This is a genomic window from Hymenobacter roseosalivarius DSM 11622 (assembly GCF_900176135.1).
GTDB classification, from domain to species: domain Bacteria; phylum Bacteroidota; class Bacteroidia; order Cytophagales; family Hymenobacteraceae; genus Hymenobacter; species Hymenobacter roseosalivarius.
Genome location: NZ_FWWW01000076.1, coordinates 57,672 through 113,941 on the forward strand (window position 1 = coordinate 57,672; position 56,270 = coordinate 113,941).

Annotated in this window: 42 protein-coding genes and 1 tRNA gene (1 of these 43 only partly in view); 24 read left to right on the forward strand and 19 right to left on the reverse strand. The window is 56.8% G+C overall.

The genetic code is table 11. From position 1 onward, the window contains the following. The 3 genes from B9A24_RS13685 to B9A24_RS13695 all read left to right on the forward strand — a co-directional run. Window positions 1-505, forward strand: the 3' end of a protein-coding gene (locus B9A24_RS13685; RefSeq protein ID WP_084446585.1) for a serine hydrolase. Its footprint begins 797 nt before the window's first position; only the last 505 of its 1,302 coding nucleotides appear in the window; the start codon falls outside the window, past its left edge; its stop codon occupies window positions 503-505. Window positions 506-781: 276 nt separating this feature from the next. Then, window positions 782-1,429 (forward strand): M15 family metallopeptidase, encoded by a 648-nt coding sequence (locus B9A24_RS13690; protein ID WP_084446586.1) that lies wholly within the window; start codon window positions 782-784, stop codon window positions 1,427-1,429. Window positions 1,430-1,620: 191 nt separating this feature from the next. Further along, a complete protein-coding gene (locus B9A24_RS13695) occupies window positions 1,621-3,348 on the forward strand; it encodes a glycoside hydrolase family 10-like protein (protein ID WP_234997273.1) in 1,728 nt (575 codons plus the stop codon). A 244-nt stretch (window positions 3,349-3,592) separates the two neighbouring features. Here the strand turns inward: B9A24_RS13695 and B9A24_RS13700 are convergent, their stop codons facing one another. The 3 genes from B9A24_RS13700 to B9A24_RS13710 all read right to left on the reverse strand — a co-directional run bounded on the left by B9A24_RS13700 (window position 3,593) and on the right by B9A24_RS13710 (window position 9,754). Next, window positions 3,593-4,882: a hypothetical protein gene (locus B9A24_RS13700; protein ID WP_084446588.1), complete on the reverse strand. Its 1,290-nt coding sequence runs from the start codon at window positions 4,880-4,882 to the stop codon at window positions 3,593-3,595. A gap of 50 nt (window positions 4,883-4,932) precedes the next feature. Next, window positions 4,933-6,486 (reverse strand): SusD/RagB family nutrient-binding outer membrane lipoprotein, encoded by a 1,554-nt coding sequence (locus B9A24_RS13705; protein WP_159452048.1) that lies wholly within the window; start codon window positions 6,484-6,486, stop codon window positions 4,933-4,935. A 145-nt stretch (window positions 6,487-6,631) separates the two neighbouring features. Then, window positions 6,632-9,754, reverse strand: a complete 3,123-nt coding sequence (locus B9A24_RS13710; protein WP_084446590.1) for a SusC/RagA family TonB-linked outer membrane protein — start codon at window positions 9,752-9,754, stop codon at window positions 6,632-6,634. Between the two features lie 455 nt (window positions 9,755-10,209). On the opposite strand from B9A24_RS13710, the gene B9A24_RS13715 reads away from it, so the two are divergent. The 3 genes from B9A24_RS13715 to B9A24_RS13725 all read left to right on the forward strand — a co-directional run bounded on the left by B9A24_RS13715 (window position 10,210) and on the right by B9A24_RS13725 (window position 16,430). Beyond that, window positions 10,210-11,388, forward strand: coding sequence for an acyltransferase family protein (locus B9A24_RS13715; protein ID WP_084446591.1), 1,179 nt, complete (start codon window positions 10,210-10,212; stop codon window positions 11,386-11,388). Window positions 11,389-11,831: 443 nt separating this feature from the next. After that, window positions 11,832-15,038, forward strand: a complete 3,207-nt coding sequence (locus tag B9A24_RS13720) for a SusC/RagA family TonB-linked outer membrane protein (protein WP_084446592.1) — start codon at window positions 11,832-11,834, stop codon at window positions 15,036-15,038. 96 nt (window positions 15,039-15,134) lie between these two features. Next, complete coding sequence (locus B9A24_RS13725; RefSeq protein WP_084446593.1) at window positions 15,135-16,430, forward strand: RagB/SusD family nutrient uptake outer membrane protein; 1,296 nt, start codon at window positions 15,135-15,137, stop codon at window positions 16,428-16,430. A 111-nt stretch (window positions 16,431-16,541) separates the two neighbouring features. On the opposite strand, the gene B9A24_RS13730 is transcribed toward B9A24_RS13725, so the two are convergent. The 3 genes from B9A24_RS13730 to B9A24_RS13740 all read right to left on the reverse strand — a co-directional run bounded on the left by B9A24_RS13730 (window position 16,542) and on the right by B9A24_RS13740 (window position 22,695). Beyond that, window positions 16,542-18,167: a 3-(methylthio)propionyl-CoA ligase gene (locus tag B9A24_RS13730; RefSeq protein ID WP_200813923.1), complete on the reverse strand. Its 1,626-nt coding sequence runs from the start codon at window positions 18,165-18,167 to the stop codon at window positions 16,542-16,544. A gap of 124 nt (window positions 18,168-18,291) precedes the next feature. Further along, window positions 18,292-21,417, reverse strand: coding sequence for a serine hydrolase domain-containing protein (locus tag B9A24_RS13735; protein ID WP_084446594.1), 3,126 nt, complete (start codon window positions 21,415-21,417; stop codon window positions 18,292-18,294). A 267-nt stretch (window positions 21,418-21,684) separates the two neighbouring features. Continuing rightward, window positions 21,685-22,695: an alkaline phosphatase D family protein gene (locus tag B9A24_RS13740; protein WP_084446595.1), complete on the reverse strand. Its 1,011-nt coding sequence runs from the start codon at window positions 22,693-22,695 to the stop codon at window positions 21,685-21,687. Window positions 22,696-22,879: 184 nt separating this feature from the next. Between B9A24_RS13740 and B9A24_RS13745 the strand changes: the two genes are divergently transcribed. Then, window positions 22,880-24,178, forward strand: a complete 1,299-nt coding sequence (locus tag B9A24_RS13745) for a carboxypeptidase-like regulatory domain-containing protein (RefSeq protein ID WP_159452049.1) — start codon at window positions 22,880-22,882, stop codon at window positions 24,176-24,178. Between the two features lie 19 nt (window positions 24,179-24,197). On the opposite strand, the gene B9A24_RS13750 is transcribed toward B9A24_RS13745, so the two are convergent. Both B9A24_RS13750 and B9A24_RS13755 read right to left on the reverse strand, forming a co-directional pair. Continuing rightward, complete coding sequence (locus B9A24_RS13750) at window positions 24,198-24,617, reverse strand: response regulator (RefSeq protein ID WP_084446597.1); 420 nt, start codon at window positions 24,615-24,617, stop codon at window positions 24,198-24,200. 47 nt (window positions 24,618-24,664) lie between these two features. After that, entirely contained in the window at window positions 24,665-26,968 is a 2,304-nt protein-coding gene (locus B9A24_RS13755; RefSeq protein ID WP_159452050.1) for a PAS domain-containing sensor histidine kinase, read from the reverse strand. 233 nt (window positions 26,969-27,201) lie between these two features. On the opposite strand from B9A24_RS13755, the gene B9A24_RS13760 reads away from it, so the two are divergent. Beyond that, window positions 27,202-29,016, forward strand: a complete 1,815-nt coding sequence (locus tag B9A24_RS13760) for a DUF885 domain-containing protein (RefSeq protein WP_084446599.1) — start codon at window positions 27,202-27,204, stop codon at window positions 29,014-29,016. A 205-nt stretch (window positions 29,017-29,221) separates the two neighbouring features. Beyond that, a complete protein-coding gene (locus tag B9A24_RS13765) occupies window positions 29,222-29,722 on the forward strand; it encodes a DUF4126 family protein (RefSeq protein ID WP_159452051.1) in 501 nt (166 codons plus the stop codon). A 98-nt stretch (window positions 29,723-29,820) separates the two neighbouring features. Here the strand turns inward: B9A24_RS13765 and B9A24_RS13770 are convergent, their stop codons facing one another. Then, a complete protein-coding gene (locus tag B9A24_RS13770; RefSeq protein WP_084446601.1) occupies window positions 29,821-30,279 on the reverse strand; it encodes a hypothetical protein in 459 nt (152 codons plus the stop codon). A gap of 146 nt (window positions 30,280-30,425) precedes the next feature. On the opposite strand from B9A24_RS13770, the gene B9A24_RS13775 reads away from it, so the two are divergent. Together B9A24_RS13775 and B9A24_RS13780 are read left to right on the forward strand one after the other, a co-directional pair. Next, window positions 30,426-31,118 carry a Dph6-related ATP pyrophosphatase gene (locus B9A24_RS13775; protein ID WP_234997277.1) on the forward strand — a complete coding sequence of 231 codons (693 nt, stop codon included), beginning with the start codon at window positions 30,426-30,428 and terminating at the stop codon, window positions 31,116-31,118. Between the two features lie 180 nt (window positions 31,119-31,298). Then, on the forward strand, window positions 31,299-31,790 hold the full coding sequence (locus B9A24_RS13780) for a VOC family protein (RefSeq protein WP_084446603.1): 492 nt from the start codon (window positions 31,299-31,301) through the stop codon (window positions 31,788-31,790). A 49-nt stretch (window positions 31,791-31,839) separates the two neighbouring features. On the opposite strand, the gene B9A24_RS13785 is transcribed toward B9A24_RS13780, so the two are convergent. The 3 genes from B9A24_RS13785 to B9A24_RS13795 form a co-directional block, all read right to left on the reverse strand. Next, window positions 31,840-32,709, reverse strand: a complete 870-nt coding sequence (locus B9A24_RS13785) for an RES domain-containing protein (protein WP_084446604.1) — start codon at window positions 32,707-32,709, stop codon at window positions 31,840-31,842. Between the two features lie 131 nt (window positions 32,710-32,840). Next, on the reverse strand, window positions 32,841-33,800 hold the full coding sequence (locus tag B9A24_RS13790; RefSeq protein WP_084446605.1) for an MBL fold metallo-hydrolase: 960 nt from the start codon (window positions 33,798-33,800) through the stop codon (window positions 32,841-32,843). A 181-nt stretch (window positions 33,801-33,981) separates the two neighbouring features. Next, window positions 33,982-35,493 carry a hypothetical protein gene (locus B9A24_RS13795; RefSeq protein WP_084446606.1) on the reverse strand — a complete coding sequence of 504 codons (1,512 nt, stop codon included), beginning with the start codon at window positions 35,491-35,493 and terminating at the stop codon, window positions 33,982-33,984. 132 nt (window positions 35,494-35,625) lie between these two features. Here B9A24_RS13795 and B9A24_RS13800 point away from each other — a divergent pair, with 132 nt between their 5' ends. From B9A24_RS13800 to B9A24_RS13810, 3 genes are all read left to right on the forward strand, one after another. Further along, the gene (locus B9A24_RS13800; protein WP_084446607.1) at window positions 35,626-36,192 is read left to right on the forward strand and encodes a hypothetical protein; all 567 of its coding nucleotides are present in this window, start codon (window positions 35,626-35,628) and stop codon (window positions 36,190-36,192) included. 263 nt (window positions 36,193-36,455) lie between these two features. Continuing rightward, window positions 36,456-36,962: a hypothetical protein gene (locus tag B9A24_RS13805; RefSeq protein ID WP_084446608.1), complete on the forward strand. Its 507-nt coding sequence runs from the start codon at window positions 36,456-36,458 to the stop codon at window positions 36,960-36,962. Window positions 36,963-38,099: 1,137 nt separating this feature from the next. Beyond that, window positions 38,100-38,504: a thiol-disulfide oxidoreductase DCC family protein gene (locus B9A24_RS13810; protein ID WP_084446629.1), complete on the forward strand. Its 405-nt coding sequence runs from the start codon at window positions 38,100-38,102 to the stop codon at window positions 38,502-38,504. Window positions 38,505-38,569: 65 nt separating this feature from the next. Here the strand turns inward: B9A24_RS13810 and B9A24_RS13815 are convergent, their stop codons facing one another. Then, on the reverse strand, window positions 38,570-39,034 hold the full coding sequence (locus tag B9A24_RS13815) for a MarR family winged helix-turn-helix transcriptional regulator (protein ID WP_084446609.1): 465 nt from the start codon (window positions 39,032-39,034) through the stop codon (window positions 38,570-38,572). Window positions 39,035-39,410: 376 nt separating this feature from the next. Between B9A24_RS13815 and B9A24_RS13820 the strand changes: the two genes are divergently transcribed. Both B9A24_RS13820 and B9A24_RS13825 read left to right on the forward strand, forming a co-directional pair. Next, a complete protein-coding gene (locus tag B9A24_RS13820; RefSeq protein ID WP_084446610.1) occupies window positions 39,411-40,415 on the forward strand; it encodes a zinc-binding dehydrogenase in 1,005 nt (334 codons plus the stop codon). Between the two features lie 173 nt (window positions 40,416-40,588). After that, window positions 40,589-40,846: a hypothetical protein gene (locus tag B9A24_RS13825; protein ID WP_084446611.1), complete on the forward strand. Its 258-nt coding sequence runs from the start codon at window positions 40,589-40,591 to the stop codon at window positions 40,844-40,846. A gap of 77 nt (window positions 40,847-40,923) precedes the next feature. Here the strand turns inward: B9A24_RS13825 and B9A24_RS13830 are convergent, their stop codons facing one another. Continuing rightward, on the reverse strand, window positions 40,924-42,306 hold the full coding sequence (locus B9A24_RS13830; RefSeq protein WP_084446612.1) for an FAD/NAD(P)-binding protein: 1,383 nt from the start codon (window positions 42,304-42,306) through the stop codon (window positions 40,924-40,926). A 130-nt stretch (window positions 42,307-42,436) separates the two neighbouring features. Further along, window positions 42,437-43,402, reverse strand: coding sequence for an ADP-glyceromanno-heptose 6-epimerase (gene rfaD, locus B9A24_RS13835; RefSeq protein ID WP_084446613.1), 966 nt, complete (start codon window positions 43,400-43,402; stop codon window positions 42,437-42,439). 156 nt (window positions 43,403-43,558) lie between these two features. Here rfaD and B9A24_RS13840 point away from each other — a divergent pair, with 156 nt between their 5' ends. The 4 genes from B9A24_RS13840 to lpxB all read left to right on the forward strand — a co-directional run bounded on the left by B9A24_RS13840 (window position 43,559) and on the right by lpxB (window position 47,333). Then, complete coding sequence (locus B9A24_RS13840) at window positions 43,559-44,488, forward strand: ABC transporter substrate-binding protein (protein WP_084446614.1); 930 nt, start codon at window positions 43,559-43,561, stop codon at window positions 44,486-44,488. Further along, window positions 44,485-45,492, forward strand: a complete 1,008-nt coding sequence (locus B9A24_RS13845) for a FecCD family ABC transporter permease (RefSeq protein WP_084446615.1) — start codon at window positions 44,485-44,487, stop codon at window positions 45,490-45,492. The genes B9A24_RS13840 and B9A24_RS13845 overlap by 4 nt, the downstream gene beginning before the upstream one ends. A 128-nt stretch (window positions 45,493-45,620) precedes the next feature. Beyond that, window positions 45,621-46,037: a 6-pyruvoyl trahydropterin synthase family protein gene (locus tag B9A24_RS13850; protein ID WP_084446616.1), complete on the forward strand. Its 417-nt coding sequence runs from the start codon at window positions 45,621-45,623 to the stop codon at window positions 46,035-46,037. A gap of 183 nt (window positions 46,038-46,220) precedes the next feature. Further along, window positions 46,221-47,333, forward strand: coding sequence for a lipid-A-disaccharide synthase (lpxB, locus tag B9A24_RS13855; RefSeq protein ID WP_084446617.1), 1,113 nt, complete (start codon window positions 46,221-46,223; stop codon window positions 47,331-47,333). Between the two features lie 114 nt (window positions 47,334-47,447). On the opposite strand, the gene clpX is transcribed toward lpxB, so the two are convergent. From clpX to B9A24_RS13875, 4 genes are all read right to left on the reverse strand, one after another. Beyond that, a complete protein-coding gene (clpX, locus tag B9A24_RS13860; protein WP_084446618.1) occupies window positions 47,448-48,674 on the reverse strand; it encodes an ATP-dependent Clp protease ATP-binding subunit ClpX in 1,227 nt (408 codons plus the stop codon). 281 nt (window positions 48,675-48,955) lie between these two features. After that, window positions 48,956-49,654, reverse strand: a complete 699-nt coding sequence (locus tag B9A24_RS13865) for a ClpP family protease (RefSeq protein WP_084446619.1) — start codon at window positions 49,652-49,654, stop codon at window positions 48,956-48,958. A 103-nt stretch (window positions 49,655-49,757) separates the two neighbouring features. Next, the gene (gene tig / locus B9A24_RS13870) at window positions 49,758-51,092 is read right to left on the reverse strand and encodes a trigger factor (RefSeq protein ID WP_084446620.1); all 1,335 of its coding nucleotides are present in this window, start codon (window positions 51,090-51,092) and stop codon (window positions 49,758-49,760) included. A 107-nt stretch (window positions 51,093-51,199) separates the two neighbouring features. Next, window positions 51,200-51,281: transfer RNA gene (locus tag B9A24_RS13875), tRNA-Leu, on the reverse strand. A 311-nt stretch (window positions 51,282-51,592) separates the two neighbouring features. On the opposite strand from B9A24_RS13875, the gene B9A24_RS13880 reads away from it, so the two are divergent. The 4 genes from B9A24_RS13880 (at window position 51,593) to B9A24_RS13895 (ending at window position 56,083) form a co-directional block, all read left to right on the forward strand. Continuing rightward, window positions 51,593-53,803 carry a RelA/SpoT family protein gene (locus B9A24_RS13880; protein WP_084446621.1) on the forward strand — a complete coding sequence of 737 codons (2,211 nt, stop codon included), beginning with the start codon at window positions 51,593-51,595 and terminating at the stop codon, window positions 53,801-53,803. Window positions 53,804-53,997: 194 nt separating this feature from the next. Beyond that, window positions 53,998-54,468 (forward strand): Fur family transcriptional regulator, encoded by a 471-nt coding sequence (locus tag B9A24_RS13885; RefSeq protein WP_084446622.1) that lies wholly within the window; start codon window positions 53,998-54,000, stop codon window positions 54,466-54,468. Continuing rightward, window positions 54,465-54,812 (forward strand): STAS domain-containing protein, encoded by a 348-nt coding sequence (locus tag B9A24_RS13890; protein ID WP_084446623.1) that lies wholly within the window; start codon window positions 54,465-54,467, stop codon window positions 54,810-54,812. The genes B9A24_RS13885 and B9A24_RS13890 overlap by 4 nt, the downstream gene beginning before the upstream one ends. Continuing rightward, window positions 54,812-56,083 (forward strand): adenylosuccinate synthase, encoded by a 1,272-nt coding sequence (locus tag B9A24_RS13895; RefSeq protein ID WP_084446624.1) that lies wholly within the window; start codon window positions 54,812-54,814, stop codon window positions 56,081-56,083. The genes B9A24_RS13890 and B9A24_RS13895 overlap by 1 nt, the downstream gene beginning before the upstream one ends. Window positions 56,084-56,270: the final 187 nt, after the last annotated feature.

Genomic DNA, 56,270 nt, shown 5'->3' on the forward strand with positions numbered 1-56,270 from the left:
AAACTACATTTCCCTGGCTAATTTGCAGGCTGTGCTGCGAGCTGTGCTATTCCCGGAAAGCCTGCCCGCGAAACGCCGCTTTCAACTCGACAAGGCTGATTATCAGCTTTTGAGACAGTATATGTCTATGCTACCGCGGGAAAGCCAGGCTCCGCGCTACGATTCGCTGAAATATCCCGATAACTACGCCAAGTTCTTGTTGACGGGCGGCCCGCCCGGCCCGTTGCCGCCCGGCGTACGCATCTTCAATAAAATCGGGCAGGCTTATGGGTTTCTTATTGACAACGCCTACATTATGGATGAGGCGCGGGGCGTTGAGTTTCTCCTTTCCGCCGTGATTTATACGAATGCGGACGGAATTCTGAACGACGACCGCTACGAGTACGACACTATCGGCTTCCCCTTCCTACGCGACTTGGGTCGGGCAGTGTACCAATACGAACTAGGGCGCTCACGCCGTCACAAGCCCGAATTAAGCCAATTCAACCCCGCTTCCGCTAAATAAGACTCTAGGCAGTTTTATGGTGTCTGCCTAAAATATATTGCTGACAATATGCGGTTTGCTAATCTTTATAGTAATAAGGCCATTTAAACTGACAATTGTATTTATAGAGGAGCTGGCAACAAATATTTCAAATTGGAGTAGACCCTGATACTTTGATTATAGCTGTATTTCCCGCAGGCTGGTTTGGCAGGCGCAGACACTGTAGGTGAAAGTGGCCGCTATATTGCATCAGTATAAGCTCACCTTATTATTTAGGTAAGCCTTTGAGAATTAAAAATGCCCCCCAGCGAGCTGATTTCCAACAATATGCATGGTCTACGTGTCGTCACGACGCCGGACTATTACCACCGGCAGGTGCAGGAAACTCCAGAAAGCGAATTGGTTAATTTGGCGGAATTTATACCCGGCATCATGCTGGATATTCGTTATGCAACCGCCGCTAATTTGCTAGGCCGGCCCTTATATCAGCAGCCCGCCGCGTACTTGCGGCGGCCAGCCGCGACCGCGCTACGGGCCGTGCAAGCCGAATTGGCTACCGTCGGGATAGGCTTAAAAGTGTTCGACGCGTACCGACCTTATAGCGCCACCGTGGCTTTTTACGACCATGTGCGCGACGAAACCTACGCGGCCCCGCCTTGGCGCGGCTCCCGGCATAATCGGGGCTGTGCCGTAGATGTCACCTTGGTAAGTCTGAGTACGGGCGAGTCGCTGATGATGCCCACCGACTTCGACGAACTAACGCCTGCCGCCCACGCTGATTTCTCGCAGGCGCCTATATTGGCTCTTCTTAATCGGGCAGTGCTCCGGGCTGTCATGAGGCGTCATTACTTCCAGCATTGCCCCGATGAGTGGTGGCATTTCGATCATAAATGTTGGGAGGATTACGATTTATTGGATCTGGAATTCGCTGCTTTACAGGCCTGACTTATAGCGGGCACCGGGTGGCAAGCCGGAAAGCAGGTCAGATAAATAGCGGTAAATGTGCGTTTTGTGTCGGCTACGAGCGTTGAGCTATGTAATTTGCGGGCGTTTTACCCGTTTACGTTCCGATGTTCCGATTGCTTATCGCTGATTCTCGTGTTTGCTTTTCTCTAGTACTGCTATGTGGGCTCCTAATGGTGCCTATTGCCCGCGGCCAGAATGCCCCCCCGAAGCGGGAAATGCGCGGCGTCTGGATTGCCAGCGTCGAGAATATTGACTGGCCCAGTCGGCGCGGTCTTACGCCTGAGCAACAGCGCCGCGAGTACACGCAAATGCTCGATACGCAGCAGAAAAACGGCATTAACGCGGTATTCGTGCAGATTCGGCCCGCCGCTGATGCTTTCTACCAAAGCGACCTGGAGCCCTGGAGCAAGTGGCTGACCGGGCAGCAGGGCAAAGCCCCCAGCCCCGCCTACGACCCCCTGCCTTTCCTGATTGATGAAGCCCACGCCCGCGGCATGGAGTTTCATGCCTGGTTCAATCCCTACCGCGCCTCCCTCGACTCGGTGACGAGCAAATTGGCTGCTACTCACCCTTTTCGGCAGCATCCTGAGTGGTTTTTGCGCTACTCAGGTAAGCTGCTCTTCAATCCTGGCTTACCCGAAGTGCGCGCCTACATCAGCAGAGTCATTCTGGACGTGGTGCGCCGCTACGACATTGATGGGGTGCATTTCGACGATTATTTCTATCCATATCCCGAAGCTGGTCAGGTTATTCACGATGAAGTGGCCTATCAGCAGTACAACCCCGAACAGCTGAAGCTGGCCGACTGGCGCCGCCAGAACGTGAACCTGCTGGTGCGGGATCTGCACACCAATATTCAGAGCACGAAGCGCTGGGTGAAGTTTGGGATTTCGCCCTTTGGTGTCTGGATGAACCAAACCAGCAACCCCGAGGGCTCAGGCACGGCCGCTTTCGAGGGCTACTCGGGCCTGTATGCCGATGCTCGCCTCTGGATGCAGCAGGGCTGGGTTGATTATATAATGCCCCAGCTATACTGGAGCACCACCTTCAAGCCGGCTTCTTATTCTGTGCTGCTGGAGTGGTGGGCGCGCAACCGCTTCGACCGGCACTTGTATATTGGGCAGGGCGCGTACCGCATTTTTGAAAACGGTAAGCGCGACCCTTCCTGGCGCGACCCCACCGAGCTGCCCCGCCAGATTCGACTCAACCGCTCTTACCCAACGCAGGTAAGTGGCAGCGTGTTTTTTAGCTCCAAATCATTAATAGGCAACCCACTGCACGTAGCCGATACGCTGCGTCAGAACTTGTTCCGCTACCCGGCGCTGGTACCCACGATGCCGTGGCTGGATGCCGTGCCGCCCCGCGCGGCCCAGAACCTGATACTCACCCGCACCGGCCGCGCCGTAAGCCTGCTCTGGCAGCCCGGCCCCGCAGCCACCGATGGCGATGTGGCCCGCTACTTTGTAGTGTACCGTTTTGGCCCCAGAGAAACACCGGCCCCCGATGATCCGCGCCGTATTATAGCCCTGGTGCCGCGTCCGGCCAACAACCAGCCTGCTTTAGTCGATACCACGGCCCGGCCCGGCGTGGAGTACGCCTACTACGTTACTTCCGTCGACCGACTGCATAATGAAAGCCCGCCCGTGCGCGTGAGCACGGTAGCCGGCTCGCCGATGCTGGTGGCGCAGGCCCCACCCGCCGTACCCTCGGTACCATCCGGGCCGCCAGCTCCGGTGCAGCCACACGATGCCACGCCGCGGCCCACCCGGACCGTACCGCCTGTCACCCCTCGCCCCACCATCAGTCGACCCGCGACCAATACAGCCAGCAAAACCAAAGTGAAAGTGAAAAAACGCAAGCGCGGCGGCTTCTTAAAGCAGGTGTTCGGTGGACGGTAGGTGATTCTTCTTAGAGGCTGCGGTGGAGACGCATACTTGCATCTCGTCGTTGAACCAAAGGTCAGCGGGGCTGATGATTGGAATCATGTCATTCGAATTAAATAACATCAGCAACGATTGAGGCGCAATTATGCGCCTCTACCGCCAGCAGCCTCTCAGCGGTCTTGAAGATCACATAAGATCACAAAAAAGCCCCCCAGAAACTCTGGGGGGCTTTTTTATAAGATACTAAGGGAATGCAGGCTTACAGTGCCTTCACGGCCAGCGTCACGGCTACATCGGTAGCGGAAGTTCGGTTGATGCCCGTTACGGTGAAGATAGCATACTGATCGAGGCCGCGTACCCGCGCTATTACCACGTCGCCGACTACCACGTTATCGAGGGTCGTGACCTGATTAGCCGTTGGCGCGGTCAGGAACGTCTGCCGGATGCTGTTGAGGGTGGCCGAGGTGTAGGCCGCGGCCCCGCCCGTAGTCAGGCGTACAAAGCGAGTAGGCGTGGGGGCGGGGGTACCGGTAGTCGGGTTCAGCGCTTGCAGGCGTACGGCATTGCTGGCCGTATTGGTGATGGCCACGTCCTTGGTGCCGGCCGGGCCGGCGGCCGGTACGGTCGTGAAGGTGGTCAGGTCCAGGGCCGCCTGGTCGCCGCCGGTAGTGCCGGCGTAGGTGAGCGTGAGGGCGCGCGCGGCCGCCAGGGCCGTGGGCGGAGCGGGCGTGAGGGCATCGGCGGTGGCCGAGGCCGTGCGGGCGGGCGTACGCACCTTGGCCTCGAAGCGGAAGGTGACCGCCTGCCCGGCCGAGCCGGCCGGGATGGTCGCATCCACGTCCAGGGTGGTGGCAGCCCCGGTCTGAGCCCCCACGACGGGCAGGCGCTGCCGCAGCAGGCGGCGCTCGGCGGCGGCCCCTACCTTCACGTAGGTAACGAGGCTGTCGAGGTCCTTGTAGAGAATGCTGGTGGCCGGGGTAGTGGTGGTGGCGGCCGTTACGCCATTCACGTTCAGGGTCAGATTATAGCGCACCACGTCGCCGGCCACTACCGGGCCGGCGGCCGGGGCCGTCACGTTCGTTGCCCGGTTGATGCGGATGGTGGGCGTGGCCTCCGCTACGCGGAAAAAAGCCGACCGGGTGCGGGACTGCCCGTTCTGACTGACCACGCGCACATCCACCCGGATCTGGGCTTTGTTGGCCGCCGGCGGCACCACGTAGCGCACCACCAGCGTATCGGCCCGCTTGAGGCGGGAGAAGGCAGGCTGATAAGGAATGGTCTGCACCACCACCGAGTCGGGGCTGGGCTCTATTTTTTGCAGCACCAGGATTTCCCGCACCGGCGCGGTCTGCGCGGCGAAGTTCAGCTCCAGGGGCACGATTTCGCCCACGGCGTACTTGGTCGCGGGCGTAAAGTTGGAGTTGTTCAGCACGGTGGGGAACTGCGGCCCCACCTCGGTATAGTAAGTATCCAGCTCCTTGGTGCAGCTGGTCAGGAGGCCAGCCGCCGCCAGTAGCAGGGGCGTAAAACGCGTTAGAAAGTGCTTCATAAACAGGAATTAACTAAGCCAGAAAAAAGACGTGGGGGGCAAAATCAGCCCTAGGGCTGGTCCCACCACACGGGCAGGGCCACGTAGTCGGGCGCGTTGCCGCCCAGGCGCGCGATTTCGTTGGGGTTGTAGAGCACTTCCGTCGCGCCGGGCAGCAGGCGGCGCGGGAAGCGTACCCCGGCGGGGGAAGTAGGCGTGGCGGCTGTAACCAGGGCCGTATTCACGTTGCTGGGGGCCCGCAGATTCACGTAGATGGCGGGGCTGAAGTCGAAGCGGCGCATATCCGACCACGACTCCGGATTCAGGAACATGGCGATGTACTTCTGCTCCATGATGTTCTTCAGCTCCAGGGCGGCGGCATTCTGCGGCACGGCCGCGCTGGCCAGGTAAGCCGTAATCTGGGCCTCAGTGATGGGGGGATACGTCACGGTCGTAATCGTGGTGTTCGTGCCGCCCGTCCCGATTTTGCGCATGTGGGCCCGGATGCCTTCCTGAAACGCGGTGAAGGCCCGCGTACGGTTGCCGGCCCGGAACGCCGCTTCGGCCTCAATGAATTTGAGCTCGTGATAGGTAATCAGCTCAAAGTAGCCCAGGTCGCGGGCGTACCAGCTGGCATAAAAATCGGTGAGCTGCGAGCCCGGCGCCAGATTGGCGGTGGTGGCCGTGCCCACGCCGGGGTCGGCACCGGTGCTGGTGGCCGTGGCCATAATGGGCAGGCGCGGATCGACGACGCCAAACGTGCGGCCGTCCAGGTACTTGATCAGGTTGGCCGAAAAGGTTGCGGTCGCGAAGTTGTTGCGGGTGGTGCCAAAGATATTCGTGGTGTTCGTGAGCGGGGCCACGGCCACCTGAAACTGGAGCTGCGCATCGTCGGCAGTGGCCTTGAAGCCCTGATCAACCAGGGCCAGAATGGCGTTCGGGTCGTAGGAGGCCTTCTTGGTCAGATGGTGGTTCTGCCGGGCCTTGAGCGAGTACGCCAGCCTGATCCACTTGCCCACGTCGCCCCGGTACAGGATGTCGCCGCTGATGCTGGGCGAAGTCAGGTAGAGCGGACGGAAATTGGCCGAGGCCGGCTTGCTCATCTCCGTGATGCCCTCGTCGAGCAATTGGTTGATGTTAGCGTAAATCTGCTCCTGGGAATCATACTTGGGCGTGTAGTTCCGCGCGCCCAGAAAGGCCTCGGAGTAGGGAATGTCGCCGAACATATCGGTGGCGTGGCTCAGCAGCAGGGCCAGCATGATTTTGCCCGCCCCCACGTAGTACACCGAGCCCTCGGCCTGGGCCGCGGCAATCATGGGCGGAATATTGCCCCCCGACTGGAAGTAGGTGAAGTTGAAGGTGTTGGTGCTCTGCGCGTTGGTGTAGAAGAAGCCATCGACGGCGTTGTTGGCCGCGCGGCTCACCAGGTACTGGGTGATAAACGGGGTGCGCAGGGCCGTAAACATCTGGGTCTGCGCGCCGTTGGCGATAATGCTGGGCAGCAGAAAGTTGGGTGTCGCCGTGGTGGGGTTGTTCGGGTCGGTGTTCACGTCGAGGAAGTCCTCGCAGGCCGTGAGCAATCCGCCGCCCAGCACCAGGCCCAGCATAAGGATGAGTTTTTTCATATGAAGAAGCTGAAAGCTGAATTGTTGAATTGTTAAATGGCTGAATCTCCGTGGGCTGAATGATTGAGTGGCTAAATGGCTGTTGTTCCGTAGAGTCGTTGTAACGATTAACCATTCACCCATTTAACCCACAGCCATTTATCCATTAAAAAGTAACCCGTATGCCCATGTCCACGCCGCGCGTGGCGGGCACGCTGCCGTAGTCGAAGCCGTTGGAGCCGCCGCCGCGCACCCCGGCTCCCGCCGCGGAGGTTTCGGGGTCGGCCCCGCTGTAGTTGGTGAGCAGCAGCAGGTTGCGGCCCGTCACGCTCAGCTCCACGCCCTTGACGAAGGACCGACCAAAGACCGACGAGGGCAGGGCGTAGCTCAGGGTGGCGTAGCGCAGGCGCGTCCAGGAGCCATCCTCAATAAAGGCCGAGCCCACCGTACCCAGGATGTTCTGATAGTAGCCCTGGGTGAGCTCCACGGGGCGGGTATTGGCCACGTAGGAAGTAGAGCCGTCGGAGTTAGGCGTGGCAATCACGCCGTCGAACACCACTTCCTTGAAGCGGTCCGTCGTGCGCTCGCTCAGGCCGGTGCGGGTGGCAAACCAGTCGTTGCCGTTCACCACTTTGCCCCCCTTGCGGAAATCGAAGAGGAAGGTAAGCTGCAAGTCCTTGTAAGTGAGCGTATTGGTGATCTGAGTGGTGAAATCGGGAGCCCGGTTGCCCTGGTAGGTGAAAGTGTTGTTCACCAACGGGTAGCCCGTGGTCGGGTTGATCAGGATGCGGCCGTCGGGGGCGCGCTGCCAGTCGCTGGCTCCGATGGAGGTGAGCGGCCGGCCGGGGAAAGCGCCGCCCTGGGCGTTGTCGATGATAAAGGCGTCGGACTGGTATACTACCGTCAGTACGCTGGGCAGCTCCACGGTTTTGTTTTTGTTGCGGTAGAAGTTCGCGTTCACGTCCCAGTTGAACTTGGGCGTCTTCACCGGCGAGCCGTTCAGCGAGATTTCGAGGCCCCGGTTTTCTACGGTGCCGCCGTTGATGTACTGCAAAATAAAGCCCGTGGCCTGGCTCACGCGCGGGGCGATGAGCTGGTCGGTGGTGCGGGTGTAGTACACGTTGGCGTCCAGGCCGAGGCGGTTTTGCAGAAAGCGCAGCTCCAGGCCCGCCTCGTAGGAGCGGGTGCGCTCGGGAATGAGCAGGCGGTTGGAGCCGAAGAAGCCGTTGCGGAAGCCACCGCCGATGTAGGTGTTGGCCGCCAGCGGCGACTCCACGCGGTAGGGCCCCGTGTCTTTGCCCACCTCCGCGACGGAGGCCCGGATCTTCCCGTAGTTCAGGATGGGATTCTGCTCCAGGCCCAGGGTACGGGTAAACTCATAGCCCGCGCCGATGGAGCCGTAGCCGAAGCCCCGGCCGAAGGTCTTGTTCTGGTCGGGCCGCGGCAGCGTCGACGACAGGTCGTAGCGCCCGCTCAGCTCCACGAACAGCTGATCCAGAAACACGAGGCTGAGCTGGCCGAAATTGCCCACCAGCCGGCGGGTCACGTTGCTGGTCAGCGCGTTGCGGTTGACGGTGTTGTTGATGCTGACGAAATTGGGATTCTGAAAGATCAGGCCAATGATGTTGGTCGTCTCGTTCTGGTTCTGCTCGATGGTGTTGCCCAGGGTCAGCGTCCCGCGGAAGTTCTCGTTGAACTGGTGGCTGAGCGTGGCCAGAAAGTTGGAGTTCAGAATGCGGTTGGCGTTGGTGGTTTCGGCAATGCCGCCATCCTGGTTATTCACCAGCGAAGTGCCCACGGCCCGCACCGAGCGCACGCGCTCCTGGTAGAAGTCGGTGCCCAGGGTATAGCCAAAGCTCAGCCATTTGAAGGCCGCGAAGTTCAGGGACGCGTTGCCGATAAAGCGGTTGGTGCGGTCGGTCTGGGGGTTGCGCTCTACCGTGAAGTAGGGGTTGTCGGCGTCGGCGGCGCTGGTGGCCGCGCCCAGCAGGCGGCGGCGGGTGCCGTCCGGGTTGAGGTAGTTGCGCGTATCGTCGTTGCGGGGCCAGTTGAGCAGGCTCACCAGATAGCCCCCCGAGCCGCCGAACAGGCCGGGGCCCTGCACTGGCCGCTCGCCGCCCGAGTTCAGATAGTTGGCCGAGGCATTGGCCGTCAGCTTGGGCGAAATCTGCACCGTACCGGCCAGGCGCACCGAGGCCTTGTCGTACTCGCTGCGGGGCGTGATGCCCTTCGAGTCGAGGTGCTGCACCGACAGCAGGAAGCTGGCCCGGTCCGAGCCGCCGGTCAGGGTCAGGTAGTTCTGAAACGAGGTGCCCTTCTGATAGAAGTTCTGCAGGTTGTCGAACACCTCCTCGTTGGGGGCAAAGCGCGGCCCCCACGAAAGGCGGGTAGCGGGGTCAAAAATGCCCGCTGTCCCCTGCTTGTACTGGTCCTGAAGCCGGGGCAGCCGGTTCACCTCATCCACTGAAAACTGCGTGCGGTAGGTAAGGGAAGTACGGCCGGCCTGGCCGCTTTTGGTCTTGATAATCACGGCCCCGTTGGCGGCCCGCAGGCCGTAGAGCACGGCCGCGGCCGGCCCTTTGAGTACGGTCATGCTCTCGACATCCTCGGGGTTGATGTCGGAGGCGCGGTTGGTGGTGCCCACCGAGCGGCCCAGAATGCCGTTGAAAGACGAGCCCCCACCCGGCGCAATCGACTCGGCGAAGGAGGAGTTGTCCATAATTACGCCGTCAATCACGAACAGGGGCTGGTTGTCGCCGTCGAGCGAGGTGCCGCCGCGAATCACGATGGCCGCGCCCTCGCCGGGGCCGCCGCCCGAGCTGGTGATGTTCACGCCCGCGATTTTGCCCTGCAAGGCATTCACGATGTTGGGCTGGCGCGAGTCGATCAGCTCCTTGCCCTGCACCTGCTGAGCACTGGTGACCAGAGTGCGCTTCTCTTTCTCAATGCCAAACGCGCTGGTGACGTATACCTCCTTCAGATTGGTGCTGCTCGTGGCCAGGGCCACGTCGATGGTGCCATCGGTCGCCTGGCGCTCCTGGGCCGCGTAGCCGATGAAGCTGAACACCAGGGTGCTGCCTTCGGGCACGTTGGGGAGCGTGTAGCGGCCGTCGGCCCCGGTCTGCACGCCATTCGTGGTGCCTTTCACTATCACGTTCACGCCCGGCAGGGGCGAGCGGTCGTCGAGGGCCGTCACGACGCCCGTTACGGAGCGGCCGCCGGTCTGGGCGTGGGCCAGGGGCGGCAGCAGCCAGCCCAGCACCAGGAAAAACCATAGAAGTTTTTTCATTGAAGCGAAAAAAAGGTGAAAGAAGAAGGAAAAAAGCAGACGGCCGGAATCCGGTGCTCAAAGCAGTTGGATTCCGGCCGGAATAGCCCCTGTGCTCAGTGGGGGGCAAAACAGAGACAGCTACTGGTCTTCATAAAAAAGGATGATCTACTTAAAAAAACAAGCTGCTCAGGGGCCAAGTTGCGCTTTTATCAGACCACTCGATGAAAAGGTAGGGTTAAAACTAGAAACGTTGCGTGGGCTACACAACTATATCTGTAATTTTATTCAGCGCAGCTTCTCGTTTGAAAGGCGCATTTGTAGCCCGGAGTGGTACTCCGGGCTCACGCGCAGCGTGAAGCCGCGCGTGAGCAATCGTCAGCAAACGGTTGATTCGCGCTCCGCGCGAGCCCGGAGTGCCACTCCGGGCTACATTTATTCCAGGCTACATTTCCTGTACTCTTAACCCTGAACTCATGCAAACTACCACGCAGGCCGCCGTCGAAACTACCGGGGCCGAGCCGCTGGTGGAGGCCGCTGGCCCCGGCCGCCTCATCTCGCTCGATGTATTTCGGGGCCTCACCGTCATGGCCATGATATTGGTGAATAATCCCGGCAGCTGGGGCCACATCTACGCGCCGCTGGAGCACGCCCGCTGGCACGGCTGCACGCCCACCGACCTGATTTTCCCTTTTTTCCTATTTATCGTGGGCGTCAGCATCGTGTACGCCCTCGACTCGGTTAGGCGCGACGTGAGCCGCCATCCACAGCTGCTGACGCGCATAGCGCGGCGCGCGGCGGTGCTGTTTGGGCTGGGACTGTTTTCGGCTTTATTTCCCAGCTTCGTGTTCGAAACGGTGCGCATTCCGGGGGTGCTGGCGCGCATCGCGGTGGTGTTTCTGGTGTGCGGAACCGTGTTTGTCAAAACCGGCTGGCGCACCCAGGCGTGGCTGCTGGGGGGCATTTTGGTGCTGTATAACGTGTTGTTGCAAGTGGTGCCGGTGCCCGATTTCGGGCCCGCCAACCTGGAGCCAGCCACCAACCTCGGCGCCTGGCTCGACCGCCTGCTGCTGGGCGAAAATCACCTCTGGAAATCCAGTAAAACCTGGGACCCCGAAGGGCTGCTGAGCACGCTTCCGGCCATCGGGACGGGCCTGCTTGGGATGCTGGTGGGTCAATGGCTGCGGCTGCGCAATATGGAGCCGGCCGTCAAAGTAGCTTGGCTGTTCGTGGCCGGTGGGGCCGCTGTTGTGTTGGGAATGATCTGGAACGGCTGGTTTCCTATCAATAAAAGCCTGTGGACCAGCTCCTACGTGCTCTACACCGGCGGCATCGCGGCGGCTACGCTGGCCGCGCTCTACTGGCTCTGCGACGTGCACGGCTACCGCGCCTGGACCAAGCCTTTCCTGGTGTACGGCGTGAATGCCATCACCGTATTTTTCCTCTCTGGCCTGGTGCCGCGCCTGCTGCAAATGATTAAAATCCCCGCTGCCGGCGGTGAACCCGTGGGCCTGCGTACCTGGCTCTACGACACGCTGTTCGTGCCCTATTTCAGCCCCGTCAATGCTTCATTGGCGGGCGCCATCGTGTGCGTGCTGATCTGGTTGGGTGTGTTGTGGGTGATGTATTACCGGCGTATTATTATTAAAGTCTAAACCACGGATTCCGCGGATTTTTCGGATTCCGCGGATTTTGTGGACGGCTTGCGGATTTGCCTAAAAAAGCCCCAGAACATCTATGGGGCTTTTTTAGTCGTGGATTGGTTGTAGAGGCGCGTATTCGCGTCTCCTCGTTAGCTCCGCTGTCCTTCGGTTGCTGATGTTGTTTAGGCGAAATGTAGCGGTTTCTAATGTGCAGCGGCGCAGTTCCGGTCGTTCAACGAGGAGACGCGAATACGCGCCTCTACAGCGCCCAACAGCCAAACCTGGACGGCTATCCGCTGAAATAATATTGCCGTTTGGACCAAAGGAAGTTTGAAACAGCTGTTTTTTGGGCCCAGGAGCAAGTTTTAGTGTGTTTATATGATATTTTTTGCATATAATATCCATATTAGCGAGGTCTTGTCTTTTCTTTCTCTCCCCATTCTTCACTTTCTACTATGCGGAACACCTATTCCTTTGTGAGACTGGCTCTGGCAGTGAGCTGGCTTCTGGTGTGTATACTGCTGGGCAGCCAGGCCCAGGCCCAGACAACGGGCGACACCCAGCTCTACACCTTGCAGGGGCGGGTCACGGATGAGCAGGGGCAGGGGCTGCCCGGCACCACGGTACTGCTGAGCGGCACCACGCTCGGCACGGCCACCAACGCCGAGGGCGCTTACTCTCTGCCCGTGCAGGTAAGGCCGGGGTCTTACACTCTCACGTTTTCCTCTATCGGCTACAAAACCCAGTCGCGGCCCATCAGCCTGGGCAGCAGTCCCACCCTTACCACAGATGTTTCGCTGAGTGAAGCCCGGCAAAACCTGGACGACGTGGTGGTGATTGGCTCGACTATCAGCGTAAACAAGCGCGAGCTGGGCAATGCCATCAGCACGGTAACGGCCAAAGAGCTGGTGCAGAGTGGCACGGGTGGGGTTCTTACCTCCCTGCAAGGCAAAGTGCCCGGCGCGCAGATCGTGCAGAACTCCGGCGACCCATCTGGCTCTATGTCGGTGCGGCTGCGCGGGGTGCATTCCCTGGCCGGCTCCTCCGATCCGCTCTACGTCATCGACGGGGTAATTATCAGCAACGCCAGCACCAACGTATCGCAGCTAGCGCTGACCAACGATGTTGGGGGTGCCAACGTCGGCCAGAACCGCCTCGCCGACCTTAACCCCAACGATATTGCCAGCATCAACATCATTAATGGCGCGGCGGCAGCGGCGCAGTACGGGTCGCGGGCAGCCAACGGGGTAGTGCTTATTACCACCAAGCGCGGGCAAACTGGGGCCGCCCGGCTGTCGGTTTACTCCAGCGTCAGCGTGAATGAGCTGCGCAAATCGGTGCCGGTGAACACCTACGGCAAGCAGTTTGGCTTTACCGGCCTGCGCCTTTACACTATCGGGGCTCCTACGCCGGCCCAGATTGCCGCCAACCCCGGCACTACGACTACCGGCATCACGCGGGCCGGCGCTACTGCCCAGCTGGCTACTAATTTGGTAGATGTGACGCGCTACAACTACTTCGATGAGATTTTCCGGACCGGCTACGGCACCGATAATGGCGCTTCTATTTCCGGCGGCTCGGAGGGCACCCAATACCTGGTGTCGGTGGGCTACCTCAAGAATCAGGGCATTATCCGGGGCACCGACTTCCGGCGCTACAATCTGCGGGCGCGGGTAGACCAGCGGCTGACCAAGTGGGCCAGGGTGTCAGGGGGATTAGCGTACAGCAACAGCTTCTCGAATGAGAAAGCCAACGGCAACGTGTTCTACAGCCCCATCAACTCCATCAACATCACCAATAACATCTACGATATCAGGCAGCGGGACGCCAATGGCAACCTGCTGGCCGTGGAGCCGACCCGCGTAAACCCGCTGTCTACGATCGAGGATATGAAGTTTACCCAGGGCGTAAACCGCACCATCAGCGACCTGCAGATAAACCTGACTCCGTTCGCGGGCTTTTCCGTGGACTACGTAGTGGGCGTGGATGCCTTCTCCCAGGTGGGGCAGAACTACATCCGGCCTTATCCTTACCAAGCCACGGCCGGCCTGCCCCTGGCCCGCTATCCCTTCGGCTTCGCGGCCGACGCCAACAACTCCACTTTGCTGCTGAACTCGGACCTGAACCTGGGCTACGAGCGGGCACTGACGGAAAACTTCAAGGTGACCCTGCTGGCGGGCTATAGCTACCAGTACAGCCGTCAGGAGCTGTCGCGCACCCAGGGCCAGAACCTGGTGCCATTTGTCACGACCGTCAGTGGGGCCGCCAACAACACGGTGACTTCCAGCTTCGGCCGCAATCAATTCGATTTGAGCGGTGTCTACCTGCAGGGAACCGTGGGCTTCCGCAACCTGGCTTTCCTGACGGGCGCGGTGCGGCGCGACCGTTCTTCCATTTTCTCCAGCTCGGAAACCAACCAGTACTACCCCAAGGTGAGCGGCTCGCTGGTGGTGTCGGATATCGGCTTCTGGCAGAACGCGGGGTTTGCCAAGACTTTCTCTTCCCTGAAGCTGCGCGCCAGCTTCGGCGACGCCGGCAGTCTGGTCGGCAACGACCCGTATCAACGTTTCTACCAGTTTCAGCCCGTAGGCTTTTTGGGCCGGAATACCTATTTGCCCAGTGCTACGCTAGCCAACCCCCGTGTGCGCCCGGAGCGCATGCGGGAGCTGGAAGGCGGCGCGGATCTGGGCTTTTTCAGCGACCGGATAGCGCTGGGCTTCACGGCCTACCGGCAGACGACGCGGGAGCTGCTGGTGCCGCGCACCCTGGCCGCCTCGGTGGGCGGCTCTTCCATCGTGGATAACGTGGGCACCGTGCAAAACCGGGGCATAGAGCTGCAGCTGGGCGCGACGGTCCTCAAAACCACGGACTTCCGCTGGGACGTGACGGCCCTCTATAACCGCAATCGTAACAAGGTAGTGGACCTGCTGGGCAGCGCTGCTAACCAGGCTATTCTCGTTGATAACGTGGCCGGCGCGCCGGTCTACCTGCTCAACGGGCAGCCCGTGGGCGTGTTCTACGGCTCGGGCTACGCCCGCAATCCCGACGGCTCTTTGCTACTCACGCCCCAGGGCTTTCCTCAGGATGAGCGCACCACCGGCCAGACCGTGGGCTCGACCAGTTTCGTGCCCGCCCGCAACGCCGAAGGGCAGCCCAGCTACGCCCCCGGCACCTCCATCGCCAATGTGCTCATCGGCAACCCCAACCCCGACTGGACGGGCTCATTCGGTACCACGCTTACCTATAAGAAGCTTTCCCTGCGGGGCTTAGTGGATGCCGTGCAGGGCGTGGACGTATTTAACGCCGACAAGCGTACGCGGCAGGGAGTAGGATTGGGTGATCTGGCCGAGAAAGAGCTGCGGGGCGAACTACCGCGAGGCTACATCTTCGCCATTTATAATACCCAGGAATTTCGGGTAGATGATGGCTCGTTTGTCAAGCTCCGCGAGGCGGAATTGAGCTACACCTTGCCCACCATCAGCAAGTACATCAGCAACCTGAGTGTGTCGCTGATCGGGCGCAACCTCTACTCCTGGGATAACTACAACGGCTTCGACCCGGAAACCAGCGCCGGCGGATCCTCTGATTTGCTGCGGGCCATCGACTTCGGCAACATACCAGTGCCGCGCACCTACCAGCTCCGGCTTTCGGCCACGTTCTAGCTCTGGCTCAGTACTTTCCTGCCTTTTATAGGAATTGAAGGAAGCCCAGATACGAATCGGTTGTTTGCCGCTCTTTTATTTAACTCTGTCTTTGTCATGAAAAAATATAATCTCCTTTTCTTCCTGCTGCTCCTCCTCAGCAGCTGCGATAAAGAATACCGCAACCCCAGCTCGGCCAGTCAGGACCAGGTGGTGACGTCCTCGGACGGCCTCATTACGGTGTGCAACGGGCTCCAATACCGCTTTACCACGGGCGGCGCGCTCAGTGTGCTTTATAATACGGTAGCTGCCGGCGGCCTGAGCACCGGTGAGCTGCGCATTCTGAATGTGGGCAATATTGAGGAGTTCAATGTCAGCCTCGGGGCTGGTAACGTGACCAACGCCAACGGTGTGGTGCGCAACGTCTGGACTCAGAGCCAGCTGGTGAAAGCCAACGCCGACCTGGTACTGGCCAACGCCGGCAATGCCGGCGACGCGGGCACCCGTAGCGGCATCGTGGCCTACGCCTCTATTTTTCGGGCACTGGCGCTGGGCACGCTGGCGCAGTATTTTCAGCAGGCTCCGCTGGTGGTGCAGCCCAACGCGCCGTTCGTGGACCGCATAGCACTGCTCCAATCGGCGGTGGCGCAGCTGGAAGTGGCGGCTACCCAACTGGCGACTACGCCTGTTTCGGCCGACTTTAACGCCAAGATTGTACCTGGCATCGACATTCCTAACACCGTGCAGGCCCTGATTGCGCGCTACAGCCTGCTCGCCGGCGACTACGACAAGGCCCTGGCCGCCGCGGCCCGCGTGGACCTGACGAAGCGGTCGGTGTTTAACTTCGACGAAAACACCCGCAATCCGCTGTTCGAGGCCGCTTTTGGCAACCGCAACGTGTTTGAGCCCACCAATGCTTCCCTGGGTTTGACCGGCGCCCTGGCCCCCGACCCCGCCGACCGGCGCCTGCCCTTTCTCATCCGCACCAACCCGGCGGCCACCCAGAACCTCGGAACTGGTTTTTACACGGCCAACAATGCCCCGATTCCGGTGTACGTACCCGGTGAGATGCTGCTGATTCGTGCCGAAGCCTACGCCCGCAAAAATGACCTGGCCAACGCCGTGACCGAGCTGAACCGGGTGCGAACCAAAACGCCCGCCACCGATGTGTACGGCCTCGGGGCCGGCCTGCCGGCTTATTCTGGCCCCCAAACGGCGGCGGCTATTCTGCTGGAGATCCTGCGCAACCGCTACATCGAGCTGGCTTATCAGGGCTTCCGGCTCGAGGACAGCCGCCGCTTCGGCCGGCCCGGACCCGGCGCGGCCGGAGCCGAGCGCAACCGTAATTTCTTCCCCTATCCCCGCACGGAGCGCGAAAATAACACCGCTACTCCCGAGGACCCGGCTATCTGAACCACGGATTTTTCGGACGATTACTGTTTATAAAAAAGCCCCCCAGAGTACTTCTGGGGGGCTTTTTCTTGTACGTTAAATTTGCCCGCAAAATCTGCCTAAATCCGTGGTTCAGAAAGTGTAGCCAGCGAAATCCTGCCGGAGCTTGGTTTTGAGCAGCTTGCCAGTAGCCGTGTGGGGCAATTGGTCCACAAACTCCACCGCGTCGGGGGTCCACCAGCGAGCGATTTTGCCCTCGAAAAATTGTAGCAATTCCTCTTTGCTGACTTCCGCGCCCGGCTTGCGCACCACGATGAGCAGGGGCCGCTCGCTCCATTTGGGGTGGGGGATGCCGATGACGGCGGCCTCGGCTACGGCCGGGTGAGCTATGGCGTGGTTTTCCAGATCGATGGATGAAATCCACTCCCCGCCCGACTTGATGACGTCTTTAGAGCGGTCGGTGATGTGCATGAAGCCGTCGGGGTCGATGGTGGCTACGTCGCCGGTCTTGAACCAGCCGCTTTTCGTCAGCTCGCCCGGCGTGCCGGCCCGGAAATAGTCGCCGACGATGAACGGGCCGCGTACGAGCAGGTCGCCGAAGGCCGCGCCGTCGTGGGGTAGGGGCTGGCCAGCGTCGTCCACTATCTTCATGTCGACCCCGAAGATGGCCCGGCCCTGCTTGGTTTGGATAGCGAACTGCTCATCCTCGGAAAGCTGGACGTGCTTGGCTTTGAGGGTGCAGGCCGTGCCCAGGGGGCTGGTTTCGGTCATGCCCCAGGCGTGCCGGATTTCAATATTCAGCTCCTCGTCAAAGGCTTTGAGCAAGGCCGGCGGGCACGATGCGCCGCCCACGATCATGCGCCTGAGGGTAGTGAATCGCAGCTTTTTCTCCCGCATAAAGGTCAGCAGGCCAAACCAGATAGTTGGAACGCCGGCCGTGAAGGTGACCTTTTCCTGCTCGTAGAGCTCGTATAGGCTGGTCGCGTCGAGGCCGGGGCCGGGCAGCACCAGCTTGCAGCCGTTCATGGGGGCAGCGTACGGAATGCCCCAGGCATTGACGTGAAACATGGGCACCACGGGCAGCACCGTGTCGCGGGCTGAGCAGCTGAAGCAGTCGGGCAGGGAGGCGGCGTAGCTGTGCAGCAGGGTGGAGCGGTGGGAGTAGAGCACGCCCTTGGGCTCGTCGGTGGTGCCGGAGGTGTAGCAGAGGGAAGAGGCGGTGTTTTCATCGAACACGGGCCACTCGAAATCGGCAGATTGGGCAGCCAGCAGCTCTTCGTAGCACAGCAGCTCGCCGGGCAGGCTGGAGTCGGCGGGCATGTGGGCGCGGTCGGTGAGCAGCACCCAGCCGGCTACTTTGGGGCACTGGGGGGCTAATTTCTCGGCCAGGGGTAGAAAAGTCAGGTCTAGGAAGATGTAGCTGTCCTCGGCGTGATTGATGATAAATACCAGCTGCTCAGCGAACAGGCGCGGATTAATGGTATGACAGATGGCCCCCAGCCCCGACACCCCATAGTACAGCTCGAAGTGGCGGTGGTTGTTCCAGGCCAGCGTCCCAATCCGGTCGCCCATGCCGATGCCCAGGCTGCGTAACGCGTTGGCCAGCTGCTTGCTGCGCTGGTGGGCGTCGTGGTAAGTGTAGCGGTGGATGCCGCCCTCCGTCCGGCGCGACACGATTTCGGTGTCGGCGTGCCATTTGGCCGCGTGTTCGAGAAGCCCCGCGACGCGCAGGGGCTGGTTCATCATTAGGCCGAGCATAGGAGGCTGGGTTGAGTATTCTCCAAGCTAAGCAAAAATGGGGTTTGTTGCCTAAACTCCCGGTTTCGGGGGCCTCACCCCCCGCCCCCTCTCTAGGGCAGGGGGTGAGGCCCCCATTAGGAGGCTACTTTTCCTTCAGCACCGGCGACTCTACTGCCGCCCGCTGCCCCGCCTGCACGGCCTCGATAGCGACCTGCAATAAGTGGCTGCGCACACTCAGATCACTTATTTTGTTGTTGTTGCGCGTGGGATTGACGCGGTTGGAGAGGAATACGACTACCAGATCATACTGCGGATCGACCCAGAAGTAGGTGCCGGTGTAGCCGGTGTGGCCGTAGCTGCTGGGGCTGGCGCTTTTGGCGGAGTTCACCGACGGGTTGGCGGCGGGCCGGTCGAAGCCCAGGGCGCGGCGGTTGTCGGGGCAGAACTGGCAGCGCGTGTACTCGGCGATGGTTTCGGGCTTGATGAGCTGCTGACCGCCGTAACGGCCGTTCCAGGCGTATAGCTGCACTACTTTCGCCAGGTCGTTGGCGTTGCCGAAGAGGCCCGCGTGGCCGGAAATGCCCCCCAGAAGGGCCGCGCCCTCGTCGTGTACTGTGCCGTGGAGCTGGCCGTGGCGAAACAGGGAGTCGTACTCGGTGGGCGCGATGCGGCTCAGCGGAAAGCGGCGGGTGGGGTTGTAGCCCATAGTCGTCGCGCCCAGGGGCTTGTAGATTTCTTCCCGTACAAACTCATTCAGCGGCTTGCCCGAAGCCGAGCGCACGAACTGCGGAACCATAATAAACGACAAATCGGAGTACACGTAGCCCGGCTTCTCATTCAGCGGCGACTCGGCAATGGCCTTACGAATCCGGGTGGGGAAGTCCTTGCGGGCCCACAGGTTGGAGGCAGCCTGGTACGGAAACCGGGCCGACGAATCGGGGCGGAAAAACCGGCGGTTCAGCTCCGAAGGCTTGGTAGCCGATACCTTGGAAGCATCGGGGCTTTTGCCGAAAAGCTTATTGAAAATGCCGCGGGGCTTGGTGTAGTCTTTCCAGAACGGAATCCAGGCCTTGAGGCGGGCTTGGTGGGTAAGCACGTCGCGCAGCTTCAAATCCTGCTTGTTGGTGCCCACGAACTCCGGGTAGAGCTGGCCCAACGTCATATCGGGGTTGAACTTGCCCTGGTCCTGGAGGCGCATCAGGGCCGGCAGGGCCGCCGATACTTTGGTTACCGAAGCCAGATCGTAGATGTCGGTATTCTGCACGGGGCGCGGTTTTTTGCCCCCCAGGCGCGGGTTGTCGACGTAGTCGTGGGTGCCGTAGCTTTTGCGCAGCACTACCGTGCCTTTGCGGGCAATAAGCACCTCGCCGCCCGGAAACGCCTGCGCCGCCAGCGCCTGCCGCATCATCGAATCAATGCGGGCTTCGAGGTTGCCGCTCATGCCTACAGCTTCGGGGTAGCCGTAGCTCAGGCGCAGGCCGCCCTGGGTAGTCAGGCCGAAGCCGCGCGGGTATTGGTCGGAGATGGTGACGGGCAGCTTACCCGCGGCCCCGATGCCGCCAAATAGCAGCTGAGCGGTCAGTTCCTGGGCGTTTTTGCTTTCCTGGTAGGCCAGCACCACGGCGTCGGCGCGGGCCAGGTCGCGGACCTTCGCCACGGCGTAGGCGCTGCCAAATACGCTCACCACGATGCGCTGCCGGGCCGACGCCAACTCGCGCAGCAGCACGTTGGTTTCCGGCGTCACGCCGAAGTTGGTAGCCGGCAGGCGTCCCAGATTATTGAGGCCGACGAGCAGCGTATTGTAGCCTTTCAATGCCTCGCGCAGTTTCACCAGCTCATCCAGCGAAGGCGTGGCCGACAGCCAGAAATGGTCGGCGGGGGCGTAGTCCGTCACCATACGCTGGAAGTCGGTGGTGTCTTTGGTACCAATGGTGATAGTGGCCAGGCGCAGCGTATCGAGGCGCTGCAAGGGCAGCAGGCTTTTCTCGTTGCGCAGCAAGGTCAGCGACAGCTCGCTCAGGCGCTGGCTCAGGTAGTTGGCGTGGGGCGTGTTCAGGTCCTGGTAGAGGTTTTTAAGGTCGATGGGCTGATACTTGTTCAGGCCCGCCCACTCCTTCAGGGCCAGCACCTTGCGGCAGCGACGGTCGATTTCTTCCTGGGTAATCTCACCGCGATTAATGGCCTCCCGAATCATGGTGAGGGCCAGCGGGATGTTTTTGGAGAACTCCAGAATGTCGTTGCCGGCCAACAAAGCGCGCAAATCGGCGTCGCCGGGCGGGTAGGTATTAATGACGCCCTTCATGTTCATGGCATCGGTGAAAATGACGCCTTCAAAGCCCATTTTCTCCTTCACCATGCCTGTCACGATGGGCTTAGAAAGAGTGGAGGGCATGCCGGTGCTATCGAGGGCCGGAATATTGAGGTGGGCAATCATAATGCCCCCCAGGCCGCGCCGCATCAGGTCGCGGAAGGGAAACAGCTCCAGGGTATCAATGCGGCGCTGGTCTACCCGAATCAGGGGCAGAGCCAGGTGGGAATCGGTGTCGGTGTCGCCGTGGCCGGGGAAGTGCTTGGCGACGGCCAGAATGCCGTTGTCCTGCATGCCGCGCATGTACTGGTAGCTTTTGGCCGTCACGTTCTCGCGGCTGTCGCCCCAGGAGCGGAAGCCGATGACGGGGTTGGCGGCGTTGTTGTTCACATCCACCACCGGCGCGAAGTTGACGTGCATACCCGTGCGCTTGAACTGGCGGGCAATTTCGGCCCCCATCTCATAGAGCAGGGCCGTATCCTGCTCCCCGCCCATACTCATCTGGTAGGGAAAGCGCGTGGTGCTGTCCAGGCGCATGCCCAGGCCCCACTCGGCATCCATAGCCACTAGCAGCGGCACCTTAGCCTGGGCCTGGTAGCGGTTCAGCAGCTTACTCTGCCGCACTGGCCCGCCCTGGAAAAAAATAAGCCCCCCAACGCCATGCTGCTGCACCAGCTGCGACACTGAGTCCTCATCGATGCGCGTGCGGTTGGAGTAAGCCGCCACCATAAACAGCTGCGCCACCCGCTGATCGGGCGTGAGCGTGGCCATCACCGAATCAACCCACCGCGACTTGGCCGCCTGGGAGGCAAAAGGTACGGGGGCGTTGAGCGGTTTGGCCGGGGCGACAGTTTTGGTTTTCTTTCTGGCTGACTGGGCGCGGCGCTGGGCCGAAGCATCAACCGGGCTCAGCAGCACCAGCAGCAGCCCCAGAAACGGGAAAAAGCGGAGGAAGGACAAGATAGATATGAATGGGTTGGGGGGCTAATTTACGGGAATGTAGGAAGTCGCCAGCTGCCCGGAAAGTATTGAAGCTGTTTCGGAATTTATTTTTAAAGACCGCGCCTGGTGGTATAGCCGCCACGCGGCGCTATGTTTATAGATAGACGCGCATAAACGCTCAGAGCCGCAACGCGGTGGCATAATTTTCTGGTTATATCCAGATGCCGCCGCGCTGCGGCTCCCAGAACACGCTGCAAAGGCTATAAACAAAGCTCCGCGCGGCGGCTATTCCACTACCTCAATCTCCTCCGTGTGGAACGCCTTGCCTTCCTCGCCTTTAAGCTGCACCGTTGCCAGTAGCTTTTTGCCTTTCTGCTGAAAGCGAAACAGGCCGTAATGCTTCTGATTGACCAAGGGGCCAACGCGGTATTTATTCGCTTCGCCGGTGTTGTTGGTAGCCGAGTGGGTCAGGCCGCTGGAGGTGATTTCGTAGACCGGGTAAGCCACGCCGGGCAGGGTTGTTTTGGCCACTTCGCCGATGTGCCGGTCGCCGCTCACCAGCAGCACGCCTTTGGCTTTGGTGCTGGCTAGTAAGGCGAAAAAACGCTGGCGGGCGGCGGGGAAGTTGGCCCATTTCTCGTACGGGTGCTGCTCGGCCAGAAACTGAATGCCGGAGCCGATGATGTGGGCGTCGGCGTCGCTGGTGGCGAGCTGCTGCTGAAGCCACTGCCATTGCGCCTCGCCCAGCAGGTCGCCGGTGGCGTTGGGGATGTAGGCTTTGGTGGAGTCTTTTTGTAGGGCGTCCTGGTGGTAGCGGTCGTCGAGCAGAATCACCTTGATTTTCTTGCGGCCTACTTTATAGTCGTAGGCGGCGTAGATGCCTTCCTGCTGGCGGCGCGGGCTGGCAGCGGGCTCCTGCAAAAAGTCGAGGGCCAGCTGCTGGCTTTCTTTTTTGGGACCGTAGGATTTGTCGCCGTCGTTGCGGCCGTAGTCGTGGTCGTCCCAGGTACCGATGACGGGCGTTTGGGCGCGGAAGGCTTTGTAGTCGGGCTGATTGAGCTGCTGGTCGTACTTGGCTTTAAGCACGGCCATGTCGTCGGAGTCGCCGTAGATGTTGTCGCCCAGCCAGATCCAGAGGTCGGGCTTATCCTGGGAAATTGCCCCCCACATAGGCTGAGGCAGGTTTTGGCGGTTGCAGGAGCCGAAAGCAATGGTCAGTTCTTTCTTGGCTTGGGCTTGGGTCACTGGGCTGCCCAGGTGCAGGAGCAAACCCAGAATCAGGAGGTATTTCTTCATGCTGCAAAGATGGAATGTGGAGAAGCAGGAACTACGCCGCGCGGTGTAAAGCAACTGTTAAGAAATGCCCCCCAGCGCGCCGCCGTGCCACCCGCCGGTCTGATTTTTGCGCGTCGGGCACACGCCATGCCGCCACTGCGCGTTATTTGTATTGATACTAATGAAACCTAAACACTTCCCGCTCTTGAATAACCTACTTGCTTTCTTTGCCTCTCTCCGTTTGCGCCCTGGTAGCAGCAAGCTTATTACCGCGCTGGCCGCTGTGTTCGTGTTGGTTTGCGGCTTGAGCCAGGCTACTTTGGCCCAGCAAGTACGGGGTATCGTGCGGGACAAAGAAACAAAGGAGCCGCTGCCCTTCGTGGGTATCGGGGTAAAAGGCACCACGATGGGCACGGCCAGCAATGAGAACGGGGAGTTTACCCTGAACCTGCCTTCACTGCCCCAGACGCTGGTTTTCTCCGAGCTGGCCCACGTAAAGGATACGGTGCGCGTTACGGCCCCGGGCCAGTCGTTGGAAATATCCCTGGCCCCCGCCACGGTGGTGCTGTCGGAGGTGAAAGTGGCCAGCTACGCCTACCAGCTGGTGGACCGCGCGTATCAGCAGATGAAGAAAAACTACGGCCGCAAATTCTACGGCAAAGCCTACTACCGCCAGATCACACGCATCGACAACGACCCGACGGAGCTGCTGGAAATGGTGTGGAATGCCAAGTCCAACAACGCCCGCATTGAGGGCACAAGCGTAGCCCAGGGGCGCTACGCCGCCAAACAGGCGCTGATCAGCGACAAAAACTTTTCGCTGTACACCAAAGCTTTCGGCCTCTACGACGATAAGGCCGACACGACCAAGGCCCTTGGTTTGTTCAGCCCCAACGTAGTGGCAAACTACCTGCTTGAAATCAAAGGCGTGCTAGAAAAAGGAGAGACTGGGGGCATAGCGGAAATTGCGTTTGAAACGCGCCCCGAGCAAACCAAATACCGCTCGAAAGGCACCGTCTGGATCGATGTAGATACTTACCAGGTAATCCGCTACAAGATGACCACGCCCCAGCTTACCCGCAAAGCCAACAACCCGACGTTCTCGTTCAAAAACACGGAGCTGGAGCTGGATATGGTGTTTCAGAACGACACTACGGCCGTAAACCCGCTGGAGCACATCCGGGCCATGATGACCTACGATCTGGTGCGTCCCGGTTTACCCCCCGCCAAGATGAACGTGTCGGCCTTTACCTTTTTCTACGACACCAGCCGTAAGCCCACCAACCTGACGTACAGCAAAGTGACCAGCAATGAGCGTGATCTGGAAGCCATCCGAAAGGTGAAATACGACCCGGCTTTCTGGGCCAATAACCCGGTGGTAAAACGCACGCCGCTCGAAGATGAGGTGGTCAAGTCGTTTGAGCAGAAAGGCGCCTTCGGAACCATGGTGAAAAAGCCCGAGCCCAAGGCCGACGTGCGCATCCGCAACGGCCGTATAGAGTAGCGCGGAACGGATTTTCGCGCTACTGTGGCAGCTCGCGCTGAAAGTGCACTTGTAGAATGGTGTTCACCTTCTCCCTGGTCAGGGGCTTATTCACGACGCCAGCGATGGGCAGCTCCTGCACCCGATCCAGGTCGCGGGCGTTCAGGGAAGTGGTCAGCATCACGATAACGATGGCCTGCTTCTGGGGCAGGGGCAGGTGCTGGTAGGCTTCCAGAAACTCGATGCCATTCATGATGGGCATATTCACGTCCAGCAGAATCAGAACCGGGCAGTTGGTGCTGGTGGCCGTGCAGGTTTGGGTAAGCGTAGCCAGGGCTTCTACGCCGTTTTCGGCCACCACCAGCTGCTCAGCCACCCCCAGGCGGTTGAGCAGGAGCTGATGTAGAAAATTAGTCGTTGAATCGTCATCAACCAATAAGACACTGGGGAGCTTCTGCATGTGTTCAGAAAGATACTCAACGCGAAAAGTGAAGTGGGTATACGGACTTACGCGGGAAACGACACAAAAAACGTGGAGCCCAACCCAATCTGGCTTTCTACTTCAATTTTGCCCCCCACGTTTTCCACCATCTTCTTGACCATATACAGCCCGATGCCCGAGCCCTCGACGTGGGTGTGCAAACGCCGGAACATGCCGAACAGCTTGGTTTGCTGCACTCCGTCCAGGCCATTGTCTTGCACGCGCAGTACCAGCCAGCTGGCTTCGCAGCGGCAGCTGATACGGATATGGGGCACACGGTCGGGGTGACGGTACTTGAGGGCGTTGCTGAGCAGGTTGTATACCACCGAACGTAGGTTTTTGGCCGAAAAGGTAATGGCCGGACAGTCGGCCACGTCTATTTCCAGATGGGCCCCGGTTTCCTCAATCAGCGGCAGCAGATCCAGACGCACATCTTCGACCACCGTCGTCAGCTCTACCTGCTCGGTGGTGGGCGTGTACTCCTGTTGCAGCTTCGTGATGTCGGTGAGGTGGTCAATAGTTTGCTTGAAGCGGTCCACGGCTCCCTGTATCATATCCAGAATAGGCTGCACCAGCGCCGCTTGCTGAATGGTGGGGGACAATTGTTGGGTGAGGGCGTGCAGCAGGCCCTCAATATTGCTGATGGGCGCTTTCAGGTCGTGCGAGGCGGTGTAGATGAAGTTATCCAAATCCACGTTGGCGCGCGTGAGCTGCTCGTTGGCTTGCTTCAACTCCGTAATATCAATGGCCGAGCCCACGTAGCCGTACAGCTCGCCATTGGGGTAGTAGCTGGGCCCCCCCTGCGCCAGCAGCCAGCGGTACTCCCCGTCGTGGCGGCGCATGCGGTGCTCCAGGGAGTAGAGCGCGCGGTTACGAATGGCGCTTGTCAGGGCATGGGCCGTGAGGTCCCGCTCCTCCGGGTGAACATAGGACGGCCAGCTCAGGGCCGCGTACTGCTGCTCGTCGTCGAGGCCTACAAAGTTCAGAAAGGCCCGGTTGATGTAGCGCACGGACGCATCCGGATGCACGGCCCACATAAGGCTGGGGGCTGCGTCGGCCATCGTGCGGAAGCGGGCCTCGCTTTCCCGCAGGGCATCGATGGTCCGTTTCTGCTCCGTAATATCCCGGGCAATGGCCAGCATATGGGGCTGGCCACTCAGTAGCAGCCCTCCCATACTCACCTCGACCGGAAAAATGTAGCCATCCTTGCGTTTGTGCAGCGTTTCGAAGGGCGGTATATTCTCTTGCTGGGCGCGGGCAAATGCCTGCCTGAACACGTCATCCTGAAAAATCGGATCCACGTCCGGCACGCGCAGATGCAGGGCTTCGTCGGCGGTATAGCCCCAAGCCTCCAGGGCTTTGGGATTGAGGTAAGCGAAGGTAGCATCGGCGCGCATCAGGATAAACGGGTCCCGGACCCGGTCGGCCATGAACTGGAAGCGCCTCAACTCCTCGCGGTTTTCCTCCACCCCGCGCCGGGCCTTTACCTGGTCAGTAACTTCGTAGGCAAAAATCATCACCCCATCCACGGCACCCTGCTCGTCGCGCCGGGCCTGATAGGTGGCGGTGAAGTGAATTTCCTCCAGCGCCCCCCCCGCGTAGCGAGCCATCATTACGGGCATCTCCTGCACCACGAATGTCTCGCCGGTACTATATACGCCGTTCAGAATGGGCAGAATGGGGGTGTCTGCCAGCTCGGGGAAGGCAGTCAGCAATGCGTTGCCTACCAATCCCTGACCCGGAAAAATGCGTTGGGAAGCGGAATTGGCCAGCTGAAACACAAAATCAGGACCGGCCAGGATGGCAATGGGGGCCGGCGCTTCGGCAAACAGCGTATGCAGCTGCTGACGCTGGTGCTCGGCCTCGGCCAGGGCAGTCTGCTCGCGAGCGTGGCTGTCGTGCAGGTGGGCCTCGTCTCTAAGCGCCGCCGTAATATCGACGACGGTGTGCAGTAGCTGACTTACGCAGCCGTGCGCGTCCAGCACCGGCGAGTTGTGGGGCAGCCAGCAGCGCTCCACAAACTGGCCGGGGTGGTCCGGATCGGGAACGTCGCAGCGCTGGGGGGGCATCTCGTGGGGCTGGCCCGTAGCGAGCACCTGCCTGAAAGACGCCAGGAGGGTGCGCACACCATGTGCCTCAGGGGTCTGTGGATTGCCGGGAAAGGCATCGAACACGTAGCGGCCCAGCAAGTTTTCCCGCTGAGTGAGCGTGACGGCCAGGTAAGCGTCGCTGACGGCTTCAATAAGCAGGTCGGGCGAGAGCAGCAGATGCGCGCCGGGCAGCGCATTGAATAAAGGCAGCAAAGCCGGGAGGGCAGAAAGGGCAGGCATACGAAGCGTGGGAGAACAACGGAATAGCGTGAAGATAGTTGGCGGCCGACAACAGGGCCGCCGCAACGGCCCGAACCGGGTCCAGGGTGCGAAACTGCCACCCAGGTTATCCATACGGTGAAAGAAAGGGTCAAGTGAAACTGCCCCCTGCTCTTCGGGTTCGCCCTCTTTATTGGCCGACTACCTATCTTGCCACTCGCACGAATCTCCCTCACTTTCTTCCTCCCTTTCTCATGAAAAAACTTGCCCTTACCGGGCTGCTGGCCGGCGCGCTGCTCACCGCCTGTAATCAGCAGAAAACCGCTGCCGATGGCGGCGCTTCGGCCGACGCCACCGCTACCGGCACCGCCGAGGTGAAAGACCTGTCGACGCTGTTTGCCAACTACTGGGAGGAAAACCTCAAGCTCTTCCCCCTGGAAGCCACCGCCCAGGGCGACAAGCGCTACAACGACCGCCTGCCCAACGACCAGACCCAGGCCTTCCGCGACACGCTGCGCAGCACCTACCAGAACTACCTCGGCCAGCTGCAGAAGTTTGACCGCGAGAAGCTCTCGGACAACGACAAGATCAGCTACGACATTTTCAAGTACGACCTCGAAAACAAGCTGGCCGGCCTGAAGCTGAACACCTGGATGATTCCGTTTCAGCAGTTCTGGGGCCTGCCCATTACGTTGGGACAATTTGGGTCGGGCTCGGGCATTCAGCCTTTCAAAACCGTAAAGGACTACGACGACTGGCTGGGCCGCGCCAAGGGCTTTGCCGCCTGGGGCGACTCGGCCATCGGCAATTTCCGCAAGGGCATGGCCGCCGGCGTAGTATTGTCCCGTCCGCTGGTGGAGAAGATGATTCCGCAGATGCAGGACCTGGTAGTCACGGACGCGACCAAGAGCCTGTTCTACGGTCCCGTGGCCAAGTTTCCGGATGGTATTTCGGACGCGGACAAGCAGCGTCTCACGGCTGCTTATAAAGAGGTCATTCTGAAAGACATCGTGCCGACCTACCAGAAGCTGGGGGCCTTTTTGAAGAGCGAATACCTGCCCAAAGCCCGTACCACCACCGGCATTGCGGCCATTCCCAACGGGCCGGAAATCTACCGCTACTACGTAAAGAGCTGGACCACCACTGACAAGACGCCCGAGGAAATCTATCAGACGGGTCAGGCGGAAGTAAAGCGCATTCGCGCGGAAATGGAGCGCGTAAAGAATGAAGTCGGCTTCAAGGGCGACCTGCCGGCGTTCTTCGCTTATCTGAAAACCGACAAGAAGTTCATGCCCTACCAGACGCCCGAGCAGGTGCTGGGCGCTTTCCGGGCTATTCAGGCCAAGATTGACCCGAACCTGCAAAAGATGTTCGGGCGCACACCCAAAACGCCTTTCGAGATTCGGCAGACGGAGGCGTTTCGCGCCGCTTCCGCCTCGGCCGAGTACAACCAGGGCAACCCCGACGGCTCGCGGCCGGGCGTGTTCTACATTCCGATCCTGAGTGCGAAGGAGTTTAACACGACTTCGGGCATGGAGTCGCTGTTCTTGCACGAAGCCATTCCGGGCCACCACTACCAGATTTCGCTGCAGCAGGAAAATGAGAGCCTGCCCAAGTTCCGGCGCTTTGCCTGGTACGGGGCCATGGGCGAAGGCTGGGCGCTGTATACCGAGAGCCTGGGCAAGGAGCTGGGCCTCTACACCGACCCCTACCAGTACATGGGCGCGCTCGGCGACGAGATGCACCGCGCTATTCGCCTGGTGGTCGATGTAGGGATGCACACCAAAAACATGACCCGCGAGGAGGCCATCAAGTACATGATGGACAACGAAGCCATCAGCGAGCAGGGCGCCACGGCCGAGATTGAGCGCTACATGGCCATTCCGGGCCAGGCGCTATCCTACAAAATCGGAGCACTGAAAATCCGCGAGCTGCGAGCCAAGTACGAGAAGCAGCTGGGGGGCAAATTCAACCTCAGCAATTTCCACGACGAACTGCTCAAGGACGGCGTGATGCCGCTGGCCGTGCTGGAGCGCAAAATGGACGCCTGGGCGGCCGGGCAGAAGTAGATTCTGCGCTTAGGTTTCAATTGAATGAAAAAAAGGCAGCTGGATAGGCTGCCTTTTTTTGTGGCTAGCAACATCTGGGGGGCTTTTTCCAAAGCCCACGCTTTCACAACTACAAAAGACTATAGTTTTTTAAGCTGGGCAGTCGGCTTTCTACCAACGCCGCCCGTTTAAGGCACTATCCATTATGCTATTAAGGCTCAATCCAATGTCTCAACAACTCCGACAAGCTCTCGCCCTTGGTGCGATAGCCGGTATGCGCAGCATGTCGGCGCCCGCCACCATCAGTCACGTCCTAAGCAAGAACAAATCGAAGGCTATCGGCAGGTCGCCGTTGCGGTTTTTGCAGTCGCCTACCACGGCTAAGGTGCTCAAAGGTGTAGCCGTGTCCGAAATGGCCGCCGACAAGCTGCCGGGTATGCCCGACCGCACCTCGCCACCGGTTCTGCTGGGGCGTATTTTGGCGGGTGGCCTGGCAGGTGCGGCGGCATATAAAGCGCAGAACGACAGTATAGTAAAGGGTGCGCTTATTGGCAGTGCCGTAGCGGTGGCCGCCACCTACGGGGCCTTGTATCTGCGCAAAGCGCTAGGTTCCAGCACCGGCCTGCCCGACCCGGTGTGGGCGGTGGTGGAGGATAGTTTGGTGCTTAAAAGCGCGTTGGCTGTAGTGCATGATGCGCGCCGCAGCACTACCAATCAACTGCTGTAGCATACCGCGTTATCAGCCACGAAAAAGCCCCCCAACTTAATGCTGGGGGGCTTTTCGTGCTTTAGTATGCCGGAGCGCAGCTAAGTCAGCAATGGTCTTTATCGCTGGGTAGTCTGGCCGCCGCTGCCGGAAGTTGTGCCTTGGCCGGAGCCCATGGCTCCGGAGCTGGTAGCTTGGGAACCGGAGCCGGCGGCTTGGGAAGGAGCCTGCTTCGCGTTCTTGCTATTACCATCCTGCGCTTTACCCACGGGGGCTGGCTGGCCCGAGGCCGTTTGCGGCGAAGTAGCCGTATTGCCGCTTGGGGCCGAGTTCATCGCCTTATCGACGGACATCTGCTGGTCGGCAGCGGAGCCTTTGCCTAGCGGCGGTTGCACGTTTTGCACACGGTTCACGCTGTCGCGGGCTATTTCGTTGCTGGTGGCTTCGGGGGCGGCTTCCAAATTGAGGTTCCTATCGAATTGGGTGTCTTTGCCGGGGCCCTTCTGGTAGTCGCAGGAGGCTAGCGGGGCCGTAGCGACCAGCAGAATAGCCAGCGCGTAACGCTGTTGGAGTTTCATAAAAAAGTGTTTGGGTTGAAAGACTAGGTTGGAAGGCCTGTATACGACAAGCGCCCGCCAATAGCCGAAGCTAAATCAGCAATAAAGGCCACCCCCAGCGTTTTTGTCGGGCCGGCCATTTGCGCGCCGCCCGATACCTTTGCCTGATGCCCGTTTCAGCCCTTATGAACTGGAGTGGGGGCAAAGATTCGGCCCTCGCCCTCTACCACGCCCTGCGCGACCCCAGCTATCAGGTTACGCACCTGCTCACCAGCATCAATGCCCACTACCAGCGCGTGTCTATGCACGGCGTGCGGGTAGCGCTGCTCAAAGCGCAGGCCCAGCGCATCGGGCTGCCACTGGTGCAATTGGCGCTGCCCGAATCGCCCGGCATGGAGGAGTATGAGCGTCTCATGCACGACGCTTTAGCCCCGCTTCAGGCTCAGGGCGTAAGTCAGGCTATTTTCGGGGATATTTATTTGGAAGACCTTCGGGCTTACCGCGAGCAGCAGCTTGCGCGGGTGGGGCTGGGGGGCATTTTTCCGCTTTGGCAGCGCCCCACCGCCGAGTTACTGCGCGAATACCTCGATCTGGGCTTTCAGGCCGTCGTGGTGTGCGTAAACGAGCAGCACCTCGACGCCAGCTTCTGTGGCCGCCTCCTCGATGCCGATTTTCTACGCGATTTGCCCCCCGGCGTCGATCCCTGCGGCGAGAATGGCGAGTACCACAGCTTCGTGTTCGACGCCCCGTATTTTAGCAGCCCTATTCCGTTTGTGCGCGGCGAGCTGGTGCGCCGCACCTATCCGGCTCCCACGCCCGGCGTTACTGAAGTAGGCTTTTGGTATTGCGATCTAATCTGAACCACAGATTTATTGAAGTGAGCGAATTCCACGGATTTTGTAGACGACTAGTCATCGGCCTATTTGGTTATAGGAGTGCGCGGGACAAGCCTTGATATGGCTATAATTGAGAACATTTTGTTAAATTTTAATCGTCCACAAAATCCGTGGAATTCGCGTTAACCCGTGGTTCAGACTACTATGAGCCAGCCGTATATCATCCCAGCCACCACTCGCATTGGGCACGTACACCTGAAAGTAGCCGACTTAGACCGCGCTATCAGCTTTTACTGCGGCCTGTTGGGCTTCGAAATAACCCAGCGCTACGGCACACAGGCTGTGTTTATCTCGACGGGCGGCTACCACCATCACATTGGGCTGAACACCTGGCATAGCCTCGGTGGGCCACCCGCGCCTCGCAACACGGCCGGCCTGTACCACATCGCTATTCTGTATGCCACTCGCCCGGAGCTGGCCGTGGCCCTGAAGCGGCTGCTAGAGGCCGGCTACCCCGTAACCGGCGCCGCCGATCATGGCGTGTCAGAGGCTATTTATCTGAATGACCCTGATGGTAACGGCGTCGAGCTTTACTACGACCGCCCGCAGGACGAGTGGCCCCGCTCCGCCGCCGGCGAAATTAACATGGTCACGGACCCGCTGGATATTCCGGCGCTGCTGGCGTTGGCTGATTAAATTATAAATCAAAAAAGCCCCCCGGAAATATTTCAGGGGGGCTTTTTGGTTAAAAACAGTGTTGATTTGCCTGCGCTCCTTCGCGCAAAATCCAGTTGCCGGGCTGGTTGAGCCAGTGCAGCTTTTCATCGGGCGCTACGCCGCGGGCAAAGTTGAGCGAGCACACGTCGATGGTCTCGGTCTCGACACGATTGACGGACAAATGCTCCACGTATTGAAGCACCAGCTTTTGCTCACCAATGCAGCGTGGATGCAGCGCCAGATTGTGCGAGGGGCTGGGCATAGCCGCCGATGGATACAGGAGGCCGTCGAATTGCTCACCCAGCCCCAGCGCCTCTGTGAGGGCAATGGATAAGCGGTACCGATGCTCCTCGCCGGAGGCAATGGGCTGGGTGAAGCAGCCGATCATAAACTCGGTCAGGTGCCGCTCCGACTCTGGTAGCTGCTTCAGGGCTTTGCGCAACACCTTTTCGCGCTCGGAGTGCGGGTCGTCGGCGCACAGGTCGGCGTAGCTGAAGCCGGCGATGCGCAACGGTTTCCGCGCCTGCCAGCGGCTAATGATGATCTGGTCGCCTTTTTTTACGCTGGCCTCAAAAAAGGGTGGGTGCCAGGTGGCGCTGCAATAAAATATAGGTACGCCCGCCCGATTGGCGCGCTGATCTTCTTTGACCCGCTTGGCCGGCGCGTACGACACATCGGCGAAGCGGTGCGGCAGCTTCTCGCAGGGTGTACCCCGATACAGCAGCAGGCCAGGAGCGAAATCGAGGCAGCGTAACGCGTGACCCGCGAGCAGCTCACGCATCAGGGGCACCAGGTCATCGACGGATTGCTCGCGAAGATCGAGCTTGTGAATGGCGGCTATCTTCTCTTTGATTTCCTTCGCCGCCGATTTGTGGGGGTTGGGTTGGGAGGAACGCATGGGTGGAAAGATGAAATAAAAATACAGATGAGCTTGGTTGGTATAGAACCTAATGAGACCTCACCCCAGCCCTTTTGGAAAGGAGCAGAGTGAGGTCTCACTGAGAAAACAAGAATAGTTTACGACGAAAACTAACGCTGGTAACGCTTCTTGCCCTTTTTGTTACTCACCAATACTAAAGCAACCGTGGCCGCCAGACCCAGGCCCAGCGCCCACTTAGAGAAGGCGGTACTCACAGCCGGCGGCACCGAGGTTACGCCGGTTTCGTCGGCAGTAGCCGGCTGGGGTACGTAGCGGCCGTGCTTCGGAATGGTAACTTCATCAAAGTGCTCCACGAGTTCTTCTAACTGCTGCAAAAGCTGCGTGCCGTGCATCGGAATGCCGTGGCCGGTAGCGGCAATGTGCGGCTTCAGGTCGGCCAGCAGTGCTACTGATTGGCGGGCCTGGGGCCAGTTGGGCGTAAAATATGCAGGTGGCCCGTGCACCTCCTGGCGCTGCTCCCACACCGCCGACCCCGATTCCTGCTTCACGGTCACGAAGGCGTCGCCGGCGAGCAGTACGCGGTCATGCTCGCGGAAAAACGCGACGTGGCCGGGCGTGTGGCCAGGCGTATGATGCCAGCGCCAGCCGGGCAGGTGCGGCACCGAGTTGTCGGCGGGTAGCGCCTGCACCCGGCTGCCGAGGTCGATAGGCTGCTTGGGATAGAGAAAAGACAGGGCGGCCATAACTCCGCCGCCCACCGTAGGGTCGGGTGGGGGGTAGGCTGAGCGGCCCGTGAGGTAAGGCAGCTCTAAGGGGTGTGCGTACACGGGCACGTCCCACTCGTTGGCCAGCGTAATCAAAGCCCCCACATGGTCGAAGTGTCCGTGCGTGAGGATGATGGCGGCCGGCCGCGCCTCCGGACCGAAGATTTCGGCCGCGTGGCGGCGAATGGTGCCAGCCGAGCCGGGCAGACCCGCGTCAATCAGCACCCAGTCGTTGGTAGGCGCTTCCGGCTCGCGCACATAGTAGAGATTGGTAAATACATTACGCAGCCCCCAAATGCCCGGCGCAACGGCCTGGAGTTGGGGTGTACTAGCTCGATTAGCCATAGAGAAAAGTGTTTTAGGTTAGAAAATTTGAATTCGTAGCAGTGAATGAGCCGGGGAAGACTTTTAAGGTAAAATGAACCGAAAAAAGCCCCCCGGCAAAGCCAGCAACTAGCGCGGGCTCTAGAACTAAGGTCGGGGAAAGCAAGCAAGAGGGAAGACAGCAACCGCGCCGATCGGCTGGTTATTTAGCCGGCGGCGCAGTTTCGCAGCTACAAAGCACTTCCCGGCTGGGCGTGGCCACTTTGTAGTTGGGCAGAGATACCTCCTTCATATAAATGACATCAAGCCGCCGCACGGGGGCATTATCGGAGTCTTCATTCCATACGCGCAACAGGTAGTTGCAGTAGTACGGACGCAGGTAAGCGTTGGAAACAAACAGGTAATTCTCGGAGTACTTGCGCCAGCGGTCATTTTTAAACAACGACACCACTGACGCCGGCTTGGCCAGCGTAAGGGGCCTGCCTTTTCGGTTCAGGTCAATGTGCCGGCCCTTGGGCGTAGTGGCGTCCAGGATATACCAGCCATCATCCTTGAATACGGCCGGCGCGAACATGCCCCAGTGCTGATCGGTGCGAAACAGGTACCCAAACCAGCGCAAGGGCTCCGACATGGTTAGCGAAGGATTGGCAATCGAATCGAGGTTCCACCAGCATACGTAGGCCAGCAGCAAAGTCACTACCGCGTTGCGCAGGCCGTGCAATATTTGGATGGTCTTAGGGGGCAAATTCAGGCTCGACTCCACATTTACCCGCACCGGACTGCGCCAATTACTCAGGCGGGTCAAATGGGGTTGCAGCCGTTGCGTGCGCGTCCGAACCTGCCGATCTATCCAGTCCATGACCGGTGTCGGCAGCAAGCCCAGCACAGAGGCCATGTTAATCAGGAAAAACAAACCTACGAACAAAGTCAGGCTGATGCCGAGATGAAATCCGTACATCACCACCACGAACAGCATCCGCCAGAACGGTACGCCCACCGGAATGAACAGCACGAACGGCAGCAGCAGCTCAGTGTAATAGGTCGCAAACGTGAGAAAGCGCATCACTTCCGGAAACTGATAGAGTATCCGGCCGCCCGGCATCAGCACTTGGTCGAGGCTGAGGGCGTAATAAATGGCGGTGCCTTCCGTGGTCCATTCGGGGGCATTTTTGAGCAACGCCGTACACCAGTACACCAGCGCCAGCTGCACCACGTATGCTACCGTAGCGGCACTGAAGTACGAGTAGGCGGCGGGTTTCGGCTCCGTCCGACCCGCATCGGTGGAGTACATACGACCCCAGGGCAGAAAAATCCCCCAGAACAGCAGCATCCGCAGCAAGTCGTCGCCGCCCTGCCCGATGATGGGGTTCCTGTTTTGCAGCGACACCAGCAGCAGCCATGAGACTACCGTCGCCAAGCGGGTTTTGTAGCCCAGCAGCAGCATCGTCGCAAACCCCGCCGCCACCAGAAACAGCAGCGCCTGTATCTGCCACAAGCCACTAATATTGTGCAGACTAACCTGGTACGCGTTCCAGTTGCGCTCATACAGCACATGCAAGGGCAGAATGCCCATGTTGGCGTAGTGCGCCTCCAGATCGGTGCTGCGGATGGCAAGGTCGGTCAGCACAACGGCCGCCGTGGCTATGCGCAGTAAGGCTAACGCCCGCAGATCGAGAACGAAAGGACGGCGCAGGAAATTAAGAACACGGGTCATAGGAGCCGCGCTGAGGGGCAAAATGGGAGAAAAAAAGAAAGCGAAAAGGTACGCCACCTAGTTGGATGGTTTGCCTTTTCGCCTTCAAAAAGAGCAACCGGCTTCAAGGCCGGAATAGGAAATTAGTTGGTCGTGGTGCCCCTGGTAGTGCTGCCGCTGGTAGTACGGCCGGAAGTAGTACCCGACTTGGTGCCGGTAGTGCTTCCTGACGTAGTACGTGTGTTAGTGCGGCCCGACTTGGTACCCGTCGTAGACGTGCGGGTTGATTGCGTTCTGGTGGTCGTAGACGTACGGCTGCTAGTTGTTCCCGTAGTGCCCGTTGTGCCAGAGCCGACAGTGGAACCTGAAGTCATAGTGCCAGCGGTTGAGCCGGTAGTCGTGCTACCAGCCGTCATGGTACCGGTGGTAGTTCCAGTCGTAGACCCAGTAGTCATAGTGCCGGCAGTGGTCCCAGTCGTCATGGTTCCAGTCGTGGAGCCCGAAGTCATAGTGCCAGCGGTAGAGCCGGTAGTCGTGCTACCAGCCGTCATGGTGCCGGTGGTCGAGCCCGTTGTCATAGTGCCGCTCGTGCTACCACTAGTCGACATAGTACCTGTAGTGCTGCCGGCGGTTGTGCCCCTGGTAGTAGAGCCAGCGGTAGAGCCGCTCGTGCTACCCATTGTCGTAGAGCCCATAGTCGTGGAGCCAGTAGTAGTCTGAGCCGAAGCACTGGCGGAAAGGAATACTGCGGCAATCAAGGCGGCAAACGATACAAAAGATGACTTTTTCATAGCTTTTTGAGGAGGGTTGGTGAATAAGTAAAAGGAGCTTGAGAAGGTATGGTACCAGTGCCTGAGCAAAAAGCAGATGCAACAACTAATTTCATACCCCTCTCTAAACAAAGAGGGATAATTACCAAGTAGTAATTATCCCTCTCTTCGCAGGTTATATGTTCAAGCTAATGAACATCAACTTACTTAGTAGTGGTGCCAGTACCAGTAGTGCCGGTGGTGGTGCTACCCGAAGTTGAGCTGCTGGTCGTACCCGTTGTGCTACCGCTGGTGCTGCCACTCGTGGTGCCCATGGTAGTAGTGCCGGTCGTGCCAGTAGTAGTAGAGCCCGAGGTAGAACCCATAGTGGTTGAACCGCTGGTAGAGCCTGAAGTAGTACCGCTAGTACTACCCGAGGTAGAACCCATAGTGGTTGAACCGCTGGTAGAGCCTGAAGTAGTACCGCTAGTACTACCCGAGGTTGAGCCGGAGGTAGTGCCATACGTAGTAGTGCTACCTGAAGTAGAGCCCGAGGTCGTGCCACTGGTGCTTCCACCCATAGCGTCGTTGGTTGTACCCGTTGTGCTACCGCTGGTGGTAGTTCCGTCCGTACCAGTAGAAGCGCAGGAAGACATCAGTGAAGCTGATACAAACATGCCGGCGAGTGCGAGGGTCGAGACAAAAATCCGTGATTTTTTCATTGGAAGGATTAGTTGGTGAATGGGTTAAACCAGAGCGGGTGAATACAATTAGAAGAGCCCCTTCTACGTGCAAACGGAAAGAAATAGTTACTGATAGCCTGAATTATTTTTTAATAGATCAAAATAATAGACAATAAAACAGTTGTTTAATTATAAATACGCCCTCCTAGCTCCAAATTTCAACGATACGGGGAAGGCAAGTACTAATTAGATAAATTCTCATTTTCAGGGTTGAATACTACTGTTAGAATAAGCGTATAGGGGGCTTTTTCCCAAAACTAGCGAGTCGTAGAGCCGCCACCTGTACTCGTACCGCCACCCGTAGAACCCATACCGCCTGCTGTCGAACCACCTGCTGTGCTGCCTGCCGTTGAGCCACTAGCAGTAGTCCCGCCTGCTGTACTACCCGCTGTCGAAGACATATCTGTTGTTGAACCTTCCATGGACCCGCCGGCCGAGTCAGCAGACATCATATCAGTGTCTGATGAGGTTCCTATACCGCTCTCTGATGATGTAGTGCCTCCAGCACCACCAGCATTATCGCCGCTTCCGCAGGCACCTAAGGTCAGAGTTGCTGCTACTAGAGTAGCAGATAGAATAGTAAGCCGTGATTGTTTCATACTGGAATGAAGGAAAGATGTTGGTTATAAAAAGGAGCAGAAATTAAAATAGGACTCAGTAGCTATACGATTACGTTGAGCAATGCAGCCAAAAAGCAACCCTAGAAAAAATACCTGTTTTTCAAGAAAAACCACAAGTAAAAAATACGGAGTGACTATGAATATCTGTATTTATCGCTTGGAGAGCGAGTCATATATAGAAGCTGTTTAGGCTTTCTGGACAGTAATTGTTTCGTCTTCTGAACGGTTATGCAGAACGTAGCGAAGCATCTCGCGTGCGTTGATTTACTAACCCAACGACCGCACGCGTAATGCTTCGCTACGTTCTGCATAATGGCCCTCGTCACTCACTGCCCACACATCTTAGGAAGTAGTTGAGATTACATCCGAAGCTTATGCTGCGTTTGCCGAAGCATAAGCTGGAATTGACTTCCTAGACAGCTTCCATAAGTCAGCTACTTCATGCGCGTTGCGTATGGCTTATAAAAGACACTTTTCAGCCTGTCTGGTTATAGGTGGAAATACTGCTGCTATTTATGGTTCATCAGCCCGCCGTTATTCTGTTTGATGGAGTTTGCAACCTGTGTAATGGCTTCGTGCAATTCGTTATTGCGCACGATACTGGGGGGCATTTTCGGTTTACTTCGCTCCAATCGGAGGCAGGGCAGAAGCTGCTGGCTCACCACGCCACAACCGTAGCCCCCACTCCCGAAACAGTAGTGCTGATCGAGCGAGGCCAGGTATTTACCCACTCGACGGCCGTACTGCACATTCTGTGTGGCTTAGGCGGAGCATGGCAACTGCTATACGTAGGCATGGTTCTGCCGCGTGCGCTCCGCGACGCACTGTATCGTTTCGTTGCGCGGCACCGCTACCAGTGGTTTGGTCGGCAAGAGTCGTGTATGCTGCCCACGCCTGAGCTGGCGCAACGTTTTTTGTAAACTGAGCCGCGTATAGGTAGCGAGTGCGCTACATTTTGCCAGAAGGCCTGAAGCTACCAAACTACCTATATGTGAGATGCTTTGATGATAGTAGGTAACAATGTTTTTAGCTGCTTAAGTATCGCGGCATCAGCGCCTAGGGAGGCGAAAAACTGGTTCTCAAATTCTTCTACGGCCCACGCGGCCTGCACGGCCGTCCGCACGCCTATTGGGGTAAGGCTGATGGCTTTGGCGCGGGTATCGGTGGTGTGCTCAGCGCGCAATAGTAGCCCTTTGGTTTCCAGCGTACGCAGCAGCTTACTGGTCATCATCTTATCGATGCGGGCATGGGCGGCTAAGTCTGTCTGCGTAATAGTACCCTGCTGCCCCAGCCAATAGGCCGCTGCCAGCACCACAAACTGGGCATGCGTAAGCCCGAACTGCTCCAGGGCTTTCTTTATTTCACGCTGCCAATGATTGCTGACTTGCCAAAGCAAAAAGCCAGGACTGTCATCCGGGCTTTCAAAGGAAAAAAGCGATTGGGCAACCATCGTGTGTGGGTAGTGAAAGGAAAATAAACTGAATATGCCGCTTCATCATACGGACAGGTGGACCATGGTGCTTAAAAAGCCCCCCAGCAATTTTTTAAGCCATGTTTGAACTCTCAATGGAAGTAGTACTTTCGAACTGTCGCTTTAACCGAGCCGCCAGACCATCGCGCCTCGCTATAACAGCATAGCTGGCTAAAGGACCGGACACATTGCCGTTGCTCAGTGAGGGGTAAGTCGTATCTAAGCCAATAGAAGGGTATTTTGCCATAGATATAAATAGTAATCGTAATTATAGTAAATATAATTACTGTAAACAAGTGTGTGTTATTTACTTTCTCTGCGTACTAAATTTTATTCTTTCACTTACTCTACCTCCATGCAAGCTTTACAACTCCACGGCATCAACCAGCCGCTAGTTCTTCAGGAAGTGCCCACACCCGTACCCGCCGCTGGTGAGGTGCTGGTGGCGCTTCGGGCTGCTGCCTTCAATCACCGCGATGTCTGGATTCAGAAGGGACAATATGGCGGCCTGAAATTCCCGTGCATTCTGGGTTCTGATGGCGCTGGCGTGGTAAGCGCCGTAGGGGAAGGCGCAGATGAGTCGCTGTTGGGGCAAGCAGTGGTTGTCAATCCGGGCCACAATTGGGGCGACAACCCGAAGGCTCAAGCGAAAAACTTCAAGATTCTGGGCCTGCCTGACCAAGGTACGTTTGCCGAGTTTCTGAGCGTACCTGCTCAATACGTGCGGGCTAAGCCGGCCCATTTGAGCTTCGAGCAAGCGGCTGCGCTGCCCCTTGGCGGGCTTACGGCTTACCGAGCGGCTTTTACGCGGGCGGATTTGCAGGCGGGCGAGCGAGTGCTTATCACAGGTATTGGCGGGGGCGTAGCGGTGTTGGCGCTGCAAATGGCGGTAGCCCGCGGTGCCGGGGTATGGGTTACGTCCAGCTCAGCCGAAAAGCTGGCTCGCGCTCAGGAGTTAGGAGCCAGAGGGGGAGCCGATTACAACGACGAGAACTGGGTAGCCGACCTCACCAAGCAGGCTGGTGGGCTTTTTGACGTGATTATAGACAGTGCAGCCGGTCCCAGCTTTAACGCCCTGCTCGATGCTGCGGCTCCTGGTGGTCGTATCGTGTTTTTTGGCGGCACACTGGGCGCTATTCCGCAGGTGCCACCGGCCAAGGTTTTCTGGAAGCAGCTTACCATCCTGGGCTCCACAATGGGAACTGAGCAGGATTTCGCCGATATGGTGAGCCTGATAGAGGAAAAACAGATTGTTCCCGTCGTAGATCAGGTATTCCCCCTCGCCGAAGGAGAAGCAGCCATTCGTCGTCTGGCCGACGGCACACAGTTCGGTAAAGTTGTTCTCAGAGTTAAGGAATAGCCCCCATATTTCGAGCTTTGAAGAAGCCTGAAACTGAGAAGTTGAAGCAGGGATTTTAGATGATAATTTGCGGAAAAATACAAGCCGATAATAGGGAAGTCAGGGAATGAAAGATGCATCAAAGCTGTTGTCTTTTTGACTGCTTTTCCGACGTGTATCTTACTGCTCTACCTATGAAATCATCCGCTGAATACCTCGCTGGTCCGGTTTTTCAACTGACTTACCCCACTGGCGAATTTGCTGAATCGGTGCCGGTCGTTACTTACGACGATGCGTTGCTAGCGCTGGAAGAAGCGCTAGCTGACGCGGAAGAGTACAAGTATCTGTTGCTGCGCGCTATTCGTCGCAACGCTCCCGAAACAGTAGCTTCTTATGCCACTACAATCACTCCTGAAGCCGCTGTAGTTCCTATGTATGCTGAAGCTGCTTAGGCTGATAATGAAGCAACAAAAAAGGGCGCTACATGCGGTGCCCTTTTTTGTTGCTGATGGGTTCGAATAGCGGTTGTTTATGGCTGACTAAGAATGTGCTGAGCCAGGGCCGCAGCTTGTTCCCGTAACTCCGGCACCGCCGTCGACTCGAAATAGGCTGGACGTCGGCTAGGGCCCAGGGTGAAAAACATTGGGGAAGCTAGGCCAGCAGCGTTCAGCAGTGCCCCGTTTTCGTTGGTTTGAATGCCCAGGTGCAAAGGGTCGGGGAGGAGGTGGCCTGCTTCGCGAAGGCTTTTTACCAGCGGGTCTTGCACGCGGCTGTAATCGAGTAAGGGGCCGGTACAGGCAATTACATGGCGAGCGGTAAGCTGCCCGTGTTGACCGCCGTGAGTTATTTCTACACCTAAATCAGCGCCTTGGGGGGCAATTCTTCGCACACGGCCCAGGTGGATTCGTAGTTGTCCGCGCCCCCGTAGCTGCTTCAGTACCGCCACATTCTGCTCCGGACTCCGGTGCCGCACCACCGACCACACCGACGCGACATGACGCAGGAAGCGAGCTTGCTCTACCAGCGGCCAATTAGACCATATCCGACCTAAATCAGGACGAAGCGAGTCTACTACATCGCGCCAATTATAGCCGGCAGCTTGAGCCCCACGGATGTGCTGGCGCACCACGCGTACTACAGCGCCCACCTCCGTAAGATGAGCTAACTCAGAAGCGTAAAAGCTGGGATACTGCGCGTGCCGCGCTGGTCCGTGTACCGTCGGCCACCAGCCATGCCGCGAGACGGCCACAATTGGGCCCTGGTGCCCATCGGCGTGCAATGCCATCAGTACGTCCACAGAAGTGAGGCCGGTGCCAATAAGCAAAACTGAAGCGTGGGGGGCAATTCCAGTCAGTGCGCCGGGCGTCCACGGATTGGGGTGATAGTTTGGCGGAAAATTGCCCCCCAACCCAGCGCCAGCAAGTCCCAATGGCGGAAAATTGCCTAACGCCAACACCACGCGGTGGCTGCGCAAAATATGGCCATCAGCAAGCTCAACCAGCACCGTATTATCTTTCTTATCGATGGTGGCGGCTACTGCGGCCTGACTATGCAATTGAATCCGCATCCCGTTGGCTACCTCGCCCAGAATGTGACTGACGCATTCCTGGATATACTGCCCATACGTCTGGCGCGGGCAAAATGCGTCTTCGTCGGCGGGCAACCCTTTCGCCAACAGCCATTCCACAAAATGCTGTGGCTTATCAGGAAAGGCGCTGATGCGGCTAGCACGCACATTCAGCAGATACTCCGGCCGCGGCGCCGAATAGGCTAGACCTAATCCCGGAGCGGGGCGAGGGTCTACCAGATGCACATCGTAGGCGTAGCTGCCGCTCGCATGGGCAAGCTGCACCGCCAACATGGAACCCGAAAACCCCGCGCCTATTATCGTAATGGTACATCGCTGGGGCATGCAGGTGTTGTAAGAGTTGGTGAATGAGTAAAAGGCGGGAGGAGAGTCAGGCTTTAAAACGGACAGCCTGACCAAGAGTTTACCAAGGTCAGGCTATTTTTAGTTGGCCGGAAAAATGAGGATGGTAGCTTTATAGATAAACGCCGCTCACTAAATAGTTCTGCACATAATCTCGAATGCCATCCTCCAGGCGAGTGAAGGGCTGGTCGTAGCCAATGCCGCGTAGCTTCTGCATTTCAGCCTGCGTGAAGTATTGGTAAGTGTCGCGGATATCTTCGGGTGTGTCCTTAAAGTGGATATCCGCCGTCAGGTTGAGGGCCGCGAACGTGTTAAGAGCCAGATCTAAAAAGGTGCGCGCCTCCCCGCTGCCTAAGTTATAGATGCCGGAATTTTTGCGATGATGCATCAGGAAGTAGCATACCTCGCACACGTCCTTCACATACACAAAGTCGCGCTTCTGCTCGCCATCGGCAAAATCAGGGTTGTGAGAGCGAAATAGCTCCATGGAGCCGGTACGCCGAATCTGCTCGTAGGCGTGAAATATCACCGAGGCCATGCGGCCCTTGTGGTACTCATTGGGACCGTACACGTTGAAAAACTTCAAGCCAGCCCAGAAGAATGGCTTTTCAACCTGCGCCACCGCCCAGTTATCAAAGTCATTTTTTGACTCCCCATACGGGTTGAGCGGCCGCAGCAACGGCAGCAGCGCATCATCATCGGCGTAGCCCAGCGTGCCTGAGCCATACGTAGCCGCCGACGAGGCATACACCAGCGGCAACTGGTACTGACAGCACGCCTGCCATACCTTTTTGGAATACTCCAGATTCAGCAAATCCAGAATTTCGCGGCTCTTCTCGGCGGTGTCGGTGCGGGCACCGAGATGGAAGATGAATTCTACCTGCTCGTGGTTTTTATCGAGCCACTCAAAGAATTCATTGCGGTCCACGTACTCGCGCAGGCGCTTCCCTTTCAGGTTGGCAAGCTTGCGCTCCGTAGTGAAATTATCGACCACCACGATATCATTGAAATTGGCGGCATTCAGGCGGGTGACAAGGCAGCTGGCAATAAAGCCGGCCGCCCCAGTGACAACGATCATAGGGCTGAGTTTTGCCCTAAAAGTAGGCAAAAGTAGGGGCGCGTCGTACGCGCCCGGCGTTGTTTAGTTCTTACTTGCTCTATACGGGTCGTTCAACGACGGGCGCGTGCGACGCGTCCCTACCCATCAGGCAAGCTAAATCACCATCTTTGCGTTATGACCCGTTTTTTGCTTCAGCTGCTGCCCTTTCTTGCCTTCGGGACAGTACTCACCTCCTGTAATTCCGACCAGAAAGTCCCCCAAGCGTCCGAGACCGCCGAAAATGCCCCCCAGCGCCTCCGCGACGACCTTGGCCGGCCCGTTGTGGTGCCAGCGCATCCGCGGCGCATCCTGGCTCTGGCTCCATCTATGACCGAGATGCTTTACGCCGTGGCCGATACGGCTACTATCATAGGGCGTACGCAGGTTTGTGATTTCCCGAAAGCAGTGCTGAGCAAGCCTGTTGTGAACAGCTACCCGCTGGATATGGAGCGCTTGGTGGCCCTGCGGCCCGACATCGTATTTACAGTAGAAGGCATCACCTCAATTGATGATGCCACGCGCCTTCAGCAGCTCGGTGTGCAAGTATATTACCAGCGTTACACCACCGTGCCCGATGTGCTGCGTGGCCTGCGCGATATTGGCCGCATTCTGCGCCGCGAACACCAGGCCCGCCGCCTCACCGACTCTTTGGCAGCGGAGCTAAAGCAACTGGAACAGCAAACACTAAACAGTTTACAACCTAAAGTGCTGGCCATTACCTGGCAGGACCCCATTTACGTGTATGGTCAGAATACGCTGTTTACGGACAAAATTAAGCGTGCCGGAGGGCGAAATGCGGTAGTTGAGAAGTTTCCGCAGCCCTACCCAGCCCTCACGCGCGAGTACATTCTACAGCTTAACCCCGATGTGCTGCTCGGGGGCAATTTCGGGAAGCTTGATAGCACATTCTTCAAAAATTACCCCGAGCTGCGCCGCATCCGTGCTTACCAAACGCGACAGGTGTACGGCATCAGCGGCAACCTGATGGAGCGCCCCGGTCCGCGCGTGGTGGAGTCGGTCCGCGAGTTGCAACGGCTATTACGTCAAAGCCAGGTTCAGCTATGAGCCGCCGCGTCGGGCCCTGGCTGCTGGCCAGCCTAATGCTCACTATTTTCTTACTAGTCATAGGGCTGCGGGTAGGCAGCTTCGAAACCGATTATGCCATCATCTGGCGCGCCTTGAGCCATTACGACCCCACCGATCCGGTACAGCTGGTGCTGGTACAATTGCGCCTGCCGCGCCTGCTGCTGGCCCTGCTGGCAGGGGCGGGTCTGGCTTTCAGTGGCTATCTGATGCAAGCTATGGTCAATAACGCCCTAGCCGATCCATATTTACTTGGAACGGCTTCGGGTGCATCACTGGGGGCCATTTTGTGCTTTGCTTTTCTGGATACCTTAGTGCTGGGGGGCTTTTATCTGCCGCCCTTAGCTGCCCTGGCTGGCGCGTTACTCACCACGATAGTAGTAGTCACCCTTGGTACCCAGCAGGGCCAACTCAGGCCAGCCCAATTGCTACTGGCCGGAGTGGCCGTAGGCGCGCTCACCGCTGCTATTGGTAGCCTGGTCACGTTTCTGGCCGCTACCGATGCCAAGCTGAGCACCGTTATTTTCTGGGCCATGGGCAGCTTCGAGCGAGCCGGCTGGAACCTGCTGCCTTACCCGGCCGTGGCTGTCGGTGGGGCGTTAGCACTCTTTACTTTTTTGCAAAAAGACCTGAATGTGCTGCTACTAGGGGAGGAGCGGGCCCAGGCCCTGGGCCTGAATGTGACTCGCCTGCGCTGGATACTCATCCTCACAGCCTCTGGCCTGACGGGCTGTGTTGTAGCGCTTTGTGGCCCCATTGGCTTCGTCGGGCTAATGATTCCTCACCTTACGCGTTGGTTATTAGGCGTCACGGGCAGGGCCAATTTATTGTTCTGCGCCTTACTGGGGGGCAATTTTATGCTCGCCTGCGACCTGTTAGCCCGCTTGCTTTACCCGCCCGCTGGCTTACCCGTAGGCTTGGTGACTGCCCTTTTCGGCGTACCGTTCTTTGTATATTTGCTACGCAAGAAGCGCGTAGCGCTTTAATGGGCTGCTAAGTTGATAGGCTATTGTGCTGATTGGTTGAAAAGCTAAGATGCTGTGCCGTTAGTCATTTCGTTACTACTGCTTAGCCCATTCCGCATCCGCACATACTCTTATTAGCACCGCAACAAATGATTTACGTCAGCCGCCAGGAGCATTTCAATGCCGCGCACAAGCTGCACAACCCCAACTGGTCCGACGAGCGCAACCGCGAAGTATTTGGCCCCTGCGCCAATACCAACTGGCACGGCCATAATTACGACCTCATCGTAACCGTAAAAGGGCAGCCCGACCCCGAAACCGGCTTTGTAATCGACCTCAAACAGCTCAGTAACCTCATTCGCGAGCACGTCACCAATCAGGTAGACCACAAAAACCTTAACCTCGACGTACCATTCATGCAGGGTAAAATGGCCAGTACGGAGAATTTGGTAGTGGCCTTTTGGGAAATCCTGACCCGCGAATTATGCTCCATTTCTTCTGCCCAGTTGCACTGCATTAAGCTTTACGAAACGCCCCGAAATTTCGTGGAGTACTATGGCGAGTAACGAGTTCAATAGGTGGCTTCACTCCAAGCTTAAGCTTGCTCACTACTAGTAATCATCTATTACACTAAGCGGTAGAAGCTTAAGCCTAAGCTTGAGCTTCGCAGGCTGAGTCGTCAGGCTCCCCCTCTCCCCTGGGAGAGGGGGCCGGGGGGTGAGGCCACCGTTGAACAAACATCTATCCCCTTGAAATATTACCTGATTGCCGGCGAGCGTTCCGGAGATTTTCACGCCGCAAACCTGATGCGTGCCCTGCGCACGGAAGATGCCGCGGCCGAATTTCGGTGCTGGGGCGGTGATATGATGGAGGCCGCGGGGGGTAAATTAGTACATCATTACCAGGAAATGGCCATTATGGGTTTCTTGGAAGCAGCCACCAGCATCCTCAAGTTTCGCGGGTTTCTGAAAGAATGCCAGCGCGATTTACTAGAGTATAAGCCAGACGTTTTGATTCTGGTCGATTATGCGGGCTTCAATCTGCGGGTCGCCAAGTTTGCTAAGCAACACGGCATCAAGGTGTTTTATTATATCTCGCCCAAAATATGGGCCTGGAACCAAGGCCGCGTGCATACGGTGAAAGCCGTGGTCGACAAAATGTTCGTTATCCTGCCCTTCGAGCAGGAGTTCTACCAGCGTTTTGGCTACGATGTCGACTACATCGGCAACCCCATCGTCGACGCTGTGGCCGAGCACGAAGCCTCCACTGACTTCCGCGAACGGAACCAGATTCCGGCCGATAAACCCATTATTGCCGTTCTGCCCGGCTCGCGCAAGCAGGAAATTGAGAGCATGCTCTACGTCATGCTCTCCGTGCTGCCACCGTTTTTGAATTATCAGTTTGTCATTGCCGCTGTCTCCAACCTCGACCGCAACTATTACCAGAATTTCCAGCGCGGCGAAAACATCACCATCGTCTCTGATCAAACCTACGACCTGCTCCGTCACGCCGACGCAGCCATGGTCACGTCCGGCACCGCTACCCTCGAAACGGCCCTCTTCGACGTGCCCCAGGTCGTGTGCTACAGCACCAGCATTATTTCCTACACCATTGCCAAGGCACTGATCAAAGTGCCCTACATTTCCCTAGTGAATCTGGTAGCCGGCAAAGAAGTCGTCAAAGAATTAATTCAAGGCGAATTCAACTCCCGTAATCTGGTGCAAGAATTGAAAAATATTCTTGAGAATCCAGAAAATATCGCCCGCCAAAAAGCCGATTACGCTGAGCTACGAGAGAAAATTGGTCGTAGTAATGCTGCTCAGAAAGCTGCTAAGCTGATGGTTGGATATTTGAATCAGTAGCTTCCCACGATTAAGTATTGATCTGTGTTTACAAAACCATGACAACCATAAAATAGAAAGACCCAGAAAAGAGTTCTCTTCTGGGTCTTTCTATAAAGCGTTATTCTAATCTAATTATGCTGCCCGCAGTTGCTTCAGTGGTGATTTCTCAAACTTGCTTTGCGCGTAATCCAAGTCAATAATGAGTTCCTGAACATCCGTCTCCGAGGGCATATCAAACATGGCATCCGTCATGATGCTTTCGCAGATGGAGCGCAGTCCACGAGCACCAAGACGATATTCGTCGGCCTTCACGACAATGTATTCCATAGCCGCTTCAGAGAAGGAAAGACTAATATTTTCCATCTCAAATAAGCGCTGATACTGCTTTACAATAGAGTTCTTGGGCTCCGTCAGAATCTTACGCAGCGTAGCATGGTCGAGCGGGTTGAGGTGAGTGAGTACAGGCAAGCGGCCGATCAGCTCAGGAATGAGTCCGAACTGCTTCAAATCCACGGCCGTCACGTAGCGCAGGAAGTTCTGCGTATCAACCTTTTCCTCCAGCATCGTTTTGGAGAAGCCCATCGGCTTGGTATTCAGACGGCTCTTAATGATGCGCTCAATGCCAACAAAAGCCCCCCCGCAGATGAACAGAATGTTTTCGGTGTTCACCGTAATCATCTTTTGCTCAGGATGCTTGCGGCCACCGTGGGGTGGTACGTTTACTGTGGTGCCTTCCAGCAATTTTAGCATCGCCTGCTGCACGCCCTCGCCGCTCACGTCGCGGGTAATGCTGGGATTGTCGCTCTTGCGGGCAATTTTGTCTATTTCGTCAATGTATACGATGCCGCGCTCGGCAGCCTCTACATTGTAATCAGCGGACTGAAGCAGACGAGTTAGGATGCTTTCCACATCTTCCCCCACATAACCGGCCTCAGTAAGTACGGTAGCATCGGCAATGCAGAAAGGCACTTGCAGAATATTAGCCAGCATACGAGCCAGGAAGGTCTTGCCCGTGCCCGTTTCGCCCACCATAATGATGTTCGACTTCTCAATCACCACATCATCCTTGGTCGCAGGCTTCTGCATCAGGCGCTTGTAGTGGTTGTACACCGCCACGGACATTACCTTTTTCGCCTCATCCTGACCTACTACATATTGGTCCAGGTACTCCTTCATCTCGCGCGGCTTGACGAGGTTGAATTTCGGCGTCTTGCTGTTTGATCGAATCTTATTCTCTTCGTTCAATATCTGCTGGGCCTGACCTACGCATCGCTCGCAAATGTGTGCGTTGATGCCGGAAATCATTACCGAGACGTCTTTTTTGCTCTTGCCGCAGAAGGAGCACGTAATATCTGCCATTGCCTGGATTATCAGAATAAGATAGGTAAGCTCCGCTCACGTCGGAGCGGCATCAAAGGTACAAAAGCCTAACGCCCTGCGTACGAAAAAAAGTTGCCCTACTGTAGGGCTTCTATATTATAAGCAAAAAGCCCATTTCCGGATTTTAAACCGAAAATGGGCTTTACCAGGTAGTCGTAAGGTATTGTTTGCGGAAGCCTAATAGTTGTTGAAGTACTATTTAAGTAGCTCAACAGACTTAGCCTAGCTGCAAACGCCATCTTATAACGACGCAGGTAAGATTAGGCTACTTTGCGCTCCAGTACTTCATCAATCAGGCCATACTCTTTGGCCTCATCGGCACGCATCCAGTAGTCACGGTCGGAGTTGTCATGAATCTCCTGGTAAGTCTTGCCCGTATGCTGCGCCAGAATGTCGTAAAGCTCCTTTTTGAGCTTCAGAATCTCGCGAGCGGTGATTTCAATGTCAGAAGACTGACCCTGAGCACCACCGGAAGGCTGGTGAATCATGACGCGAGCGTGGGGCAGAGCCGAACGCTTGTCTTTGGCACCACCAGCCAATAATACGGCACCCATCGAAGCCGCAAGACCTGTGCAGATAGTAGCCACATCGGGGCCCACATACTGCATGGTGTCGTAGATACCTAAGCCTGCATACACTGAGCCGCCGGGCGAGTTGATGTAAAGCAGAATGTCCTTCTTGGCATCAGCCGACTCCAGAAACAGTAATTGAGCCGTGATGATGTTGGCAATATAATCATCGACGGCCGTGCCCAGAAACACGATCCGGTCCATGATCAGGCGCGAGAATACGTCAATCTCGGCGAAGCGCGTGGGGCGCTCCTCAATCACCGAACGGGTCATGCCCGTCACGGAATGACGCATTTGGCCTTCTATATGGTGCAGGTATTGATCGACACCCAAGCCGCTCAGGCCTTGACCTTTAACAGCAAACTTGCGGAATTCTTGTTTATTCAGCATGGCAAATAATAATGGGAGAAGAAGTGTAAAAGCGAAGCCGCTGGGCAACAAAAAAGCCCTAACGGCAAGTAAGGGCTTTTTTGTGGGTTAGAAAACCGACAGACTAGCGTTGGCTAGCTGCCTGATTTCGGAAGTCCTCGGCCGAAATCGGCTTATCAGTAACAACAACTTTGCCGCGCAGGTTTTCAAGTACTTTCTCTGCCAGAATGGCCTCATACTCGTCCACGTAGTTTTTGCCGTTCTCCTGCTTGAGGTAGTTGTCAGCGAAGCTGCGGATAGAATCCTGCAATTCCGGCGTCATTTCCATGTTGAACTGACCCAAGATCTTCTGCATGGTGCGCTCCACGATTTCGTCGTTCGACACCTTTAGGCCCTGCTCTTCTACTACTTTATTGCGGATCATCGACCACTTCAACTCACGCTCGTAGTCGTCGTAGTGCTCTTCTACTTGCTCTTCCGTGAGTTTGCCTTTATTGGCGCGCACCAGCCACTTTTTGAAGAACTCTTTGGGTACCTCAATGGTCGTGTTATTTACCATCTGGTCCACGATTTGACGGTTGAGCAAGCCATCGGCCTCACGGTCATAGTTTTCCTGTACCGTGGTGCGTACTTTCTCGTCGAACTCCTCGCGGGAGGTAATAATGTCTTTGCCGAATACTTTGTCGAACAGCTCCTGATCCAGTTCAGGCTTGGTCGTGCGGTTGATTTTCTCAACATTTAGCACGTACTCGCCACTCACGTTGGCAGCCTCGTCTTTCGATAAGCCGGAGAAGTTAGCCATGGCAGAAGCGTCGCCATCGAAAGCATCCTTCAAATCGAAGGTCACTGAATCGTTGGCCTTTACGCCGATAAACTGATCGACGTTATTCTTTACCTTATTAATAGGAAGCAGCACCGTACGGCCTTCGCCTTCCTCATCCGCTTTCTTGAGCTTACCATAGAGGTAGTCAGTAGCTTCCGAAGCCTCGGGGTTGGTGCTTTCACCATACTGGCGAGAAATCTGATCGTAGGTTTCCTGAAGCGTGGTCTCGTCAACACCTACTTGGTGGCGCTCTACGTTCAGAGCTTGATCAGCAGGTAGCTCAAAATCAGGCAGTAAGCCCAATTCGAACTTGAAATCAAAATCCTTCTGGGTATCAAAGTCAATGTCGCTAGCCACGGGCAGGGGCTCGCCCAGAACGCGCACGTTGTTTTCTTTGATGTAGCTATCAACGGCTTTGCCAAGCAAACCGTTGATTTCTTCCACCAGAATGCTTTTACCGTACATCTTGCGAACCAAGCCTACGGGTACTTTGCCCGGACGGAACCCTTTGATTTGCGCTTTCTTGCTGTAGTCCTTGAGCTTGCTATCAACCGTGGCGGCATAGTCGGCCTCCGTCAGGTGTACTGTCAGGATGGCACTAAGCTGGTCGTCGTTTTTATCGAGGGTAATATCCAAAACAGGTGGTCGGTTAGAGGGTAACAGAAAAGAAACGAGCCGGCAGCCGGCGAAAAAGAAACCCCCAACGTGTGGGTTGAGGGTTGGGGCATTCTTAAAAAAATAAGTGCGGATGGAGGGACTCGAACCCACACGCCTTGCGGCACCAGATCCTAAGTCTGGCACGTCTACCAATTTCGCCACATCCGCCGCAAGGCCTACTGCCTCGGGGCCGCAAAGCTACGCAACGAGTCGGGAAATTCAAACCAACTCCGCGATGAGTAGAGAATGATTGTAGTAAACTAGCGGCAATTTGCCCCCCAGAGGCTTTATTTGGTAATACCCACTTCTAGGAATAGATCGTTCGAAGCGCTGTGAAGCTTGCCTACTTCTGATTTTGCCCCCAGCTGTCGGGCCGCACCTTTTTAGGCCGCCGGTTTGTTATAAACGCGACTCGCCCACTAATAAGCTGAGTTCGTACTTTCGCAAATAACCACGGAGTTTTGACTCTGCCCGCGTACATGGCTACCCTTATCGATCCTGAAGTAGAGCGCAACGAGATTCTGCGGCATTACCGCCGCTTACTCCGTACCGCTAAGCCTTATTTGCATGGCAACGACGCTAAGCTTATTAAGAAAGCCTTCAATACGTCGTTGGAAGCGCATAAAAATATGCGTCGCAAGTCAGGTGAGCCGTATATTCTGCATCCATTGGCGGTAGCGCAGATTGCGGTGGAGGAAATTGGGCTGGGTACCACGAGTATTGTTTCGGCGCTGCTGCACGACGTGGTAGAGGATACGCCGATGGAAATATCGGACGTCGACCGAGAGTTCGGACCCAAAGTAGCGCGCATTATTGATGGGCTGACCAAAATTTCGGGCGTATTCGACTACGGTACCAGCGAGCAGGCCGAGAACTTCCGCAAAATGCTGCTTACCCTCTCCGAGGATGTACGCGTTATTCTGATCAAGCTTGCCGACCGGTTGCATAATATGCGCACGTTGGAGTCGATGCCCCGGCATAAGCAGCTCAAAATAGCCTCCGAAACCATCTATTTGTACGCTCCGCTAGCGCACCGTTTGGGACTCTACGCCATCAAAACCGAGCTGGAAGACCTGTACTTAAAGTATACCGATACTGAAGTCTATAATGACTTGATGACGAAAGTGCGCCAGAGCCGTAGCGCACGTAATCGCTTTATTAAGGATTTCGTTTCCCCTATCGACGACGAGTTGAAGGCCCAGGGCTTTGACTTCGAGATAAAAGGCCGCCCCAAATCGATTTATTCCATTCTGCGCAAAATGCGCAAGCAGAATGTAACCTTCGACGAGGTATATGATTTGTTTGCTATCCGTGTCATTCTGGACGTGCCGCAGGAGCAGGAAAAAGCCGCCTGCTGGCAGGTGTATTCCATCGTTACTGATTTCTACCAGCCTAACCCCGACCGTTTGCGGGATTGGGTAAGCACACCCAAGGCCAACGGCTACGAGAGCCTGCATACCACTGTCATGTCGCGCACGGGCCAGTGGGTGGAAGTTCAGATTCGTTCCAAGCGCATGGACGATATTGCCGAAAAAGGCTACGCTGCCCATTGGAAATACAAGGACACCGGCACCGTGCAGGCTGAATCGACGCTGGAGGCCTGGATTGCAAAGGTGCGTGAGATGCTGGAAACCAATAACTCCAGCGCGCTGGAGTTCATGGATGAGTTTAGGCAAAACCTCTTCGTTAAAGAAGTCTACGCTTTTACGCCTAAAGGCAAGCTGGTTATTCTACCAGACAAGGCAACAGCGTTGGATTTTGCCTTTGATATTCACTCTCAGATTGGCTTGCAGTGCCTGGGGGCCAAAGTTAACCAGAAGTTGCAGCCTTTAAGCTACCAGCTTCGTAACGGTGATCAGGTAGAAATTCTGACCTCGCACAAGCAACGCCCTACTGAGGAGTGGTTGCAGTACGTAATCACATCCAAAGCCAGATCAAAAATCAAAGAGTATCTGCGTGATGATAAGCGCACTAAAGCGGAGGATGGACGCTATCTGGTAGAAAAGCGGTTGGAGCTACTTGGTATCGAGAATAATCAGGACAATTTGAACCGTCTGCTGGCCCACTTCAATATTTACAACGCGCAGGATTTCTTTTATCGCTTGGCAATTGGCCAACTCGACGGACGGGAGATTAAGGTGGAGTTGTTTGACCCCACCATTGCGCCCCCCCACATACTGTCTCCCTTAGCCCCCAGATCTTTTGATCAGGAAGTGCAAAAGATTCGGGGGGTCAATGCCAATATGCTCGTTATCGGGGAGCATACCGACAAGTTCGATTATCATATTGCTCCCTGTTGCAATCCGATTCCGGGCGATGATGTGTTTGGCTTTGAAACAGAAACCGAGGGCATTATTATTCACCGAACGTCTTGTCCGCAGGCCGTAAAGCTGATGTCGAACTACGGCAGCCGCATCGTACGCGCCAAGTGGACTGATCAGTTGGAGCTTGCTTTCTTGGCTGGTATTCGCATCAAAGGCTCGGACCGGGTAGGTTTAGTAAATGACGTAACGCGCATTATCTCTAATAGCCTCAAAGTCAACATGCGCTCCATCACCATCGATTCGAATGATGGAATGTTTGAGGGTCAGATTATGGTATTTGTTAACGATACCGACCACTTACACAAAATGATTCAACGCCTGAGCAAAGTGAATGGCGTGCTATTGGTAGAGCGTTTCGCTACTTGAATTCTGTAATAGTCTTGATGAGCCTTAGTTGGTATAAAGAAGAGGCTGGGGGGCTTTTTTCTAACATTCTTGCTAGAAAAAAGCCCCCCAGCGCCAGATAGAATTTGGTGATCTAAGCAAACGCGCAAAAGTTGAGTCTGCCAACTCGCTTTACTCACTTACCTTTGTTAATCCTTATAATATAAGGTTGCAGAATGTTTGATAGAGATAAATTTGAGGAGGTGAAGAAAATTTTCACCGCCTATTTAGAGAATAAAGGCTTGCGCAAGACCTCTGAGCGCTACGCCATACTAGAGGAAATATACTCTCGCACCGGCCATTTTGATGTCGAGGAGCTGTACACCGGCATGAAAGCGCAAGGCTTGCAAGTGAGCCGAGCTACCGTGTATAACACGCTTGACTTGTTGGTAGAGCACGGATTGGTGAGTAAGCATCAGTTCGGGCGTAATCTGGCTCAGTACGAGAAGTCATATGGTTATCGTCAGCACGACCACGTCATCTGTACTGAATGCCACAAAGTGGTTGAGTTCTGCGACCCCCGCATCCACGGTATTCAAACCATGGTCGGGGAGCTTTTGAATTTCCATATCTTGCACCACTCTTTAAATCTGTATGGCGTTTGTGGTGACTGCCGCGCCAAAGCCGCCCGCTTACTTTCTGAATGAAAACTGAATCCGCTGTTCAAGACGATGTCCTCTTCGTTCGCCTTGTTGGCGACCTTATCGGTAGCCCCGACTCCCAACCTTTGCTTCAAGCCGTTAATGACCACCTTGGGGAAGGTACCATTTATTGTGCTATCGACTTGTCCAACGTGCGTTTTATCAATAGCACGGGCATCGGTGTATTGGTCTCCATTCTGACAAAATTTCGCAACCAAGGTGGCGAGCTAGTACTCATCAATCCTTCGGAACTCGTTCGTAAGCTGTTGGTCATTACTAAGCTCGACGCCATCTTCATTATTGCGACTGATGATGCATCAGCCGTCGAACAATTGAAAGCTACAACCTAATGCCAGTTGACGTACTTGTTGGATTACAGTGGGGTGATGAAGGGAAAGGTAAAATAGTAGACGTATTAGCTCCCACATACGATGTTGTAGCCCGTTTTCAGGGCGGGCCAAACGCTGGTCACACGCTCACCTTCGATGGCTTGAAGCATGTACTACACCAGGTACCATCGGGCATTTTCCACCCACATGTTATTAATGTAGTTGGTAATGGTGTTGTTCTCGACCCTACAGTATTTCGGGGAGAGCTACAAAAGCTGACTGATCGGGGAGTTAGTTGGGCGCCCAATCTCTACATCTCGAAAAAGGCACAGCTTATTCTTCCTTCCCATCGTGCTCTCGATCGTATCTCAGAAGAAATGCGCGGGGGGGGCAAAATTGGGTCTACACTCAAAGGAATAGGACCTACTTACCAAGATAAAATCGGTCGTACAGGTCTACGCGTAGGAGACGTATTGTTGCCTACCTTTCGGGAGCGTTACGCCGAGGCTGTAGCCCGTCATGCACAGTTTGCCTCCTTCCACGGCCGGGATTTAGAGATAACGGCATTGGAGGAAGACTTTTTCTCTGCGGTTGAATTTCTGCGTACTCTTCAACTGACTGATACAGAGTACTTACTGAACGATTTGCTGCGTCAAGGAAAGCGAATTCTCGCTGAGGGAGCTCAGGGCTCTTTGCTCGATATTGACTTCGGAACCTATCCCTTCGTCACTTCGTCCAGCACCATCGTTGCAGGAGCCTGTACTGGTTTGGGTATTGCCCCCCGACATATTGATCGAGTATACGGTATTAGTAAAGCCTATTGTACCAGAGTTGGTAGTGGCCCATTCCCAACTGAATTACACGATGAGGTAGGGGAGAAGATACGCCAAGCTGGACGTGAGTTTGGTTCTACTACCGGTAGACCCCGGCGTTGCGGTTGGATTGACTTGCCCTCTTTACGCTATAGTATCATGCTTAATGGCGTTACAGAGCTACATCTTATGAAGGCAGATGTGCTCGACGACTTTGCTGAAATACAGGTGTGCACGCATTATCGTACACCTGATGGACAAGATACTGACCTACTTCCTGACCACGAAGCGCTGCAATCGTTGACCCCGGTATATACTACGCTACCTGGTTGGTGCACTGATTTGCAAAACATTTCGGAAGTTGAAAAGCTGCCTGTTGAATTGCAGTCTTATCTGCAATTCCTTGAACGCCACTTAGAAGTACCCATTCGTATTGTAAGCGTTGGCCCCGATCGAGTAAGTACTATTCATTTAAAATAGACAAAAAGATAAGGTGGGTCTTGACTTGTTCAAAACTCACCTTATCTTTGTCATCCCGTTTCAGCAATTGGCTTATAAGGAGTCGTCTTTTAAAAGTTTTTATTTAAAGCTTGACAAGACGAAAATGAAAGTGTTATCTTTGCCTTCCGCCAGGAAAGACGAGGGTAGAACCAAATAGGGTTAAATC

Excerpts from the sequence above, each read along its gene's own strand:
- B9A24_RS13845 (WP_084446615.1), top strand. The coding sequence starts at position 44,485 with ATGAGCCGCCGCGTCGGGCCCTGGCTGCTGGCCAGCCTAATGCTCACT.
- B9A24_RS13820 (WP_084446610.1), top strand. The coding sequence starts at position 39,411 with ATGCAAGCTTTACAACTCCACGGCATCAACCAGCCGCTAGTTCTTCAG.
- B9A24_RS13725 (WP_084446593.1), top strand. The coding sequence starts at position 15,135 with ATGAAAAAATATAATCTCCTTTTCTTCCTGCTGCTCCTCCTCAGCAGC.
- B9A24_RS13890 (WP_084446623.1), top strand. The coding sequence starts at position 54,465 with ATGAAAACTGAATCCGCTGTTCAAGACGATGTCCTCTTCGTTCGCCTT.
- B9A24_RS13775 (WP_234997277.1), top strand. The coding sequence starts at position 30,426 with ATGCCCGTTTCAGCCCTTATGAACTGGAGTGGGGGCAAAGATTCGGCC.
- B9A24_RS13810 (WP_084446629.1), top strand. The coding sequence starts at position 38,100 with ATGGTTCATCAGCCCGCCGTTATTCTGTTTGATGGAGTTTGCAACCTG.
- B9A24_RS13885 (WP_084446622.1), top strand. The coding sequence starts at position 53,998 with ATGTTTGATAGAGATAAATTTGAGGAGGTGAAGAAAATTTTCACCGCC.
- B9A24_RS13695 (WP_234997273.1), top strand. The coding sequence starts at position 1,621 with ATGGTGCCTATTGCCCGCGGCCAGAATGCCCCCCCGAAGCGGGAAATG.
- B9A24_RS13850 (WP_084446616.1), top strand. The coding sequence starts at position 45,621 with ATGATTTACGTCAGCCGCCAGGAGCATTTCAATGCCGCGCACAAGCTG.
- B9A24_RS13785 (WP_084446604.1), bottom strand. The coding sequence starts at position 32,709 with ATGCGTTCCTCCCAACCCAACCCCCACAAATCGGCGGCGAAGGAAATC.
- B9A24_RS13740 (WP_084446595.1), bottom strand. The coding sequence starts at position 22,695 with ATGAAGAAATACCTCCTGATTCTGGGTTTGCTCCTGCACCTGGGCAGC.
- B9A24_RS13760 (WP_084446599.1), top strand. The coding sequence starts at position 27,202 with ATGAAAAAACTTGCCCTTACCGGGCTGCTGGCCGGCGCGCTGCTCACC.
- B9A24_RS13750 (WP_084446597.1), bottom strand. The coding sequence starts at position 24,617 with ATGCAGAAGCTCCCCAGTGTCTTATTGGTTGATGACGATTCAACGACT.
- B9A24_RS13790 (WP_084446605.1), bottom strand. The coding sequence starts at position 33,800 with ATGGCTAATCGAGCTAGTACACCCCAACTCCAGGCCGTTGCGCCGGGC.
- B9A24_RS13780 (WP_084446603.1), top strand. The coding sequence starts at position 31,299 with ATGAGCCAGCCGTATATCATCCCAGCCACCACTCGCATTGGGCACGTA.
- B9A24_RS13895 (WP_084446624.1), top strand. The coding sequence starts at position 54,812 with ATGCCAGTTGACGTACTTGTTGGATTACAGTGGGGTGATGAAGGGAAA.
- clpX (WP_084446618.1), bottom strand. The coding sequence starts at position 48,674 with ATGGCAGATATTACGTGCTCCTTCTGCGGCAAGAGCAAAAAAGACGTC.
- B9A24_RS13700 (WP_084446588.1), bottom strand. The coding sequence starts at position 4,882 with ATGAAGCACTTTCTAACGCGTTTTACGCCCCTGCTACTGGCGGCGGCT.
- B9A24_RS13710 (WP_084446590.1), bottom strand. The coding sequence starts at position 9,754 with ATGAAAAAACTTCTATGGTTTTTCCTGGTGCTGGGCTGGCTGCTGCCG.
- rfaD (WP_084446613.1), bottom strand. The coding sequence starts at position 43,402 with ATGATCGTTGTCACTGGGGCGGCCGGCTTTATTGCCAGCTGCCTTGTC.
- B9A24_RS13730 (WP_200813923.1), bottom strand. The coding sequence starts at position 18,167 with ATGCTCGGCCTAATGATGAACCAGCCCCTGCGCGTCGCGGGGCTTCTC.
- B9A24_RS13765 (WP_159452051.1), top strand. The coding sequence starts at position 29,222 with ATGTCTCAACAACTCCGACAAGCTCTCGCCCTTGGTGCGATAGCCGGT.
- B9A24_RS13795 (WP_084446606.1), bottom strand. The coding sequence starts at position 35,493 with ATGACCCGTGTTCTTAATTTCCTGCGCCGTCCTTTCGTTCTCGATCTG.
- B9A24_RS13815 (WP_084446609.1), bottom strand. The coding sequence starts at position 39,034 with ATGGTTGCCCAATCGCTTTTTTCCTTTGAAAGCCCGGATGACAGTCCT.
- B9A24_RS13715 (WP_084446591.1), top strand. The coding sequence starts at position 10,210 with ATGCAAACTACCACGCAGGCCGCCGTCGAAACTACCGGGGCCGAGCCG.
- B9A24_RS13770 (WP_084446601.1), bottom strand. The coding sequence starts at position 30,279 with ATGAAACTCCAACAGCGTTACGCGCTGGCTATTCTGCTGGTCGCTACG.
- B9A24_RS13880 (WP_084446621.1), top strand. The coding sequence starts at position 51,593 with ATGGCTACCCTTATCGATCCTGAAGTAGAGCGCAACGAGATTCTGCGG.
- B9A24_RS13840 (WP_084446614.1), top strand. The coding sequence starts at position 43,559 with ATGACCCGTTTTTTGCTTCAGCTGCTGCCCTTTCTTGCCTTCGGGACA.
- B9A24_RS13865 (WP_084446619.1), bottom strand. The coding sequence starts at position 49,654 with ATGCTGAATAAACAAGAATTCCGCAAGTTTGCTGTTAAAGGTCAAGGC.
- B9A24_RS13755 (WP_159452050.1), bottom strand. The coding sequence starts at position 26,968 with ATGCCTGCCCTTTCTGCCCTCCCGGCTTTGCTGCCTTTATTCAATGCG.
- B9A24_RS13720 (WP_084446592.1), top strand. The coding sequence starts at position 11,832 with ATGCGGAACACCTATTCCTTTGTGAGACTGGCTCTGGCAGTGAGCTGG.
- B9A24_RS13825 (WP_084446611.1), top strand. The coding sequence starts at position 40,589 with ATGAAATCATCCGCTGAATACCTCGCTGGTCCGGTTTTTCAACTGACT.
- B9A24_RS13830 (WP_084446612.1), bottom strand. The coding sequence starts at position 42,306 with ATGCCCCAGCGATGTACCATTACGATAATAGGCGCGGGGTTTTCGGGT.
- B9A24_RS13705 (WP_159452048.1), bottom strand. The coding sequence starts at position 6,486 with ATGAAAAAACTCATCCTTATGCTGGGCCTGGTGCTGGGCGGCGGATTG.
- B9A24_RS13690 (WP_084446586.1), top strand. The coding sequence starts at position 782 with ATGCCCCCCAGCGAGCTGATTTCCAACAATATGCATGGTCTACGTGTC.